Origin of the sequence: Flavobacterium sp. (assembly GCF_039930565.1) — a bacterium.
GTDB lineage: Bacteria > Bacteroidota > Bacteroidia > Flavobacteriales > Flavobacteriaceae > Flavobacterium.
Map to the genome: position 1 here is coordinate 1 of NZ_JBDTTP010000013.1, position 57,671 is coordinate 57,671.

Annotated in this window: 43 protein-coding genes and 3 pseudogenes (1 of these 46 running past the window's edge); 20 read left to right on the top strand and 26 right to left on the bottom strand. The window is 35.1% G+C overall.

Annotated features, from left to right (window positions below):
• From ABI657_RS05300 to ABI657_RS05310, 3 genes and pseudogenes are all read right to left on the bottom strand, one after another.
• A pseudogene (locus ABI657_RS05300) lies at positions 1-744 on the bottom strand (hypothetical protein); the annotation flags it as partial.
• 28 nt (positions 745-772) lie between these two features.
• The gene (locus ABI657_RS05305; RefSeq protein ID WP_348096205.1) at positions 773-1,249 is read right to left on the bottom strand and encodes a T9SS type A sorting domain-containing protein; all 477 of its coding nucleotides are present in this window, start codon (positions 1,247-1,249) and stop codon (positions 773-775) included.
• 71 nt (positions 1,250-1,320) lie between these two features.
• A complete protein-coding gene (locus ABI657_RS05310) occupies positions 1,321-1,503 on the bottom strand; it encodes a hypothetical protein (RefSeq protein WP_348096206.1) in 183 nt (60 codons plus the stop codon).
• A gap of 188 nt (positions 1,504-1,691) precedes the next feature.
• Here ABI657_RS05310 and ABI657_RS05315 point away from each other — a divergent pair, with 188 nt between their 5' ends.
• Positions 1,692-2,906: a helix-turn-helix transcriptional regulator gene (locus ABI657_RS05315; protein ID WP_348096207.1), complete on the top strand. Its 1,215-nt coding sequence runs from the start codon at positions 1,692-1,694 to the stop codon at positions 2,904-2,906.
• Between the two features lie 66 nt (positions 2,907-2,972).
• Here the strand turns inward: ABI657_RS05315 and ABI657_RS05320 are convergent.
• Positions 2,973-3,263, bottom strand: a pseudogene (locus tag ABI657_RS05320) (tyrosine-type recombinase/integrase); the annotation flags it as partial.
• Between ABI657_RS05320 and ABI657_RS05325 the strand changes: the two are divergent.
• Positions 3,224-3,478 carry a hypothetical protein gene (locus ABI657_RS05325; protein ID WP_348096257.1) on the top strand — a complete coding sequence of 85 codons (255 nt, stop codon included), beginning with the start codon at positions 3,224-3,226 and terminating at the stop codon, positions 3,476-3,478. The pseudogene ABI657_RS05320 and the gene ABI657_RS05325 overlap by 40 nt on opposite strands.
• Before the next feature lie 831 nt (positions 3,479-4,309).
• Here ABI657_RS05325 and ABI657_RS05330 read toward each other — a convergent pair.
• The 19 genes from ABI657_RS05330 to ABI657_RS05420 form a co-directional block, all read right to left on the bottom strand.
• On the bottom strand, positions 4,310-5,389 hold the full coding sequence (locus tag ABI657_RS05330) for a hypothetical protein (RefSeq protein ID WP_348096208.1): 1,080 nt from the start codon (positions 5,387-5,389) through the stop codon (positions 4,310-4,312).
• A 114-nt stretch (positions 5,390-5,503) separates the two neighbouring features.
• Complete coding sequence (locus tag ABI657_RS05335; protein ID WP_348096209.1) at positions 5,504-9,418, bottom strand: hypothetical protein; 3,915 nt, start codon at positions 9,416-9,418, stop codon at positions 5,504-5,506.
• A gap of 76 nt (positions 9,419-9,494) precedes the next feature.
• Positions 9,495-10,223, bottom strand: a complete 729-nt coding sequence (locus ABI657_RS05340; RefSeq protein WP_348096210.1) for a YopT-type cysteine protease domain-containing protein — start codon at positions 10,221-10,223, stop codon at positions 9,495-9,497.
• A gap of 56 nt (positions 10,224-10,279) precedes the next feature.
• A complete protein-coding gene (locus ABI657_RS05345; RefSeq protein WP_348096211.1) occupies positions 10,280-11,908 on the bottom strand; it encodes a hypothetical protein in 1,629 nt (542 codons plus the stop codon).
• 17 nt (positions 11,909-11,925) lie between these two features.
• Positions 11,926-12,993: a polyprenyl synthetase family protein gene (locus ABI657_RS05350; RefSeq protein ID WP_348096212.1), complete on the bottom strand. Its 1,068-nt coding sequence runs from the start codon at positions 12,991-12,993 to the stop codon at positions 11,926-11,928.
• 24 nt (positions 12,994-13,017) lie between these two features.
• Complete coding sequence (locus ABI657_RS05355) at positions 13,018-14,409, bottom strand: hypothetical protein (protein WP_348096213.1); 1,392 nt, start codon at positions 14,407-14,409, stop codon at positions 13,018-13,020.
• 17 nt (positions 14,410-14,426) lie between these two features.
• The gene (locus ABI657_RS05360) at positions 14,427-15,776 is read right to left on the bottom strand and encodes a hypothetical protein (RefSeq protein ID WP_348096214.1); all 1,350 of its coding nucleotides are present in this window, start codon (positions 15,774-15,776) and stop codon (positions 14,427-14,429) included.
• Between the two features lie 31 nt (positions 15,777-15,807).
• On the bottom strand, positions 15,808-16,380 hold the full coding sequence (locus ABI657_RS05365) for a papain-like cysteine protease family protein (RefSeq protein WP_348096215.1): 573 nt from the start codon (positions 16,378-16,380) through the stop codon (positions 15,808-15,810).
• 11 nt (positions 16,381-16,391) lie between these two features.
• On the bottom strand, positions 16,392-17,066 hold the full coding sequence (locus ABI657_RS05370; RefSeq protein WP_348096216.1) for a hypothetical protein: 675 nt from the start codon (positions 17,064-17,066) through the stop codon (positions 16,392-16,394).
• A gap of 623 nt (positions 17,067-17,689) precedes the next feature.
• The gene (locus ABI657_RS05375; protein WP_348096217.1) at positions 17,690-18,232 is read right to left on the bottom strand and encodes a GNAT family N-acetyltransferase; all 543 of its coding nucleotides are present in this window, start codon (positions 18,230-18,232) and stop codon (positions 17,690-17,692) included.
• Positions 18,229-19,311: an aminotransferase class III-fold pyridoxal phosphate-dependent enzyme gene (locus tag ABI657_RS05380; RefSeq protein ID WP_348096218.1), complete on the bottom strand. Its 1,083-nt coding sequence runs from the start codon at positions 19,309-19,311 to the stop codon at positions 18,229-18,231. Before ABI657_RS05380 ends, ABI657_RS05375 begins: the two co-directional genes overlap by 4 nt.
• Positions 19,312-19,356: 45 nt before the next feature.
• Positions 19,357-20,223, bottom strand: a complete 867-nt coding sequence (locus ABI657_RS05385; RefSeq protein ID WP_348096219.1) for a phosphotransferase — start codon at positions 20,221-20,223, stop codon at positions 19,357-19,359.
• Between the two features lie 109 nt (positions 20,224-20,332).
• Positions 20,333-21,937 carry a glycosyltransferase gene (locus tag ABI657_RS05390; RefSeq protein WP_348096220.1) on the bottom strand — a complete coding sequence of 535 codons (1,605 nt, stop codon included), beginning with the start codon at positions 21,935-21,937 and terminating at the stop codon, positions 20,333-20,335.
• Positions 21,938-21,981: 44 nt separating this feature from the next.
• On the bottom strand, positions 21,982-22,947 hold the full coding sequence (locus tag ABI657_RS05395) for a radical SAM protein (RefSeq protein ID WP_348096221.1): 966 nt from the start codon (positions 22,945-22,947) through the stop codon (positions 21,982-21,984).
• Between the two features lie 126 nt (positions 22,948-23,073).
• Positions 23,074-24,240 (bottom strand): DUF6365 family protein, encoded by a 1,167-nt coding sequence (locus tag ABI657_RS05400; protein WP_348096222.1) that lies wholly within the window; start codon positions 24,238-24,240, stop codon positions 23,074-23,076.
• Positions 24,241-24,548: 308 nt separating this feature from the next.
• On the bottom strand, positions 24,549-24,794 hold the full coding sequence (locus ABI657_RS05405) for a VIT1/CCC1 transporter family protein (protein WP_348096256.1): 246 nt from the start codon (positions 24,792-24,794) through the stop codon (positions 24,549-24,551).
• 349 nt (positions 24,795-25,143) lie between these two features.
• A complete protein-coding gene (locus ABI657_RS05410; RefSeq protein ID WP_348096223.1) occupies positions 25,144-25,437 on the bottom strand; it encodes a hypothetical protein in 294 nt (97 codons plus the stop codon).
• A gap of 999 nt (positions 25,438-26,436) precedes the next feature.
• Complete coding sequence (locus tag ABI657_RS05415; RefSeq protein ID WP_348096224.1) at positions 26,437-27,126, bottom strand: hypothetical protein; 690 nt, start codon at positions 27,124-27,126, stop codon at positions 26,437-26,439.
• The gene (locus tag ABI657_RS05420) at positions 27,116-27,634 is read right to left on the bottom strand and encodes a hypothetical protein (protein ID WP_348096225.1); all 519 of its coding nucleotides are present in this window, start codon (positions 27,632-27,634) and stop codon (positions 27,116-27,118) included. Before ABI657_RS05420 ends, ABI657_RS05415 begins: the two co-directional genes overlap by 11 nt.
• 145 nt (positions 27,635-27,779) lie before the next feature.
• On the opposite strand from ABI657_RS05420, the gene ABI657_RS05425 reads away from it, so the two are divergent.
• Positions 27,780-28,040, top strand: a complete 261-nt coding sequence (locus ABI657_RS05425) for a hypothetical protein (RefSeq protein ID WP_348096258.1) — start codon at positions 27,780-27,782, stop codon at positions 28,038-28,040.
• Positions 27,952-28,582: pseudogene (locus ABI657_RS05430) on the top strand (IS6 family transposase). Before ABI657_RS05425 ends, ABI657_RS05430 begins: the two are co-directional and overlap by 89 nt.
• Before the next feature lie 220 nt (positions 28,583-28,802).
• Here ABI657_RS05430 and ABI657_RS05435 read toward each other — a convergent pair.
• Complete coding sequence (locus ABI657_RS05435) at positions 28,803-30,107, bottom strand: hypothetical protein (protein ID WP_348096226.1); 1,305 nt, start codon at positions 30,105-30,107, stop codon at positions 28,803-28,805.
• Between the two features lie 437 nt (positions 30,108-30,544).
• On the opposite strand from ABI657_RS05435, the gene ppk1 reads away from it, so the two are divergent.
• Positions 30,545-32,563 carry a polyphosphate kinase 1 gene (gene ppk1 / locus ABI657_RS05440; protein WP_348096227.1) on the top strand — a complete coding sequence of 673 codons (2,019 nt, stop codon included), beginning with the start codon at positions 30,545-30,547 and terminating at the stop codon, positions 32,561-32,563.
• Positions 32,564-32,604: 41 nt separating this feature from the next.
• On the opposite strand, the gene ABI657_RS05445 is transcribed toward ppk1, so the two are convergent.
• Both ABI657_RS05445 and ABI657_RS05450 read right to left on the bottom strand, forming a co-directional pair.
• Positions 32,605-33,195, bottom strand: a complete 591-nt coding sequence (locus tag ABI657_RS05445; RefSeq protein WP_348096228.1) for a hypothetical protein — start codon at positions 33,193-33,195, stop codon at positions 32,605-32,607.
• Positions 33,196-33,858: 663 nt separating this feature from the next.
• On the bottom strand, positions 33,859-34,491 hold the full coding sequence (locus tag ABI657_RS05450; protein WP_348096229.1) for an RNA polymerase sigma factor: 633 nt from the start codon (positions 34,489-34,491) through the stop codon (positions 33,859-33,861).
• Between the two features lie 262 nt (positions 34,492-34,753).
• Between ABI657_RS05450 and ABI657_RS05455 the strand changes: the two genes are divergently transcribed.
• The 15 genes from ABI657_RS05455 to ABI657_RS05525 form a co-directional block, all read left to right on the top strand.
• Entirely contained in the window at positions 34,754-35,785 is a 1,032-nt protein-coding gene (locus ABI657_RS05455) for a FecR domain-containing protein (protein ID WP_348096230.1), read from the top strand.
• A 50-nt stretch (positions 35,786-35,835) separates the two neighbouring features.
• Complete coding sequence (locus ABI657_RS05460; RefSeq protein WP_348096231.1) at positions 35,836-39,129, top strand: TonB-dependent receptor; 3,294 nt, start codon at positions 35,836-35,838, stop codon at positions 39,127-39,129.
• Positions 39,130-39,542: 413 nt separating this feature from the next.
• Positions 39,543-40,883, top strand: coding sequence for a hypothetical protein (locus ABI657_RS05465; RefSeq protein ID WP_348096232.1), 1,341 nt, complete (start codon positions 39,543-39,545; stop codon positions 40,881-40,883).
• 70 nt (positions 40,884-40,953) lie between these two features.
• The gene (locus ABI657_RS05470; protein WP_348096233.1) at positions 40,954-41,973 is read left to right on the top strand and encodes a T9SS type A sorting domain-containing protein; all 1,020 of its coding nucleotides are present in this window, start codon (positions 40,954-40,956) and stop codon (positions 41,971-41,973) included.
• A gap of 114 nt (positions 41,974-42,087) precedes the next feature.
• Positions 42,088-42,831, top strand: a complete 744-nt coding sequence (locus ABI657_RS05475) for a hypothetical protein (protein WP_348096234.1) — start codon at positions 42,088-42,090, stop codon at positions 42,829-42,831.
• A 138-nt stretch (positions 42,832-42,969) separates the two neighbouring features.
• Positions 42,970-44,322 (top strand): S41 family peptidase, encoded by a 1,353-nt coding sequence (locus ABI657_RS05480; RefSeq protein ID WP_348096235.1) that lies wholly within the window; start codon positions 42,970-42,972, stop codon positions 44,320-44,322.
• 369 nt (positions 44,323-44,691) lie between these two features.
• A complete protein-coding gene (locus tag ABI657_RS05485) occupies positions 44,692-44,976 on the top strand; it encodes a hypothetical protein (protein ID WP_348096236.1) in 285 nt (94 codons plus the stop codon).
• Positions 44,977-45,755: 779 nt separating this feature from the next.
• Positions 45,756-46,163, top strand: a complete 408-nt coding sequence (locus tag ABI657_RS05490; RefSeq protein WP_348096237.1) for a ribonuclease E inhibitor RraB — start codon at positions 45,756-45,758, stop codon at positions 46,161-46,163.
• Between the two features lie 100 nt (positions 46,164-46,263).
• A complete protein-coding gene (locus tag ABI657_RS05495; protein WP_348096238.1) occupies positions 46,264-46,455 on the top strand; it encodes a hypothetical protein in 192 nt (63 codons plus the stop codon).
• A gap of 1,092 nt (positions 46,456-47,547) precedes the next feature.
• Positions 47,548-48,105, top strand: a complete 558-nt coding sequence (locus tag ABI657_RS05500) for a hypothetical protein (RefSeq protein WP_348096239.1) — start codon at positions 47,548-47,550, stop codon at positions 48,103-48,105.
• A 91-nt stretch (positions 48,106-48,196) separates the two neighbouring features.
• On the top strand, positions 48,197-48,475 hold the full coding sequence (locus ABI657_RS05505; RefSeq protein ID WP_348096240.1) for a transposase: 279 nt from the start codon (positions 48,197-48,199) through the stop codon (positions 48,473-48,475).
• Positions 48,476-48,682: 207 nt separating this feature from the next.
• Positions 48,683-52,375 carry a two-component regulator propeller domain-containing protein gene (locus ABI657_RS05510; protein WP_348096241.1) on the top strand — a complete coding sequence of 1,231 codons (3,693 nt, stop codon included), beginning with the start codon at positions 48,683-48,685 and terminating at the stop codon, positions 52,373-52,375.
• 177 nt (positions 52,376-52,552) lie between these two features.
• Positions 52,553-55,522, top strand: coding sequence for a TonB-dependent receptor (locus ABI657_RS05515; protein WP_348096242.1), 2,970 nt, complete (start codon positions 52,553-52,555; stop codon positions 55,520-55,522).
• Positions 55,523-55,538: 16 nt separating this feature from the next.
• Positions 55,539-57,281, top strand: a complete 1,743-nt coding sequence (locus ABI657_RS05520; RefSeq protein ID WP_348096243.1) for a RagB/SusD family nutrient uptake outer membrane protein — start codon at positions 55,539-55,541, stop codon at positions 57,279-57,281.
• Between the two features lie 70 nt (positions 57,282-57,351).
• Positions 57,352-57,671, top strand: partial view of a tartrate-resistant acid phosphatase type 5 family protein gene (locus ABI657_RS05525; RefSeq protein ID WP_348096244.1) — the 5' portion only. It continues 652 nt past the right edge of the window; only the first 320 of its 972 coding nucleotides appear in the window; the start codon lies at positions 57,352-57,354; its stop codon lies beyond the right edge, outside the window.

A 57,671-nucleotide genomic window follows, 5' to 3' on the forward strand; every position in this document is an offset into this window, starting at 1 on the left:
ACCAGCAGTTTCCGCAGTTGTTTTTACTAATGATTTTAAACCGTTTGTTCCGTTAGTGCCATTTGTACCATTACTTCCTGCTGTTCCATTAGAACCATTTGTTCCGTTAGTTCCATTACATACATAATTTGTAGCGGTAACTTCGCTAGCTTGTAATGTTCCGTCACTATTAGTATCTAATCCTGATTCTACTTTTGTACCACCATTTGCACAGTTTGTACCAGCAGTTTCCGCAGTTGTTTTTACTAATGATTTTAAACCGTTTGTTCCGTTAATACCATTGGTTCCCGGAGCTCCTGTCAATCCTGTTGAACCTTGTGGACCTGGCGTTGAACTACCTGATGTTTTAGCATATAAAGCATAAGGAGAGCTTAATAATTGTGAAGTGCCAGTAATTGAATAGGATGTTCCGCCTGTTGGATCAGTTTCTGTTTTTATAAAATATGGACCATTTGACCAGTTGATAGTTGACATAGTTCCTGAAACTATAGTTCCTCCACCAATTTCTAATGAAACTAAACCATTTACATTTGATGTTGGTGTTTGTGTTTCAACATAAACAGGAGTTCCTGCGGCAGAACCTTGTAAAATACTAATTTTCATTCCTACGGATTGGCTGTTTACTAAATTGTTTGAAGCATTTCGAATAACAGCTTGATAGCTCATTTTTTCTGGAGCTTGTGAAAAAGCAAATGTGCTAAATAATATAAATGCTACAAAAACTAAATGTTTGATGTTTTTCATGAATTTTTTCTATAAAGAATTAATTGGATTATTTTTTAATTATTTTGAAAGTTTTTACTTCTTTATTGTTCTCTAAAACTTTTAGTAAGTAAACTGCACTAGGAAATTGCTCTAAATTGATTGTGGTTGTTTCAGAATTGATTTTTTCATTTAGAATTAATCTTCCGTTTAAATCGAATAATTGGTAATTTACATTTTCTATCACACTGTTTTTAATCTCCAATACCAACCAATTTGAAGTTGGGTTTGGATAGACACCCATTTGCAAGTTGATGTTGAAATTGTCTAAACCTAAAACTGTTTGAATTTCATAAGGTTGTTGCACACCTTGTGCCATAGAACCATTAGTTCCTGTGTTTGTGGTATAAACCACTTGACCTACGGTGTAACTTACGTTTCCGTTAGTTCCTGAAGCATCACCTCCTGTGGTAGCCACTGCTTCTTGTGCGTTTACTTGTGATAGTGTAAGTAGCGTTGCCGCGATGAGTAATTTTTTTTTGTTCATTGATTGAAATATTGGTTGTTAATTGTGGTAATTTTTAAAATGCTTTACTTTAGGTGATTATTCGCAACTCTTTAGTTTTCTCTATTAAATTTTTTCAATAATTCTTTGTTTTCCTTTTGTTTTAAAATTTCCTGCACTTCTTTAATATTTTCATCGGTAAGTGGAATATCATTTTGAATACAGGTGTAAATGGCTTCATTCTTTTTTATGGAAAAAAGTCGAAAGTGGTTTTTAATACGTTCTAATATTTTCATTTGTATATTGTTTATTGCAAATTTGTGTTAGATTTTTAAAAATAACTAATTTGGAGCGGGTAGTTGATGGGTAGTTTTGATGACTACCCGTTGGGTAGTTTTAATTAATGTACTAAAAATCAATTTTTTAAAAATAAAAATTTGTTAGAGTTTTATTTAGTCGTTTGTTATCTTTGAGAAAATTCACGATGAAAAAAAAATATGTTTACGTTTTATTTATTTTATTAATAACTATTTCTTTTTCATTTGGGCAATCTGAAAAGATTAAAAAATTAGAAAATCAAGTTAAAATATTTAATGATTCTTTGCAATATGAAAAATCTATTGCGATTTTATCTGATATTATTACTAACGAAGATGCAGTTCCTTACGAAAAATATTACGCTTATTTATTAAAATCATACACTTATAAACGTTTATTTAATTACAATCAAGCTTTGTATAATTTAGATTTAGCATTAGCTGAAGGTTTAAAGAGTGATCACAAAGAAGAAGTTAGCAACACTATTGAAGCCGAAAAATGTTTTGTTTATTTTGATACCAATGATTACAGAAAAGCAGAAGCTTTAATTGTTCATTTGAGAAAGCTACAATTCAAACACTTATCTATTTCAACAAAATCTTGGATTATTATGCAAGATGGATATATAAAAATGCTCCATAAAGAGTATTTAAAAGCAGAACAACTTTTAGACGAAGCATTTAAAATTGTTGCAGCAAATTCACCAGAAGATTTGCCTAATATTTATGGTAAAAAGATAGAACTATATAATAGAATGGGGCTTTTTGATAACCGTGATACTGCTTTTAAAGAAGGAGTGGCTTTATCAAAAAAGTACAAAAAAGTTAAATATGAAATGTATTTATATGAAATTATGCGTAATATTTTACTAGATAATAACGATTATAAAAACGCTTTTTACATTCAAAAAAAATACGATTTAATTGTAAAACATTATGATGCTAACGATGCTAATGGCAAGCTAGAAATATCCGAAAAAAAGATAGGAGATGAGAACAGGAAACTAAAAGAACAAAACGAAAAGTATTTTGATTACATTTTATATAGTATAATCATTTCGTTACTTCTTTTATTGTTTTTTGGTATACGTTTATATCAAACTAATGTAGCCAAAAGGATTTTAGTAGAAAAAGAAAACACCCGAATTCACAACGAAATTGAACAACTTACAAAAGCATTAGACGAAAAAGGAAATATAGCTTTAGATTTATCCAACTATAATTTAACCGAACGGCAAAATCAAATTATAGAACTTATTCGATCTGGAGCAACTAATAAAGAAATCGCTACTAAATTATTTATATCTGAAAACACGGTTAAATACCATTTAAAAGTGATTTATGAAATTTTGGATGTAGCACATCGGTCTGCCATTAAATAAAATATTTTTGATTAATAAAGTTTTGAATTTACAAGCTCGATGATTTAATTTCAATTTCATTAGTTTTTAATTGAAATTTTGTTTTAAAATTTGCATGTCATCACTCACTTTTCTATCCAAAACTTTTGCATAGTGTTGAGTAGTTCTTAAATTCTTATGTCCTAACATTTTACTTATACTTTCAATTGGAACACCATTAGTAAGTGTTACAGTTGTTGCAAATCTATGTCGTGTAATGTGAAAGGTTAATTCTTTTTCGATTTCGCAAACTCCAGCTATTTCTTTTAAATAAGCATTCATTTTTTAATTTGATAAGATTGGTAATAGTTTATCTTCATTATTACTTTGCGGATGATCTGAATCCTAACAATAAAGACTGGCTATATGTGCACCCTGGAGATGCACTATTATTTAAAAGTACTGCAGCTGTGTGGGAACAATTAAAGAAAATTTATACTTCTTCGTTTAAAGAAATGGTGACTGGAGAACTTCCAAAGGAGGGTGAAGTTTTGGAGACTCTGATGTTTCTATCTGGGAGAATTCAGAAAATAGATTGGCCAATAACAAAATAATATTTCAGAAAAAATTAAGTGCTCGCAAACATTTATTATTCAAATATTTGAAAAAAAGTGAATTGTCTGAGTGATTTATTTTAAACAAAAAACTAAACTGATTTACTTTAAAAAGTAAAAAAACTGTACATATAATAAATTATTATCCATCTATTTTCTGCTTATGATATTCTTTCAGCCATTTTTCCATTTTTTGCAATAGTTGAATTTCTTTCAGGTCACACCGGTTGGATCTGTTCCTTCGCGACAGTGGCTGATTTTTCAGCGGCAAAATCTTGAGAAAAACGGATAGCTGCAGATTCGAACCAAAATTAGGCAAGACTTATCAACATTGAATTTACATTGTCAAAATACTCTTGTGCCATGCTTCTGCCACAAAACTTAGACTGGTGAAATATCTTTAAAACCGCCTTAATTTTTTGTGGAAGAAAAGGTATCCACTCCAACTCCAATGTGCCACGATTTTGCCACAAAACTCAGAGCACTAATATCTATGCCATTTTTTTAGGTTAACTAATATTTGAAACTAACCTTGTACTGCGTTTTTTTTGCTAGTATAAATTGCTGACACATTTCGTATTGACGTCCGTAAAAAAAACAATCGTGCTGGCATCTTAAATGTTTTGATACAATAGTAACATATTTTAAAAGAAATTTTACAAATTGTGTTTTTCAGTTTACTTTAACTTCCCATGCTTACAATACTGGCAACTCAGCATTCTATTTTAAAAATACCAATCCCTCTGTTTTAAATGAATTTAGGAAGTATCTGCACATTGAGCTTGACGTTAAGCCAACAAGTTTTCATAGCATTATAGCCGATAAAAAAAATTATTGACTGACACGTTGCTTATTTAAGACTGCTGATGGAGTATCTAAATCAAAATAGGGTTGAAATAGTGCGGTGTCGTTTGTAATAGCTTCCTCGGCTTTAATTCTCTTAAGAACATCAGGAATGAAGTGATCATTTATATCAAGTATCACCGGCTCATTTTCTGGAAACCAAAAAGATTTGCTGTATTTAAAAAAACCTGGGAAAATTGTTTCCATGTGTCCCTGCTTAAGAAAAACTGTAGGCTTGTTATAGAGTCTGCACAGCAATGTAGACGCGGAAAATAGGTTCCAGTAAATCATCACGTCAGACTGGATTATCAAGTCTTCGAAGGCATCCAGACTGCAATAACTGATATAGTTAATATCTGGAACATCCATAAGCTCTTTTTCCAGAATTTTGTGAAGTTCTTCCGGGAATACTAAATTTACCATGATATTGTAGTCTTTGACTAAGGAAGAAAACAATGGAATTATTTTCTTGTGATACGTTAGCCCGCTTTCAAACTGCAGCAATTGATAATCATGCATGGCCATAACAAAAGTCCATTGCTTCCCTTTATATATGTGCTCCTTCGTTTTTTTCTTGAAATGGTTTGAAAATGAACGATGTGGGGTCGAACCAAGTGATGCAGGTAAAGGATATAAGTGTCTGTATCCAGACAGTCTTTCGCTGATCGTTATAAATGCGTTTCTGGCATTAGACAGAAAGTCCTTTGCCTGTAGGTCAAAGTCCATATGATCATAATATCGTATGAAGGGATCACTAGTTGATATTTCAATCTTTTTTTTATCAAGGTAATCCATTAAGCTGTAGAACTCTGGAGTGGTTATCAGGTTATTAGTAGCTAATATATATGCACTGAAAAACAGTATCTGTGTTGGCATGATATCATCGATATATCTTTTTAGATCATCGGCATTCTGATACGAAAATTTTTCAACATTAGGTAATGTTATGTATTTCATCATTTGCTCCGGCATTAAAGCAATGGCGGAAAAAGACTGGTTGTACATTAGCAATCTTAAAAGTACCAATTCGCCAAAGTCATTGGAAAAAATAAATAATGTTTTTTTCATAGATTGAATGAATTTTGCTCAATTCTGTTTTATTACTATTTGATTATCTGTATTAGAAAACAAACATTATTGTTATATTCCTTAAAAAGATGTGCCTTATACCACATTCTTATATTAGTTACCCAAGATATTCACCGCAGTAATGATAGGGCAAAATAAGCCAAGTGTGGAAAGAATAGCTTTCGCATCGCTTGAACTCAAACCAAACGCTCCTTCCAGTACAGATATAACCTGATCTTCTACCCAATTCAATACTTTTGCCGCCATCTCAGCCCATTTCTTAGGGTCTGTGAAGAGTTCGATCAAGAAGTTTTTGACAGCATTAAAAGCTGCCGAAGGCAAACCTGAAAGACTGCCGAAATTTATATCCAATGAAATTGTTCCGATTGAATATTGGCTGCCACCCAGCTCGAAGCCTGCATTAAAATTGGCTCCGGCTGTGCCTTCTTTTAAATGAGCATATATATTTGCTCCAGCATTTACGCCGGTATTGATATCCCAAGTACCCAATGGTCCTAAATCAATAGAACCAATGCCTATGTTTATCTGACCACCAACCTGCAAATCCGTATCGTTGAATATTCCTGTAAGCTTGCCTCTAAAAAAGCCGCCAAGTGTTGCGCCCGACAATTCAAACTGAGCACCGCTTGAATTAATATTTACAAACATGCCTTGGCTTGACCCCAAAACAGTAACTTTTCCGTTTATGAAGAAATGCGGATCCTGAAAACCTTGTGGTGCATTGGGTCTGCTATAGGTGCAAATAGATACCTGCGGGCCACCCGTTCCTTTTTCGGCAGTGACACTAAATAAGTTGTCGCTTATAAAGCTTATCCTTTCCATTTGGGTATCAATCAATATACCCTTGTCGACTTCAATAGCAATATCAACATCAATGTCTAAAAATAAGAACTTAATGTTGCCGCTTATACTCATCCCCTGCGGATAGAAGAACGTGCCGATATTAACGCCGCTTGTCGAAGGAACAAAATAGAACTGAGCTTCTCTCGACACATTTAACGCGCCCGTAGTCGAGTCTTTTATTAATTGCCAATGCGTGATGGTAGAGCTGCTTCCGGCTCCTGCCTGTTCCGTAATATACCATCTCCCATTATCAGCATCTTTAAAAATCATCATGCCATCGCTGGAAGAAGGAAAGCTTGACAACTTGCCATAGCTAATAAAATCATTAGATATAATTTGTCCGTCAAAATTATTCAGAGAGTCAATCAAAGTATTTGCTGCTGACCCGCCCGGCACCTGAAATTCCCCGTTTGAAGTTCCGGAAATGGCAACTTCTTTAAGAACCTTTTCTAAGGTGGGATCGAGGTTTTCTTGAATTGTGCCTGCTAATTTATCTACAACATCTGCCAGGGTTAAATCGCTCAACGAGCCTGCAATCATAGACTCTGATGGATTCGCACTGTTTACCATAACGGCAATAGAACTATTGAAGAGGTCCTCAACTTCTATTTCGGCAGAAAATCCAAAGCTAGGAATTCCTTCAAATGATATACCAAGCTCAATGGCAAGACCTCCAAGCTGCAAAGGACCAAACGCTATGGGTTGCTGCACCTTAAGTGTACCCGATATGAATGCACCGTTTTCTACTACAGCGATAATGAGGTCAAATTCAAGGTTATTATCCTGTATGATTGTCTTAACAGTAGCCATCAGGCTAATACCAAAATCGCCCCCGCCGCCGCCAACAAACATCAATGTACCTGTCAGGCAGCCATTCCGATAACCTGCATCTCCCGTGCATGTTCTTGTCTTTACATCGCTATCGGGTGTAAGGAAAGTGGATATAGAAATACCTAATTGAAATTGTTTTTTCTGGGTAAGATAAGCAATAAAACCATATAACTGCGTACCTTCCGGAATATTGATCAAGTCAATTAATGCACTGAGGATTTTATTGGATTTTGTAAATGTGGTACTTGTATAAAGAAAAAAACCTGGCTGAATCCCCTGAGCAATTGCCGGCAGGGTAATCTTGGAAGTTCCTAATGATGGTTGATTGAATGTTTGAAAACCCGGGAAAGAAAATTTCGAATCTTTTATGGTGGAAATTGCCAATGTAAACGTTTGGAACGGGAACCATTCGGCAAATGTTTGAACACTGCTTGATATCCCACCGGAAAGATTCCCTAACTCACTAAGTTCAATCTGCAAGCCCACTGCAACTCCCCAGCCATTTGTACCTTTTGCTAAAACAAATGCCAGGCTCGCTATTCCGTCAATAACAGTACCCAGCTGCATCTGATAGTCGTTACCAGCTTTTTGCAATATAATAAAGGAATCCGTAAAAGTAAGATTGAAGCCATCGGGCACTTTCAATGATTGCCCAGTCAAAGAGGATACGATATCATTCAGCGTTACCGAAGGGAAATCGCCGCGGATGATAACCGTTCCGGGAATATCATAATTCGCATTTAAAGTAACACCTGCTATTTGAGCAGTTCCCGAAAAATTACCACTCAGATCACCAGCACTTGGTTTTAATAAAAATAAATTTACATCGCTAAATTCTAACTGAGTAACACCAAGAGGAATAATCCATGGTTTTGGCTGCTGCGCCATGTCAAGCATGAAGGAATAAAAATTCCCCGGCGATACTGAAAGTTGAAGTGCGTCAATTGCCAAGTCGCTCACTGGTGGAATACCCGGAGTATATTTTGTCATTAAAGTACTTAAAGGAAGATCAAAACCTTCGACCACTGAAGCTGTAACGGTAAAATCGTTAGCTTTTTCTGCACTAATAGTCACTGTGGTATTTGCTACTTCTACTGTACCGGTTACATTGATATTAATGGCTCTGTTTGTGCTGTCAAACGGATTTTGCACGCTTAGTTCAGCCATCACGGAAACAACTTCAAATACGCCCGGCCAGACATTCCAATTTATTTTCGGCATTCCTACCGTTACAGAAGCAGCATTAACTACGATGCCTTTGTTATAGGACAATGTTACACTTGCATTCTGTATTCCAAGCCCTCCAAGATCGCCGGTTTGTACTTCGGATGGGAATGAGTACAAAACATTGTTAATCCCTATAATATCAACAAGTTTACTAAAATCGCCAATAGGTGAGTTTACAAAATTGGCTGCCAACTGTGCAGCTTCAATTCCTGGAGGAGTTATAACAGCAACGCCAATATTGGATTGTGCACTTGGGATATCAAAAGCTCCAGTATAACCCACTGTAGCATTATAAGTTGCATTATTTGCCTGCCAATCAATGCTCGCAGGACTGTAAACCCTGAAATAATCAGCTGAAAATGTCATGCTGCCCAATTGAAAAGCAGACACATTTAAGTTAGCTTTTAAATCAATACCTGGCACAATACCTGTTTGATCCCAGGCAAATTCATTTTGACCCAATGGAGGAGCAGCTTGGGTTGCATCTGGCGAATTTACCGTTCCGCTTATAATTAACTGACAACTTCCTATTAAGTTTTCAAATATGCCTAATATTCCAGTAGGTATTAAATCAGCAGAAAAGTTAACCCCAATCGAAAGTGCAGTTCCATCTACTGTTTGCTCGTATGTGGAAAGTAGAAATTGCGCATTAGACATTTGAAGTTGGTCTAATGGACTTATTTCAGCTGCATCTGGTAACGTTCCATTCATTAATGTTGGCAGGTCTGGAAAACTATCAGAAAACTTCCATGGCGTGGCGGGGACCGCAGCAGGAATCATTTCATATTGCAGCAATGCCTGAACATTATTATTCACTATACTCAAAGTCATGCTTACCGTCACATAATCAGAAGTAAAATTGAATTTACCGGTTCCCGTAATAACTACATTATCCGTGATTGAAGCAGGAGTTGCCTGCGCTCCTTTGATTACAATGGATCCCGCAGCATATGCCGAGGTAATTAATTGCGGCATTACATTCGCAGCATCAATAGAATGTAAGGTAGCAGCATCAATCGAAACGACCCCACCGGCTATGGTTCCGTCATCGGCTATATTAAGCAATGTTCTTATTGCGGCAACATTTGGAGGTACTAAATTATTCATAATGTAAATAACATTGAATTAAATTAATTATTTTAATAACACATGATAATGTGAGATTTTTAGGGAACCATACCTTTTATTTGCTTGAGGCAATATATGATGCGATGGAAAATTTAGAATATTCTTTTTCTAAGTAATATGGATATACGCTATCGTTAAAGAAATTACTAAGATCTTGTTTTGATGGAAAATCAAAAAGCCCCAAATTGGGATCAAAGAACTGATATACTTCTGTAAGCTGGCCAAAGGCAATTGCATGTCCACCATTCCCGGGGCTAACCATCCCAACCAGAAAATATGATGGGCCATTATCCTTTACTTGTTTGTCCATTTTTTTCTCTAAAATTTCACAAAAGTCCAAAATAAAATCGGCGTTAAAATCTTCATACGCTTTCATGTTGGCGCCACCATATCTATTGCGTGTCAACAATTGACGTAAATCAGCTAATTGCTTTTTTAAAGCATCTTTATGAGCAATAGCAGCAGCATTTATCTGTCGTATTAAAACATTTATACGCTTTGTAGATGCATCCAGTTCGGCTTTATATAAGTTTTGTTTTATCACATACACATCAGGAACGTTATTCTCTTTTTTTGACACAGCAGAAGCAAAATGAATACTATTTATAAAATTAAATGGCGATGTTCCCCCTGCCTGAAACTTTAAAACAAAATCTAGGCACATGGTAAAACATACACCTTCAATAGCAGCTTTTTTTATCTTGAGGCTGCTTTCCTGGTCAACCCACACAATGAGCTGCCCATGATTATCTTCTGCGCAGTTTTTCCACTCTTCAATGTCCATTCTTCAAAAATTTTATTGTTTTACAATTAATTATTTACAGTTCCAATATGGTCATCCTAACCAGTAGCCTGACTCACCAAATTTTGAATTAAACTGGTTACTTCATTGCCGATAGGAAAAAGGTGCTGTGTCAATTGAGCGTTTATAGCATTAATGATTAAATTCTGAACACTAGGTGAGTTTAGAACTTTTTGTACAGAAGGAGCAAGACCAGATTGATCATCCAGTGTTATTGCCATAGCTGAAGCCTGAGGAATGCTGAATATGATGGAATTGAATAGTACATTTAACTGGCTTGCACTTGCGCCTGTTGGTGCAACCACACCAGTAAGAGGAACAGAACTTATTGCTACACTTAATCCCAGATTGAGTTGACCACCGCCAGTATAATTGGCTAAAAAAGTGGCTGAAGCATTTGTGCCAGAACCTAAAGAGCCAAGAAGAAGAGCAAAAGAAAAAGTAGGAGGGGACAAAATCATGTTTGCTGCCGGTATAGTGGCATTTGGAAAGCCATTTACTACAACGTTGGTTAGCGTTGCGTTTGATAAAGTAAAGCCGGAAAACAAATCAAAACTTCCCAAACTAATATCATTTGGCTTAAACGGATTAAGTGGAGGATTTTTGTACTGCTGTAACAACGTTTGCACGTACCAGCCACTTGTAGGATCATTTAATGAATACCGTACACGATCGAATAGGTAGAGATCCACCAGATTGGTTGCCTGCTGGCCACTATCAGAAGGGAGCTCACCTACAACAGGCGACAAATGATTGTCTAAGAAACTGGCGAGTTGATTTGTCAGCGTGCCTGAGAGCGCTTTCAGATTTCCGTCTGTATTTAATGATTTACCCATTTGTGAAAATATAGCACCACTTGCATCAGAAGAAGAAAGCGCTGAATTAATTAAGTTACCAATTATGCCGCTCAAGGCAGGATTTGAATTTGTTAATTGGACACTTATATTCTGAAATTTAGGAGCCGCGGCACCACTTGTTATGAGATTTATATTTGTGACCTGACAATTAAGTCCTGCTCTGTTATCTAATACAGAAATTTTTATAGAAGCAGTAAATTGCAACGAACTAATATTTGCTTGAAAGTTTCCCACGCCTTGAACCACAACAGGAGGTGCACTAGAGTCAATACACGTTGTAGGAGTAGAAACATTAGCTATACATAGATTTTGTGTCAGCACAAATGGGGTAGAAATTGACAAAGGAGTAATTTTCTGCCCTGGCTGCAGTTCACCTGGGTTGTTTGTCCAATAATTGAAATTCATAACAATATCAGCAGTGACACTCGCGGTTGCTTCATCATAATTATAATTCTGAAAACTCTGCACATTTGCATTATCCAACCCGTTGATAGTGACCATTTTTACACCTTGTGGATCCTGCAGGTTTAATGTGGGATTAGGATTGGAGGGCAAAGGTATTGCCACTTGATTCTGATCAGGAACTGAAATCTGTGAGTAGGAATTTGATATTTGCTGCGCAATAAAACTGGCATTGCTTCCAGTTAGTGTACCAATATTCCAACTTTTTTCTTTTAATGGAATAATGGATGAGCCACCACTTTGAATGCCGGATAAAACAGTAGGGAGAAAAAAATTGCTTTTCGGATTATTTGCAGAACCGCAAATTGTTGTGAAAATGAATTGAAATAAATTTGAATTTCCAGCCATAAGTGCTTTATTTAAGTTTAAATTTTACGGTCGACCGTGTACATAGCGATCTCTTCCAGAGCGTCTCTATATGCATTTTTCTTAAAATGTTTTAAATACTCTAAAGCGTCCAACGCTTCATTCCTTGCATCTGCGTAAGACCTTTCAATAGCTTGCGTTGACATAATTGCGTCAATCTCATTACTTAAATCAGTTGGAGCAGGTATTTCAGCTCGCATGATTCTGCTTACGGTATGTTGCGGTCCAAGCTCTTCCATTGCATAGATTAGCGGCAAAGTTGCCCGACGTTTTATCAAGTCAACCCCAACTTGCTTTCCGGAGTCTTTTTCGTCTTGCAAAAAGTCAAACAGGTCGTCCATTATTTGAAAAGCTCTGCCAACTCTTCTGCCGTAAAACCCTATACGTCTCGTTTCTGTTTTGCCGGCTTTTGCCAACGACATCCCTGTTTCACAAGCCATTCCAAACATGATAGCCGTTTTTCTTTCAATTACCTCAAAATACCGTTGTCGCAAAACCTCATAGCTCCAATTGGGATCGGTTTCCAATTCATCCAGTTCGCCGGCACAGATATTGAATGCTGTATCGAGTACAACTTTTATTAAGCCCATTTCGCTTTGTGTGTCTATGGCATCGACAAAGGTTCTTATTGCCTGCACAAATTGCATGTCGCCAACCAGGATTGCGGCGTTGGTGCCTCTTTTTGCGTTCACAGACATTAATCCGCGTCTCAATAAAGCGTCATCAATAATATCATCGTGTATCAATGTGGCGACGTGCAGCATTTCCAACGAAGCACAAGCTTTTGCAATTTTGTGCGTCAATTCTTCTTCCCCCAGAATTAGCCGGGAAGAAAGCTGTAGCATCATGGGTCTTATCTTCTTGCCCCGCGCATATAACTGAAGCTCGGTATCGGTTAAATACTTTGTCTGCGGTTTTAAAGCCAGTGCTAACGCAGCTTCAAAATCGGCCATATCTTTGCTAAGCAGCTTATCGTGTATGCGCGTTAAAGGGTTTTCCTTCCATTTCTCTCCGGCATAAAGCCATTGTCCCATGGGTTCGTCTATTTCGTAAAGCGAGTTTTTCAATTTAGTGCAAGTGTTTTTTATTAATTATTGTGCAATACCAGGAGTGGCCAGCGTTTGAAGGATAACTTTCTCGGTTACTTTTTGAATACTGGATTGTATTTTATTTTGCAGCAGGCTTTTTACAAAATGCATGCTTGCAAGACGTTCTCTTACAATGTCGGCAATGTTACCTGTCCACATAGAGTCATCTACTTCCACAGCAAATGCTGGAAATTTAACATTAGACTCCGTAATCTTCCAGACTGCTTTTTCCTCATTATAAGTCAGGGTCATTGTTGCTTCAGCACCTCTAAGTTCTGCATGGCAGTCGCCATTCCATAAAAGGTCGAAATGATTGCTTTTTTCTGCCATCAATTCTTCTCGAAACAAGAACATTCGCTCGCGGATATCTCTTCTTTCTTGTTCACCCAAAATTCTCCACCCATTCTTTGCCGCTTCTTCGTCAGCTCCGGCACTGGTGCTTTCATCTCCGTTAGCCTGGTTCATGTTGTTGATGAAATTCTCTGTGGTAGTTATTTGCGGAGATTTGGATTTGTCGTTTAGAACGCCATAAACATCTGTTCCTGTCATTGATGGAATGTTCTGTGAGTCGTTACCAAGCGTTTGAACATTTGTTGAAAAATTAGAAGAATCACTTGCTGCTGTCATGTACTGTTGGTAAAGAGCAGATCCCTGTGGGTATGTATTGGCCAAAGTGTACAACGCTATTGACACATTTATTTGTTGTTGAAAAGCATTAGCATTATAAGTAAGACCATTTGAATACGTATTACCATTTATCGATGCACTTGTATCTAACGCACTACTTGTGTCTCTGGACATTTGTGCAGTTACGCCGCCATTACTCCAAAGACCTCTTAATCTCCCGCTAACACAGAAAACACTGTTATAAGATTCGTTGTTTTTATAGTAGGATGCCATCATTGTAGGGCCATGATAAGTTCCATTGATAGGTTCTTTTTGATCTCTTGCCTGATTAACCATTGTATCAATCTCAGCCGGTGAAAGCGGGTTTATTCCATTGTCGGTTCCACCTGCGTCTCTTGCATAACTTTCATCTAATTCCTGCATGTTACCGCCGGTATCCATGTTGATTTTGCTTGCATAGCTTGCTTTTACTTCATATTTAGCTTTCATTGAAATATCATTCCAGCGCAGCGCAATATGCAGTTTGTTTTTATCTGCTTTGCATAATTCAGAGTTCAACTCCAGTGTATCAAGTCCTTTAATATTAAAATCATGGAAACGAAAAGATACATGACCATTATCAAAGTCAATATTTTCGGGCATGTCCGTATGAAAAGCCAACGGATAAAAAGGCGTGTCTTTCAATGATACTTGATTTTGTTCGTTCTTGATGCTGTTGACCATTGCAGTTTCAAGAGATTGACAATTAATTTTTTTATTATTTTTCATAAATTTTGGTGTTTATTTTAGGAAAATGAAACTGTAAAGCCTTCTACAATATAGGTGTCATCTAGTGTTGACAGAGCCGTTCCGGTGTTTGGGCTAATTTTTATAGTTATACCTTCAAGGTCTGTACTTACAGAAGCACTGGACCATACAGTAATGTTTTGCGCAAAATCATGTATGAATGGGTTCACTACTTTTTCTTTAAAAATTGAAGTTACAAGGTCTGCAAAACTGGCAGCGACTGCTGCCAATGCAGAACCAATAACACCACTCCATTGGGGTGCAAAAATTAGTGTTGCAGAACTTAACTGCCCAACGCTTAAAAGCACATCACCATCCGTGTTAACGGTTAATGAAAATGGTACGGTGAGTGGATCTGGGCTATAGGTTATTGCAAAACTTGAAATAATCTTATCCCAATCACTTGGATTTGAGATGGCATCAATAGCCGTACCGATGGGACATAACAAGGTTTTAGCAACTGCTGTAGCCGTTCCTCCCAGCTCTCCATAACCGCTGATATTGGTAACGGCAATTTCTGCATTAGTAGTTCCAGACGTAATACTTGCTCTAACGCTCTGCACGGTTCCTTTTATTGCTGCACTTGCATAAGCTGCACTGTCTCCTTTTTTGGCAGACTCATTAAAAGTATAATTCTTAATTTCAGCTGCTAATACGGCATTAGTTACTGCAAGGTCTGCCTGCAGAAAAATATCAAGAGCTGTTGGAGGTGTATAACTGTCTAAGCTTGGTGCGGAACTGCTCGTCATAGAAGTGGCAGCCACTATTTCATTAGCATTGGTGATGCCAAGGATTGGTGTCTGAAAACTAATACCCGAAAAAGTTGGGATTTGCGGAATTGAAATTGCCTTAAGAAGATTGTTTACAGTATTCAATCCGTATGGGATAATAATTGCATTGACAAGCAGCGTTGTTAAGCCCATTTTATTCCAAGCACTTTCGTCTAACCAAACCGACAAACCCTGAAAAGAGAGTGTATTGTTTGTGAATGTGATTTTTGCATACACTTGAAACGAAGTGCTTCCGGATACCGGAACACCTGAGACGGACCCACTAACGCTCAAACTGGAAATCAATATCTGGAAAACATTTTCAGATGGGGGATTGCCGGTTTGTGTTTGCCCTTGAGCATTATAGGACTGTTGCCAATAGGCAGCAGTAGGCGGAGCAAGTACTATTGTAGGAGCATTGCCGATCTTTAAAGTTATATCAACAGGTATGCCACTTACCGTTTGTGAAAAACTTTGAGTAAAAAGTTTACTCTGAGCCGTTGAGTTACCAAATAAGCTCGCTAAGGTAGAATTTAACCCACTTTGAGTTAAACCAACCGCAATATCAAAATTTGCCATATCTAATTCGATTTTATTTCTTTTTAATAATTTATGTATTTGTCCAATAGGTTTCCGTCCAAATGGCTCCTGATACCCTATATTTTTCAGGAAAATTTTCGAAAGGCATTCTGTGTAAACCATGCAATGGATCATCTATCAGCACGGTGCCTTTTTTCCAATCATATCCTTTTATCATCACATAATGTGCGCCGCCTTTGAGCCACTCTAAACGTACACACAATGGCCTTCCTTGATTTATTTCAAACTTGAGTCTTTCAAAGTTTGGCTTTCCCGCAGACCAATGACTAAAACAGCCAATGTATTTTAATGCAACATCAAGTTTGAAATTTACATTCTTTTCCTTCCGGTCTTCGGGTGGATAAATTTCGGATTCTGTATTTGCGTTTTTCACAAGTTCGTTTGCTAACGCAGCTTGCTGCACATTCATTGTTTCATAATACTTTGCAATGGCACAAGCTAAAGACACCCAGCACCATCTGGATTTTAATTGGTGCTCTAATTTGATTTCTAAATAGTATTCATTTCCAATAAGGTTAGGCAATTTGTAAAATGCACCTATCTCCGATTTCCCTGCTTCATTTGAATCAATAAATATTTTCATTTAAGCACATATTAACTTAGGCTGGTGCAGAGTGGAAGCACACCGCTAATGGCACTATTAATTGGCGGCGTTATGGCGTTTTCTATCAAGCTGATTATTTGCCCCTTTACTAAGCCAAGTATAAAGTCTTCGAGTGGACCCAACAGTTCATTCAATATTCCCAGCCCATCAATATTAATATTGATGTTACCATAATTTAAGTTTGGATTCATCACATCCATTGCGGTTAAACAAAGTTGTGTTCCCAGGGTAGCATTAAAATCGCCTGTTGCGCTTATCGAAACACCAGAAACAGAAACGTTGCCGCTAAGCCCAACAGAGGGTGTGTAATACAGGCATCCTGCCTTGAAGTTACCACCCACCTGAATGCCAACATCTGAAGTTAAAACAGCATCCATCTGTATTGCACCGCTCACGGAAGATCCGTCGGGGCTTGCGTTTGCGGAGGTAACAACCAGCGAATTAATATGAAAGCTTGAGAGGCCGGTCAGATTTTCCAGTACATAACTAGCTATAGCCTCCGCAGTGCATATCCCTAAATTTATGCTTCCTATCACCTGAGATCCCGAGGTGACATGCTGCATTGGGTCTAAACCACGAGAACGAATTGCTGCAGTAGCATCATTGTTAATGTTAGATAGCTTCGCGCTTATCACTGCATTTAATAAATCTTGAAATTGTCCCATAAAGTTTGGTTATTGATGGTTAATAATGAAAACACAGATATTCATTTTATTTAAAAACGTCTTTTAAGAATAGCAATAAATATTTATTTCTAAAAAAAAAGATGTATAATTCAAAATGCCGTCGATATTGATTGAAGCATCTTATTGTTTTGATTTTAAAGGTATTTTACTGCACAACTTTTAATAAACTAACCCATTATTGGGTATAATTCGAAAATTATAATTTGGCGTGGATTAGACGGATTCGTTATCACGAAGAGGCTGATAAAAAGGATTTTTTTTATTTGGATATATAAAAGCATATTTATCCGTGTTTTAACTTTTACACGTTGCATTGAAAATATAATTGCAACCAACGGGTTAGACTAATTAATTTATGAACTGATGCATTACGATTAAGTCTTTATTTTATAATACCTAAACCAACACAACGAATTTTCAAGTTTGTCATAGAATCAATCCGAGAGATTCACCAACAATTTTTATGACATAATGTTTTTTTGAATAAATAAGCATTACAATATTAGTAAGAAAGATCACTGGAAAAAAGAGTGTTTATACCTGTTTTTTGAGAAAGCTCAAAAAAAGAAATAATATTATATTGTTGTTATGACTATTTTGCTTTAAACTTGAACTAATGGTTGGTAGCGGTGAAGAAGCAGTTTATTTAAAGGGAAGTTTTCATACTTTTCTTTTTCTAATAAAAAATGACAGTAGGTTTCATCCTGCCCCTGAAATACGGCCCCAATTTTTTTAGCTGCAGCAATAGATTTACTGTTTTCAGGTATGATGCAAATGTTTAAATGTTCAAGATTCATTTCATGAAAGGCATAATATAAAATTCCTGTAAGTAATTTGCTGGTCAGGGACATCCTTTTTGCAGCAATAGTATCGCCAACTATTATACCTAGTTCTCCTGAGTTTTGTGTGATGTTTTTAAGCAGTGCTGCTCCCAGCGCCTGCTGTTCATCAATGACCAAAAAAAAGTGCACATTATTTCCATCAATCAAGTTTTCTTTAACCCACGAAACATGACTTTCATAAAGGATTTCAGCACTTCTTTTCATCCCTTTACGCACTTCAGGGCGATTGCTTAAATCATAAAGTAAATCTGTATGCTCAGGCAAGAAACGTTGTAAAGAAATATTTCCAACACGTATTATCATAAGTATCGTTTAACTATTTGGCAAGCTTTTATCAAAAGGGAAAGATCAACCTGAAAGCTGGGAAAAAAGCGGATATATTTATCGTAATAAGTGACAATGATTTTGTTATCAAAGAGCTCTTTTACAGCATCATTTGCATTACTTACCGAGCCCAAATCAATATTCCATAAAGCGCCCTGGCCAGACAAATGTTGAGCCGGCAAATGCCTTAATATACATCGCTCAATTTCATTGGTAAGCGCAGCGATGTCAAGTTGCGCGCAGGCATTTAGGGTTGCTGCGATAGATGCACAGGCCATAGGATGATTATAGAATGTGCCACCTCCACGAAACTTATCAGGAATGACAAATGTTTTTTCAATCATAATTGCTGACACTGGAAAGCCGCTGCCAATAGCTTTTCCAGCCAAAACGATATCAGGCTTTACACCCTGTGTTTTAAAGAAAAAGGAGGAACCTGTCCGGTAAAATCCTGTAAGGATTTCATCGTATATTTGAATCACGCGAAAGCGCACAGCCAATTGTTGTAAACTGCGGTAGAATTGCGGAAGTCCTTTAAAGCCGCCGCCACTCATTTGAATGGGTTCTATGATAACCGCTGCTATAGTACCTGATTGCATCTGAGCTTCGCAGATTTCCAGAATTTCATGCTCAGTTTTTTTACCAAAAAATGGAATCCTGATTATTTGATTATCATCCTCCAAATATGATTCGAGACCAAGCTTATTAGCAAATATTGTTTTGCCATGCATGCTTTTGGAAAAGCTGATAATTTTTGTCTTCTCATTCGATAGCAAAGCCATCCTGATTGCAATTTCTACTGCATTTGCACCGGAAGGATAAAAGCCTTGAACATAGTAACCGTCGACATGTTTTTCTACCAACGCTTTAGCCTGCGTATAAACCGCTGACTCAATAAATCCTGGTGAAGAGTACGTTTGCATTTGTCTTATTTGCTCATTGACCACCGGCATATAATTATGTCCCAGGCACACAGAGCCGTATCCCATACAAAGATCAAAATATTTGCAGCCGGAATCATCGATCAAAAAGTCGCCGTTTGCTGATACAATTTTCATTTAATTCGATTGTTTGTAAATGTTTACACTATAATTTTCGCTATTTTAATCTACCAGTTTTTGCAAATCGAAACCAGTTAATACACCATTTTCCATGTTATTCAATACATATTCCTTGTATGGATGTTTGTTATCCTGGCTTAACAAGAAATAAAAAAAGAGATTGTAAAGTTCCATAAGCAGCTTTAGCAAGTCAGTATCTATAGTTGTGCTGCATTGTCTTTTATAGCCTTCAATAAAATTTTGTATGAAATACTCTGCGCGTTTATGATAATCTTTTTCGTTGGCTAAACTTAGTAGAGTTATATGAAATGTTATAGCGATGTCATACAAATAGGGTGCTCGCATGCAATTATCAAAATCAAATACATAAAGTTGGTTGTCTAAAAGATGGATGTTCGACATCGTAAGATCGCCATGTATAATACCCCATTCACTTTTAGGCAGGGGCCACGATTGTATTTGAGCCCATTTTTTTTTAACCAATTCAATAACGCTAAGCTCTTTTATTTGCAGGACTTCAGCCAGATCTAATAGTGTTTTACCATCTAATTTACGATAGTGCTGACCTTCAGTGTTGTACTGTTTGCTGAGCTTATGTAAAGAACCCATCGTTTCTCCCCAAAGTTGAATTAATCCGGCATCCCTAGTTTCATCTTTACATAAAGAAATGCCGCCAATCATTTCAAACACACAAGCAATTAGTTGCTGTCCATTTATCTGCAACTGTACTGATAGCTTATTTTCAAGCGATTTTATAACTTTTACGACAGGTGCTTTTCCTTGTAAATAATGCAAAAATTTTATTTCTCCTTCTACTGATTTCAAATCCCGGTGATGAACGGGAGTAAGCCGCAATATTGCAGACCAGTTTCCAATCGTCACGGAATAAAATTCGTGATTAGTACCCAATATTCTACTCTTTAATTTTGCATTCCAAAGAGAAGCAACCGACTTAATTTCTGCAATGGGAAGATCAAGATTCATAATGTTTTTCGGGAATATTTTCGTACTATCTTTTTTAACAGACATCTTTATAAGGAACCTGATTTATCTGTTGGAACAATGCTTTATGAGCCCCCCATTTAAGAATGAACTGTTTAAAATTTTCCTCATGGTAATCTATTCTTTGACCGTTGTGATGCAGCACACTTGTCGTGCCGGCATACATACATTTAAAGTTTCTGGCCCGCGCCTTAAGACAGAAGTCAACATCCTCAAGCTGGCCGACACCATATGTTTCATCAAACCCGTTAATGGATTTAATTACTTCTCTTTTTACAATTAAAAAAGTAGAAGGGAGCCATGGTACTTCGCCGATATATTGATATCTCCCATCATCACTTTCGTTAATGCCATCAAATATTGGTTGATGGTTTTCATTAAAATAAGGCCTTGTACTAAAAAACGTATGCTCGGCAGTTACTACCCTTGGCCCTACAAGGTCAGCATTATAGGTAGTCATAAAAGAAAGCATTTTATTTAGTGATTCTTCGTGAATAATTTCAGTTTTATAATCTATAAAGCAGATTAATAACTGCTTGGTAAGACTAAATCCATAATTGCGATTTTCGGAGCACGATTTTTTTTCATTAATTACATAAATGGAACTATCTTTTATACCCATTCTTTTCAGTGAATTGAGACACTGGTCAAGGTATTTTTGCGCGCCTGGCAATTCTTTCTCATCCGCAGCAAAGTTTATTACAAAGTCAATCATTTCCTTAGTATAAACAGATGATGATGTACGCTCATAAATAAAAGGTGGCTGAGTGTTGACTCGCCTTAATGGCAATCCAATTCTTGCTATTGATTTATCGGCGAGGCGCCTCCACATTTCATATGCACCTTTTGGCAAAAGCAAATGACTGGTACGTTTTGCGTTGAGCCTGTAGTAATACAAGACTTTGTCATACAGCTCCACCGTACCTTTTTCTTCCAGTTTTAAATAGATATCGCAATCTTCGCCAGCATAGTAAAAATCTGGGAAACCTTCCCATCCACTTGTTGATGTATATGCCTTTCGGCTAAGCAGCGTTGGTTGACAATGATTAAAAATGTCTGTGACCATTCCGTGCTGATATTTTCTTTGTTCGAAAGGAAACCAATCCGGCATATCTACCAAATCGCCATTTTCATCTATATACCTGCGCCTTGCCCTTATTATACTTGCCCAGGGTTTTAAGATAGCTTCCCGGGTAAGGTCTTCTACAATTGTCACATTCAACATATCATCATCATCAAGCGGAATAATGTAATCTTCATTTGCAATACTGCTTAAGAAATGGCGTGAGCGGGCTATGCCTTGGTTTTTCTTGAAAAATACTTTAAGTCTTGGATGGTTTAATTGATCTATTATTTGAAGGATGTGTTGAGAAAGCGCATCACCTTCATCCCATACAAGATATAAAACCCATTGATTAACTGTTTGGTTTAAGACTGAATCTATGCATGGTATAAGCCAGTCTCCCTTAAAAACTGGGACTTCGATAGAAACGGTAGGTAATTTGTTGTTTTCTGTATTAGCAATCTGAGCTTGTTGCGCTACCCATAGGTCCAACCGATGTTTGAATATTTCAATAAACGCGTAGGTTTCTTCATCAATTGTATAGGTGTTTGTTTTCATGAATTAAATAGTGCTGATTTTGCCTAACTAATGACTATTATATATTATACTTCTGCGCTGTCATGCGCTAACTTGTTTTTCAAATCGGACGGACAGAAATCACAGTCTTTGCAGAGTTTGTTATAATCCCCTTTTAAGAAACCTGATAATTTTTCAAATTGAAGCTGTTGCAAACTTTCATTAATAATATTGCCGTAATCAGTAATCCTTTGATAATCCATAGCACAAAGGCGCATCGTGCCATCGGCAGAAATGAATGCTAAATTCTTGGCAATTTTGCAAATACTGTACATCTCGGTGGAATATCTGAACAGATCTACGATTACACGCTTATCGTGTAAATAATTTGTAGCGAAAGCATCTATTTTTATCGGACTCATTCCGGGTACCAATAAGCCTGCTCTGTTATTTATGGGATGCAGCCATATTTGATCTGCCGAACTATTCAGCCAGTTTTTAACAAATGTTTCCGTTTCATGAATGTTTTGCTCACAGGCAACGAAACTGATATTTATTTTGACATCAGCGTTCAGATTCTTTTTTATTTCAAGTGCATTTTCAACGTTAGCGATAACTTGGTCGAAATTTTTCATGCCCATTACGGCTTCATGCATGGAAGCAGTGGCAGCATTGATACTGAAGTTGATTGTTTTAAGTCCGACATTTAATAACTGCCTGAATTTCTCCCCGCTCATTAAAGCACCATTACTGGTCATAGCAACTATAGCATTTGCATCAGATAGTATTTTTATAATTTGCTCAATATGCGGATGCAGTAATGATTCTCCAATACCACATAGGACAATATGTCGCTGCGGTCCTTCCATAATATTCTGCGCTAACTTTTCAACAGTATTTATAGAGATATATGATTTTGTATCCGGCATTACGGAACGCGGACAAAAACCACATGTGGCATTGCACCGAGAAGTAACCTCAAGGTCTATGATGAGTTTATCAGTATCACTTAATGTCTGGTGAATAGACGCATTTATTGGCAAATCCATCATGGTTAAAATTATTTTTATTTCAAATTGTTCTTAAATAAGTGCGGTATGCGGAATAGGTTAACTATTGGATAGTTATATCAATACCACTTTAGCAATTGTATATAGATTTTTACATAGAACAGATTTTTATGGCCTATTTTTCACAGTTTCTTTATTGCTTATAGTCCTAAAGTGATGTTCAAGTATATTTTCAACAATAGCTTTTGGTGATGGAAGGGTGTCCTTTCTTTTATTTTTCCATTTCCTGCAGCTACTAATGATATCAAGCTGTTGCTGCTTATTGAATAGCAAGTTTCGTATGGACTGCAGCACTTCGTTCCGATTCAGAATCTCAGCTTTTGCATAACATTCTTTAAGTTCAAAAAGACTTTCTAACTGCATACACACGCGTTGCATGCCGTATGGCCATACCCAAAAAGGAAAAACTTTTCCTTTAAGAAAAGAGTCATCCGACGCAGAATGGGTTTCTTTCGAATTCATAAGCAATAGTGCAGGCGTTTCCAATTTAATGGATTCCACGATGCATGAAATGTAGGAATCCGTCAGGTACAAATCTGAAGCATTCACAAGGCTCAAAAAATCATGATATGATATTGCAGGCAGTATGATTACATTACTCAGGCTTTGCCATTCGGGTATTTTTCTAGGAATTATCGTAATGATTTGTACGTTGTCGGCAGCTAAATTATAAAATATTGTAGCGAGGTATTTGAAATAGTCCGGGTAAAGTACTTCTATTGAATTAAAGCGATCTTTAGAAAGCGGGTAAAAAATTGTCTTCACTCCAGCCTTTCCTTTCCATTTCAAAATAGTTTGATCAGGATCCATAAGTGTTGATTTATTGTAAACAGACTCAGAGTAAAAATGACGTGCATTGGATGAAAGTTGCTCAATGGACAGATATCTAAGAGCGTAAATCCAACTTGGAACAGCAGAAAAAGAAATAACACTGCCGGATTGCGGCATTATATGATCAAAACCTCTCTCAAAAGGATCAAATGACATAACAGGAATGGTTACATCATCTTCATCCAATACAAATTCTCCGAATTTACAACCTATGTATCCCGGTAAGTTCCAAAAACTGTTTGTAGCAAAAATTATTGCATCCGCAGAAAATTGAACAACTGCGTCCAAAATGGTTTGTTTAATGTTTTTGCTTCTCTCAAAAAGATAATAGCTGTCCTCTTGGTTGACGTATTTAATAAATTCGGCATCAAAAACAAATCCAAAAGAATAATCTTTTCTACCCAAGTCCATTACCCAATTAAGACACAAGGCAAGATCCCCCATATTATTTTTAGATGTAACAACAAATAGAATTTTTTTGTTCATAAATATCCAGTTATTATATATGTTGCCTGTAGAGACAAAGTTTAAATCAATCTAGGAGAAAATTTCTGACAGAGATTAATATTGTAAGTTAAATTGTTTAAAGCTTAATTATGGATTCTTTTTTTTGACTTAAAATTTATACAGGTGCTTCATTTTTAAATTTGTAAAAATTAGTATTTCAATGCTTTAAAAGTAGAAAACCTTGTTTGTATTGGTACAGGTACAAATACGGTTTTTTTAAATTTTTTAATTAGGATGTATAGCTATCATTTAAGTAGCGAAGCTAAAGAAGATTTAAGAAGTATTTTATTATGGGTTTGGCAAGGTAAACTATCATTTTCTTTGATGGGAGCAAAAATTGCAACCAGTAGAGGCAGCAGGCCTCCCATAATAAATGAAACAGCCGATGCAAAGTTAGCTGCTAGGGGATTGGCCTGTGTCCCGAGTTCATCCCTGGCATGGGTTTGAAGTGCATTTTGCGCAGTTAATTCGATCGCTATCTGTTTTGCCAGTTATATCCATATGAGAAGCAACTGTTTGAGGAATTTCTGAATAATGATAGAATAATAGTAGAAGATAAGTTAAAAATATCGACAGACTAATGAGATACAGTACTTTTATTTTTTTAGCGACCATAATTTAAAATTAATTGATTGATAGGTAGGATAGAGAAACAATATAAGAGCGGCAAAAACGGAAAAGAAAAATGAAAATATGCCATGATAAATGAGAATAAAAAAATGAAATAAAATTCCAAAACAAAGAATTGTTTTGCGATATTTTACAGATGCCAGTAATCCTAAGAATAATAAAATTTCAAGTACAATAACACTATAAGTGAGCAGTGAGATAATAACTGGATTACTTAATAGTTTGTTCATGAATATTGAAATACTGGTTGGCATTCCAAAAAACACTATGGTTAAACCAATAATAAATTGCCGTACCGTTTACCCATTCAGGCACACTTAGTTTTCCTAACGAAGCATGGTAATAGATAATGGCGACCTGAATCCGTATTATCCAGATGGAAAACAAACCTATAATATTTAATGCAGAATCGTAAGGTTGTATACATTGCCAGTGGTTTTTTCTTGGATCAGTTAAGCAAAATGGTATCAATAGAAAGCTTAATATAGAGGCAATTTGATCCACTCCGTCTATTATTGATGAAAAATAAAGAAAACTGATGCAAATCCACCAATGCAGTAATGAAGTTATTTTTATGAAATATTAAGTACAGACCGTCATATCACCCAGGCTACAAAAGCGAAATTGAATTAAACCCTACTAGGTTATATCTATAAAAGTGAGATAGCCTCTTTTTTATACTAATAATTTTACCTGGTAATAATCTTTAAAAGAGAAAAGTCAGATAATAGAAGTGTTTTTTGTAATTTTTTTGTCGCGGTATGCCATAATTTTAAAAATAAAGATTATTTTTGTTTATGAATTATAATGTTCAATGACAGGTTGTTGAGGTCTCTTGCAGGGACTTTTTTAAGACGTGAAAGCATGAAAATGAAAACTGTGGCAGAATCGTGGCACTCTAGATTTTTAAAATTAAAATATAAGCGTTTACAAGGCTTTCGGATGTTAGGTTCGAATCCTTCTGGGATCACTCAAGAGGGTAATCGTAACTGATTATCCTCTTTTTGTTTTACGATATTTAGTTTTTAAAATTGATGCTTTTTCTGTGGCAAAACAGTGGTAAAGTCGATTTTATAAAATCAAAATATAAGCGTTTACAAGGCTTCAGCCCATATAGTTCGAATCCTTCTGCTATTCGAACCTCAGAAGAGAAGAGTTTTATTTTAATAAATTAAGTACCATGTGAAGAGTTACGCGTCACGATTCTGCCACAAAATTTGAAATGGTAAATTATTTGTAAATTCGTCTTAGCTTTTTGTGGCAGAAAAGGTAGTATCCATTCCATTACTGCTGTGCCACAAATTTTAAACTGTCAAATTTTAATATGTAACTTATTGTTTAGTAATGTGTTATAATTCGTAATTAATTGCATGACAAAAATACACTTTTTTATGAAAAAAGAAAAGATTAATGAAAATTTATAAACAAATTCACACAAAAACTCCTTAGTTTTATGTGATAAAATGTATCAAGTCTTGTAAAAAAATCTTTTGAAGGTTTTATTTACACAATTATTGCATTTAGTTTTTCAATTAGTAGTGGATACCGGTCGTCAACAACTAGCGGATGAATATGCATTGATAAGATCTCATGACTTTGTCGGTGTTTCAGCAATTGGGTTATTTCATTTATTAAATATGTTTTTACATTTTCATCAGCATTTAAAATTTCCTGGACAATTGTCGTCCTGTTATCCAATAAATAAATTATATCTTCGAAATCGTGGCTGCCGGGATAATCACAGTTACCTCTGTCTTTAAATGCATCAAACTTTGTTGCTAAAAAATATGGTGCGGTAAATATGCGTATTACTAATTGGTTTTCAAGTTCAATTTTCTCTAGATTGTCAAAACCAGGTTTATACCATTGATTTGAAACTCCAACTGCACTGTCATCAGCTGGCATAATGTCTACAGCTATACCATTATAGAAGTAAGTGATTATGGAGTGACCTTGGTGATCTGGGGAAAAACCTAAGTCGAGTAATCTTTGTTGTACTGCAGTTAACTCACTGTAGCTAGCGATATCAATTGTCATATCTATGTCAGTGGTTGGTCGAATTTCATCGGCTGCAGGGTCATCAGTGTATAAACTTATAACTGCTCCTCCTATAAAAACTACTTTTTCGCGTAGTTCCTTTAGTCCGTCGGCAACTTTGCCGACAACATCTATGTTAATTATTTTATTGTTCATTTAAAATTCTTATTCTTAATTCATGTTTAGCTATTTCTTTTTCTCTTGTACGTCCAACACGCAGTGCATCAACCAATGCCATATATTCATAAAAGAGTTCGTCTTTTTGTGATGCCTCTATAATGGTCGAATATAAAGGTTCGATCGCTTGACCTCTTACTGTTCCCCTTGCGTATGGCCAGACATAATTTTCTACACTGTTTATATATTTATTTAATGGAGGTGCTGAATGAGCCGTTGGTATTCCTCGCACTATCGGCCCTGGTTGTTGTGGGAATACATACTGAATGCCATGCATCAAAAACTCTGTAAATGCATATCTGTTCACTTTTTTCTTTGTACTATCAATTAATCCCGAATATTTGCATCTGTTTAATGACTGGCTAATCTCCGACTGGCTCATGTGTAAATCGGAGGCAAGTGATTCTTGGTGCCATTCACGATTTTCAATTGCTATTATTTTCAGTAGGATAACTACATCCTGGGGTTTTAAATTATTTTTCACCATTTCATTCTTAATTTAATTCTAATATCGCATATTGCGATATGCAATATTAGTAATTTTTACATTGATATATAATAATTTATTTATAAATATCGCATATCGCAATATGCGATAATTTAGAAAATGATGCAAAAAATATTTTCTTGTTTTGAAAAGTGCGAAAGAAAGTTTATATAAACTCATTTTGAAAATATGTACTGTAATATTTACTGCTTTGGCGGTAAAAAAGGGCTTTGTCGCATCTATGTCTAACTTCTTATCTTTAGAGATTCAAAAAAATATAGATGAATACCAAATATCATTGTTATCCCAAAGCTATTATTCTTCAGACCGTTTATTTCAAATTGAGATTTACATTGAGTTACAGGGATGTGGAGGAAATAATGAAAATGAGTGGAATAGCGGTTGACCATGCTACGATTCAACGCTGGGTATTTAAATTTACTCCCATGATTGAGTCTCAGATGAAAAAGAGAAAGAATAGAGTAGGAGTGAGCTGGAGGATGGATGAAACCTATATAAAAGTTAAAGGTATCTGGTGTTATTTATATAGGGCTGTTGATAAATCAGGTAACACAGTAGATTTTCTTCTGACCAGAAGAAGGCAGAGGATGAGTGCTCAGTCTTTTCTAATTAAGGCAATTAATAATAACTGCCGGCCAAGGGTAATAAATATAGACAAAAGCGGCTCGAACACCAGTGTAATAAGAGTTTATAACAAACGCTCTTTTTCGAATATAAAGATTCGGCAATGTAAGTATTTGAATAATATAGTTGAACAGGATCATCGATTCATAAAATGGAGGATACAAAAACGGATTAGGATTCAAAAGTTTTAAATCTGCCAAACGAACATTGAATGGAATTGAAGTGGTGCATATGCTTAGGAAGAATCAGATGATTAGTCCAGGGATAAGTATGTTTAAATCATTTTGTAAATTAGCGGCATAATTTTAACTCTGCGACTTCTTTCTGTTTTTATATGGCAGATGCGACAGAACCTCAGTCATTACATATTTGTATTTGTTACGAATATGCAAATTTTACTTGGTGTAAAAAAGTAGTTTTTTTAGCAAAAATTAATAAAAATAAAAAAAAAGGATACGCAAACAAGGATATAGTTTAGTTTTCTAAATATCTTCGTTTACGTATCCAAAATGCAATATAGTATTTATATAGCGCTAATCTTCAAAGAACTAGCTTTGTCATTGAAGCTGCCTAAACAACCATTATTTCCTGTTACAACCACAGATTCTCCTCCAAAAATATCATTTTGATACATCGTAATTTTATACCCATTTTCTAAACGAACAGATGATAAATCATCATTTACAATACCATACGATTTTAACTGAGCTAATGTATAATTACCGGCGGGCAAAGCAATTGCATAACCAGTATAGTTACAATTTTGGTAGAGTGTTACTATACCACCGGCAGATGGATTATATTTATTATCTGTATATATCCGTGAAAAATTGCCCACACCATCAAAATAATTATCTGCTAATTTTGCAGGATCCGTTGCAAATTCTCCACCTTGTACAATTGCATCATTTCCATCATTCCATGCCCATGGAGCGTTGGCACCACCGGTTTTAAAATCATTTCCTGTAAATCCTCCAGCTGGACTAGAAAACAATTGGGTATTAAATCGCTGATCCCATAATCCTGAGCTTTCAAAAATATCGACAAGTTTGTACTCTACATAATTGTCATAATTATCAGCTGGTATTTCTGCAGTTCCGCTTGCAGAAGGGTAATAGATAATTCCATCTCCATCGATATTGTGCTGAGGCCATGCTTTAAGACTATGCCCCTTAGCATCTTGCGCAGTAACGGGATGTAATTCACCGTTGTAATCTCTCATTTGCAGTGTCCCATCAATACTTTCTAATCCGTTTATAAAAGAACTGCCGGATGGTACGTATGAAAAAAAGTCGGAGTGGCTTACTGTAACTACTCCTTTTAAAACACCATAAGAAGAACCATTTTTTTCTACAACCATTAATACGCCTTCTAAATCATTTTCATGTTGGTCTAATGAATATAAAAGCGGATTATCTGTCCAATCTCTTGGAGAAAAGAAAGCATAAATAATAAACCAATGCGTTTTCGATTCTACAACAGAATAGTAACAATGTGCAGCCAAAGAATTGGCAAAAGCAGAAAGATTATTCCAGTTATTTTCACCATTCCAGTCATTGTCATAATTAATAGCAGTGAGGTAATCTGATTTTCCTCCTTCGGCATAAGTTCCTGTCGCATCTACATCTTTATAATGAATCGGTGCCCATCTTCGTGCCAAATCAGAACTTGCTGCTGAACTCATTTTTTTGAAATTTTGTTGCTCTTTTGTTACTGCTGTAGTAGTTTCTACTTCCTCCAATGTTGCATCCTGACAGGAGAATGTAATTACAGATAACATCATAATTAAGACGTTGCTTAATACTTTCTTTCGATTCTGTTTTTTCATAATTCTAGTTTTAATTTGTTTATAACCTATTTAAAATTCTATGATCTTGATAAATTATGTAATGGCAACAACCCACTGATAAAAAAAGCATCAGTGTTTTTTAAATTATAATTCTTACTATATAGAAGTACGATAAAACAGAAATCGTACTATCCAGGCAATATTATAATACTGTTAACAAAAAGTTAATAGGATTAGGATTATATGTTGTTTTATGAATTTAGGAAAACAGTGATGTTTATTTAGCAGGTATTTCAATGTATGGTGTATGAAGAAGTTGTGACAGAGAGTGACCAGATATTGAGATGTGTTAACGATAAATTAAATTATAGTTAACACCTTGCATATATTATATTTTAAGATCATTATTGCTAAATTTTAAAGTGTTTAATAAATATCAACCAATTTATTCCCTAATAATAAGTATCTCATTATACGTGCAAAACTATCTTATACCTTCAGAAATTTCGTGGCTATCTTTTAATAACTGTATTTTGGATGAAGCAGATGATGTAAACAATTCCATATACGAAAGAATTAAGTTTTTAGCTATTCATTCTTCTAATTTAGATGAGTTTTTCAGAGTAAAAATCAGAAAGCTGCTGATTAAAAATTCAAAAAAAAATAAAGATTTACTCGATAAAATTCTAACCGAAGTAAATCTCCAGCAAAATAGATTTGGAGCAATTTGGAATAGGTCGATACTGTCTGAATTAGAGGCTAATAATATTGTATATTATGAAAATCAGGAGCTTTTAAACGAACATCTGCATGAGATCGAATATTATTTTAAAAGTATTATTTTGTCTTATATTCAGGTGATTTATATTTCGTTAAACCTGCCTAAAACTTACTTCTTAAATAATCGGAGTTTATACTTTCTGGTAAAATTAAAATGTAGCTCAGGTAACTACAATTATGCTTACCTGAATATTCCTTCGGATAAGCTGGATCGCTATAAGCAATTGCAAAGTCAGGGAGATACACATTATCTTATTTCGATTGATACAATAATAAGGAATTGCTTATCTCTTATATTTCCTTCAAGAAAAGTTGTTTCCTGTCATGCTATAAAATTAAACAGGGATGAAAATTATTTGATCGAAGATGAAAGCTCAGGAGATTTAATAGCTAAAATTGAAGTAAAAATAGAAGAACGCAAAAGGGGTTCTTCGACTAGATTTCTGTATGATTCTACTATGGATTCTGAAACAATTTCGGTATGTAAAAAATCATTTCACCTTAAAAAAGATGAAATGATAAAAGGAGGAACTCATCATAATTTCTATGATTTATTTAAGTTTCCAAATCCTGTCAAACGAAATCTTCAGGGAGAAAATTATCCGGGTCTCAAACATATGCCTTTTGAAAGCAACAGGTCATTTTTTGAAATAATTGACAAACAAAATCAATTGCTTCACTTTCCTTATCAATCCTATTATTATGTACTTCAGTTTTTTAATCAGGCAGCAATTAATAGAAATGTTCTTGAGATAAAAATTACTTTATACCGTATTTCATCACAATCGCTAATTGCAAATGCTTTAATAAGTGCCGCTAAAAATGGAAAAAAAGTCACGGTTTTTGTTGAGGTTAAAGCGCGTTTTGATGAGTATAATAATTTATTCTGGTCTCAGGAAATGAAGAACGCCGGTATAAAAATCATTCAAAGCATGCCAAATTTAAAGGTTCATGCCAAAGTTGCCATGGTAACAACGAAAGATAAATATGGAAATAAAAAACATTACAGTTATTTATCAACTGGAAACTTTAATGAAAGTACAGCAAATGTTTACTCAGATTTTGGATTTTTTACCTCAGAAAAAAAATATGCAGAAGATTTAAAAAAGGTCTTTACATTTTTAAAAACCAAGAAAAAAGCAGACGCTCCAAAAGATATTCTGGCGGCAGGCTTTAATATGAAAGATAAATTAATAGAATTTATAGATCAGGAAATCAAAAATAAAAAAGCAGGAAAAGAAGCTGCTGTATTTTTAAAGGTAAATGGTATTGATGAGAAAGATATTATTAACAAACTTATTGAAGCAAGCAATGCAGGTGTCGATGTAACATTGATTGTAAGAGGGATTTGCACGCTGTTACCAGGGATTAAAAATGTAAGCGGGAATATAAAAATTTACAGAATTGTAGATATGTTTTTAGAACATTCGAGAATATATAAATTCGCGAATAATGGCCAAGAAAAAATCTATTTATCATCTGCAGATATGTTAAGCCGAAATTTAAACAGAAGAATTGAAGTTGCTTTTCCGTTGTATGACGAAAAACACATTGCCGAAATTAATACCATCATTCAGCTTCAATTAGAAGACAATACAAAAAAGAGAATCATAAACTGTGAAGGCAATAATGAGTTGGAAATTTTAGATGCAGATGTTCCAAGACGTGCGCAGACCGAAATTTATGACTGGATTGCTGAGACCAATAAAGAATAATATTTTATATTAGAATTTGTAATTTAATTTCGACCACAGTATTAGTTTGGCAACAGCATTCCATCGCTTTTCAGTTTTTTAAATTTATTATTTTGAAGTCTGATTTTTTTTATTTGACGCAGACATTCATTAACAAGAATTTTTATATCAACATAAGGGACATTATGAATTGAAATTATGGAATTTTTCATCCTTTCTATATAGTGTCCTGCGTCAATTAAATCTGTTTCTAGATTTTGTAAAATAGTAGTTTCTAGATTTTTATTTTTCTTGTAATAATAAATGCAAGTAGTAAGATCCTCAATTTGACCCTTTAAGTCAGATATTGCTTTTTTTGAAATAGCACGTCTGTAATAATTCGAAAACTCCAATGGATTATCTTCAATCAATTTGTCAAAATCTTCAATTGCTTCAGAATGTTTATTTAATTTTTGAAGACACCTTGCTCTCAATTTAAAAATGGTTACATCTGATCCGGAAGCTATCGCATTATCAAAATATAACAATGCTTCACTAAATTTGTTTGACAAATAGAGCTTTTTACCTCTTTGTAATTTTAGCACTTCCTGTTTTGTATTGGAACTGACAGACGTACTCTTAAATTTTATTCTTAAGTTTTTAAACCATTTCATATTCTAAACTTTAGGTGGTTAGGTTTTTATAAAATTTAAAGAATATTTGGGGAATTTAAATTTAGTATATTTTTTTAATCTATAATCTCTGCACAGAGTTAAATTTTTAATTTGTTGATAACTAATCGATTAAAAGGATCCTGTCGATTTAAATGGCGGTAATAGTTAAATTTAGTAAATGTGAATTTTGGTATATTTTTTATGATGTTAAAATTATTTTAGACAAAAATTTATCTGTAGTAGCCTTATTGTCTTATTGTAAAGCTTAACATCGCAAAGTTTTCCCGACTCCACCTGGATATCATTATTAACGAAGCAATCGAGTATTGTGAGATTTTAAAAATGATATATGTGAAATAGATTCTTGGATAGCTTAATAGAAAACAGATAACAGCTCTAAATCCTTTATGAAAAAAAATCCGGGCTGCCCGAAGTTTCAATAATTGAAGAACTGTAATGTCGGCTCTTGGACTTCATGGACGCGTCTAGATGTTAAAACAGTTGTAATAAACACGATTGACAAAGTATTGCAGATCGGTTTTTCGAATTACCTTTTTCTATTAAAACTAGTTTGTGAATTATCTGGAGTTGTTCAATTTGTCGAATGAACTGATTTTTTACAAATGCTACAGGAAGATATATCTTTTTTTTGGGACTTAAAAATCAGTCATTAAATAAACTTAGCAAAACAAGCAGACTCAATAGTGTTTTGGAATCCGCTATAATAACTTCATCCGAGAGCATATCTTTTACCTTAGACCGAACAGCCGTAAGTGCAACATAAGTTCGGTTATAAACCGTTTTTTCATCAACATCAAAGTAGGAAGCCGTTTCCTTAATTGAATGCTGTTGCTCCCAGCGGTACACGAATATTTCGCGGGTCAACTTTGGCAGACTTTCCAAAATTTCATCAATCAATGTATGGATTTCTTTTTCTTCTATTTCCTCAAGGATATGGGTGTAGGCTAGTGTATATTCAATATTGTTAATTTGTTTCTCTGAATCCATTGCCTTTTCTTTTTGGTTGGGGTTTCGCAGATAATCTAAAATGCGATAAGTGTAAAAGGAAAGAAGAAAATTTTTGGCAGAACCCGCATCATTTGTTCTTATGTTTTGAGGCTTCAGCCAAAGATTAGACCAAAAATCTTGTCCTACATCATTAGAGGCATCGGTATTTCCAATCCGATTTAAAGCAAATTTGTATAAAATGAAAGAATACCTCTTATAAAATTCATTAAAAGCTTTTTCATCCCTGTCGGCAATAGCTTCCAAAAGCTCTTTGTCAGACTTTTCCATAATAAATGAAGTTTTTTACAAATGTATTTTTTAAATTATCAGCTAGGGTTATCGAATTATTATTTTTTTTAGTATTCAAAATTTTAATAAAAATAATTAATTCAAACCATTTAATACTGCCTAATGTTCAAGTAATGAAAGGAGTAATGTTTTGATAACAAACTCTTAATAAATACTTAATGCTGTTTTCCAAGAAAAAAGGCCTTTTCCATACGGTCATACATAGAAGCAATTACTGATTCACCGGGAATTAATAAATTTTATGAAAAAAGATAAAAAATATTTCGAAGACAATCAATCCGCAAAGCTATGGGTTGTTGAATTATTTGCCCGCTATTTTGACGGCAAGGCAACCGACAAGGAAAAAAAGGCAATAGAAAACTGGAACTCCGAAGCAGGAAAGACAACTTATAAAGCGACTGTCGAAGAGATTGAAAAAGGCTGTGAAAAAGTGTGGCAAAGTTTGTCAGTTGAATTTGGTTTTGGGTTAACCCAGGAAAAGCCAACGGTTGCCAGAAAATCAAAAGTAATACAATTGTATAATTATGCCAAGTATGCTGTTGCAATAGTCGTAATCGCTTTAGGAATAGGATTTTATTTTTATAATGACCAAATAAGTCATGTTAGCACACAGCCTGTTCAAATTACAATGGATTATTTTGAATCTGGTGCAGGAGAAAAAAAACAGATGACATTACCGGACGGTTCAGTAGTGTACCTGAATGCTGATACCCGTATTGGAATTGCAACGGCTTATTTTAATAAAGAGAAAAGGGAAATATGGCTTGAAGAAGGAGAAGCTTTTTTTGAAATTGCCAAAAACCCCGAAAAACCTTTTATCATTCATAGTATAGGTTTGCAAACTACCGTATTAGGAACTTCATTCAACATCAGAGCCTATAAAGAATTAGACGAAAGTTCTGTATCGGTACGAGATGGAAAAGTACAAGTGATGCATCAGGGCAATTTGTTAGGCATATTCACTAAAAACCAACAAATTACATTTAACAAGACAACTGGAAGTACTGTAAAAAGTGAAGTCAACTGGGAAGATGCCGCATCCTGGATTGAAAACCGACTGGTAATGAACGGTGCCAATGCTAAAGAGTTCAAACTGCGATTAAAACAACATTTCAATGTATCCGTTGAAATTAAAAACAATAAACTCGACGGAAAATTACTCAGTTGCTCTTTCCCCAGCGATGTTAGTCTGAAAGAAGTTATGCAAGGTATTAGCTTATTGTATAACATTAAGTATGACCTCAGCCAGTCAGGCAAATTAATTATCTATTAAAATTTCGAAACCATAAAAACATAAAATTAGCAAAAATCAATAAATATACAATGTACAAACGTCACCTTATAGTGGTCATACTACTACAAATTTTTACAATTAGCACTTTACAGGCACAGGCACAAACCCTAAATAAAGAATTTCCTGCTGAAACATTAGACAAGCGACTTACAAAAATGACACAAGAAAGCAAAATAAATATCCTTTTTGATTTGAATGTGGTAAAAGGAGTAAATATATCTGCCTACAAAGCAAAAAATCAAACATGGGAACAAATTTTACAGTCCACTTTATCCTCAACAAACTTCACCTTCAAAAAAAGTGGGAGTTCCTATATTATTGTCAAAAAGGGAATACCCGTAAAAAAGCTGCAGCCGGGAAGCATTAAAGGAACTGTTACAGACATTCAAGGGGTACCGCTTCCCGGCGCAACCCTACAAATAACAGGAGTAACAAACCTAACAACTATATCTGGTAATGATGGTACTTATTCATTTTCATTACAATCTGGCACATATACCCTGGAAGCAAGGTATATTTCGTTTCAAACACAACGAATTACCAATCTGGTGGTAACCGAAAATAACACAACCTCTTTAAACATTGCCTTAAAAGACAACTCTGACCAATCTTTAAGTGAAGTAGTAGTAACCAGCACTTACAAAAAGACAGCTGCCTCTACAGATGGATTATTTAGACAGCAACAAAAAGCAGCTCAAATGAGCGATGGTATTTCTGCTGAGCAAATAGCAAAAACACCTGATAGTGATGTGGCAGCTTCACTAAAACGTATTACGGGAGTAACAACAATAGCGGACAAATTTGTGGTGGTACGCTCCCTGGGAGAGCGATGGAATACGGCGGTAATGGACGGAATAGTATTGCCGAGTACGGATTACAACAACCAATTCTCTTTCGATATAATTCCAACGGCAATGGTAGAAAGCGTGGTGGTAAGCAAAACAGCTACACCTGATATGAATGCCAGTTTTGCTGGCGGTTACATAGAAATAAAAACAAAAGACATTCCGAATAAAGATTTTTTCTCTTTCAATTGGGGGTCTTCCTATAATACCCAATCTACCTTTAAGCCATTCCTTTCCCGACAACAAGGCAAAAACGATTATTTTGGATATGATGATGGTACAAGAGATTTTCCGAAAGGACTTGAATATTCAGATTTTAATACCGGGAATTTCTTTGAGCAATCCAAACGATTTACTAATGATAATTTTACCACATACAAAACTACAGGTGACCCCGGGTCGAGTTTTCAATTGGCTTTTGGTAAAAAGTTCGAGTTAAAAAATAATAACAAATGGGGCTTTGCCGGAGCAGTAAGTACTAAATACGAACAAACCATTTTAGATATAGACCATACTGGGCGTTCGAGCTGGATCTTTAATGCCCGTCGAGCAGATGATACTACTCCAACACGTTTTTTTGATTTCAAAAACGAGGGAGCCAATTACACAACTAGTTCAACTGTGGCTGGAATGCTAAATTTTGGGCTACAGTTGGGAACAAACAGGTTTTCTTTCCGTAATTCCTACACCCATACAGCAGATATTAGCCTTACACAGATAACGGGTTGGAATCAATACAGCGGTACCGGAGATCCTGGTTCTGCCGAAGGGGCATACAATTATTTTTATAATGGAGTATTATCGGAAGGGGCAAGTAGCGCAGATATAGAATTCCCCAGAACAGCCCAATACAATTACCCTGTGTACCAGCAATTGTTGCAGAATAAACTGGAAGGAAATCATAAACTGGGAAATACGATAGATTTGAACTGGTTTGCAGCACGCACAGCAGTTGAATATGATATGAAAGACTTCACATCCAATCTAAAGTATTACAGAATGTCTGGAGACGAAATGTATGCTCATTATTTTATCTATAATGCGAGTTCAGGGATTATCAGAAAAAATATTGACAGCGATTCACAGGATTATAATTTCGGGGCAAATATCACTTTGCAATTCAATAAAGAGCATTTTAAAAATACCATTAAGGCAGGATATTTTGGTGCTTTGAGAGAGAATACGAACCAACAGACTTCTGCAAGCTTGAAAGCAGATGAAAATCGTCCCAATCTTCCTGCTTCCGAAAGAAATATCTTATACTTTAGTTCGTTAACCGAACTGCTCGATGGCACCCATTATGAGCCAGGACAAGTAGGTTGGTCTGTACTAGATTATTATGGCGAAAAATACCACGGGAAAGTTAGCCAGCACGCTCCTTTCCTGATGTTTGATCAGCGTATAAATACCAAATGGAGACTGGTATGGGGGGCAAGGGCAGAATACTACAAATACGAAGTGCTGCAAACGCAACGGGAGAATGCTGTAGAGGATGGCTTTGATGAGAAGCAGTTAGACGACAAACTGTGGGAGTTTTTGCCATCGGCAAATTTCACCTATAGCCCCACTACCAAAATAAATTTTAGATTGGCATATAGCCGAGCCGTGATTCGACCGTCGTTTCAGGAACGCACTGCTATTCCTTTTTATGATCCCATTTCTTCGGGAACAGTAATTAATGCCTACGGTGTACTATCTACTATCGTGGATAATTATGATTTTAAGTGGGAATGGTTTCCGGGACTCGGCGAGATACTCTCTTTTGGAGTTTACCATAAGAAATTTATAAAACCTATTGAACGTGTCGGTTATAGCACTGCTGAAGGAAATCTACAGTTGTATGTAGGGAATTCTAATCAAGCAGTTTTAACTGGTTTTGAAGCCGAATTACGAAAAAGCCTGGGTTTTATAGCACAAAGCCCTTTTTGGAACAAATTTTTTGTGAGTGCCAACTTTACCTTTAACGATACTAAAGTTACAGGATATAAAGTCATATTGGGGAACGACGGCAAAACAGATGCCCCAACTTATAAGGCCAATAGACCCTTGTATGGGCAAACGCCCTGGGCATACAATCTGGGATTTGCTTATGATGGGGAACGCCTTGGGCTCAATATTGTTCAGAATGCCAAAGGTGACCAATATATTACGGTAGGTTATGATTATGAAGATGAAGAAATTCAGCGGCCATACAGCACTACCGATGCACAATTGAGTTATCGTTTCCTGAAAGATAAAAACTTTCAGGTAAAATTTAATATAAAAAACCTATTTAATACACCAATAGAGACCTATAACAATTATCTGAGCTATAAGACCGACAATCCTAATTGGGGTCAGGAAGGTAATACGGCGATAAGAGATCGATACATACTATCACCCGGAACATCAAAAAAATACGATGAAGATACAGACGAGCTAATGTTCAGGGCTTACAGAGGAACAACTTTTAGTTTAAATATGAATTATAGTTTTTAGAAGGATCGAATTTGCCCTTGTACACCTGAAACTGCTTCAGATGAATACAAAGACGGCATTTATTTTGGGTATAGACCCGTAAGAAAAGAGAATAACAATGAAAATTTATAATTAGCATAATGCGCCATTGTACAGGTTTTTCCGCATCCTGACGGGCTGTAATCTAAAAGTTTATCGGTGCGTGCACCATCGGTAGCCCCAAGGGTACAGTAGAAAAAACGGAACCTTACCAGAATCGCTCATGCTGGTAATGGAAAAAGGAAGAGACGCTTTGCAGAGTCCCGCCTCTGGCAATGCAAAGTGAAAAAGCATAACCAGGTGACGGGATACAGAGGCGGGTATCCTTTAAACAGTAAAACGATCCGGATTTAAAAACAAAACAACCGGATTAATAATTCTAAACAATTAATATTATGAAAAATTTATTATTTGGGGCTCTAATAGCATTATCGCTTACTGCCTGTAGTGAGAATGAGACTGGATCAAATACAGATTCGTTTGGTATGCAATCAGCTTCTGCTGAGTATTCAGCTGCGTGTTCTAAACCTGTGCAAACGGTTTCCGGAAACATTACTGCTTCTACAACCTGGACTGCAGACAAAATCTGGGAAATTGATGGAATTGTAAATGTACCAAACGGTGTGACTCTTACTATTGAGGCAGGAACTTACATCAAAGGAGCCGTACCTAACGGCACCGGAGCTACTGGAGTATTGGTAGTACAAAAAGGAGGTAAACTAAATGCCAACGGAACTGCTACGGCTCCTGTAGTATTTACCAGCTACAATCTTTTGGATTGTGATGATGAAACTACAGCTAGTCCTGGAGATTTTGGAGGGGTTGTCCTTTTAGGGAATGCACAGGTGAATACAGGTACAGATTCCAATGTAATCGAAGGGCTAACAGATCAAGCTAATCCTTCTCAATATTACTATGGTTCTACTACTACTACCAATAATACTGATAACTCAGGGTCATTAACTTATGTGCGTATCGAGTTTGCAGGAAGAGTATTGCCTATAGGTTCTGACGGGAATGGTAACGAAATCAACGGATTAACAATGGGAGGAGTTGGTTCTGGTACTACAATCGACCACGTTCAGGTATCTTTTGGTAAAGATGATTCATTCGAATGGTTTGGTGGTACAGTAAATGCAACCAATTTAGTGTCGTATGCAGCAGATGATGACAATTTCGATTTTGACAATGGTTATGTTGGTACTATTAGCTGTGCTTTGGCATTAGCGAATTACAGCTCAACTCACAGTTTAAGTGGTACAAGCCCGGATTCAAACGGGATTGAGTTGGACAACAATGCATCTGGATCAGGAGCTACACCTTTTACACATCCGGTAATTAGTAATCTAACTATTGTAGGGGCTAAAAGCAGTACAAATGGTGCTTTGTATGAAAATGCTATTCACATACGAAGAAATGGTAGATTAACACTAAATGATGTGGCAGTTACGGGTTATCCGGTAGGCATCTTGAACGAAACAGTTAGTGGCGCTGCTGTGAATTCAGCACATCTTAACTTCACCAGTGTGACTGCTCACGGCTTTACGTATGCTACAGCTTCAAGAATAGGCAGCACTACAGCAGCGCTTACTATTTCTGGGGTAACAGCTACTTCTACGTCTAACCCTGCAACTGCCTGGGGGATGACTCAGCCATTCTTTAATGAAGGATTATGGGATGTTTCTTCAAGAAACTGTGGCGATTTCCAAGGAACCTGGACTAATTATTCGTTTTAACTTACAGTTTCATTAACCTGAAAACGGGCGGCAGCAAGATACCGCCTGTTTTCTTTTATATTTTACAATTATGAAAAATTTATTACTCTTTACTGCTTTATTAGTATTTGGCGTTAGCAACGCACAATTTATTGTTTGGGAGAACACCTTTGATACCCCAGCCGAAAGAGCTGGCTGGACATTTTATGACGGAAACAATAACAACAACACCTGGAATATAGGAAAGCACGTCGTTCGTAAAGCCGCAACTCCAAATATGTATGAGGAAGTATCGCCCGATAACGTTTTAAAATACAGTCGCTATATACCGAATGTTGTTGGCGGTCCTGCAAATTTTAAGGCCGATTATACCAACGACATAGAAGACTGGGTCATTTCTCCAGAAATTGATTTAACAGGAGCCTCTGGAAATATTATTTTGGCAGCTATGATAGGCAGAGTAATTACTTATAATACTACTTCTACAGCTAATAATACGGACAAAAGTGTTTTTGTTTATGTAAGTACATCCATAAAACCTGTTCCAGATGTAACCGATTTTAAAGCGCTGCGTACTGATATTACAGCAGCTTATGCTAATGGTAATATAAGTGTTATTCCTAAAATACTTAAAATTGCTAATGCTGATTATATTGATGCAGGCAACGCATTATTCGCTCAGGCAACGGCAGACCTTTCCCAGTATGCAGGACAGAAAATCTATATCGGATTCTGGCAGAACAATACTGTTGCAAACAACCCAGCGGCAATCTCTAGTAATCCATTTAAGGATACCAATTCATCCGCTACCTTCCAAATAGATGAGATGCAGATTTTTGCATCAGCTCTATTAGGTATTGATGATATAAACGCTCCTAAAGTTATTACCAAACTAGTTCAAAACCCCGTAATTTCTACTTTACAGTTACAATTAAACCCTGCTTTTGACCCAACCAATACTTTTGTTAAAGCATATAATATGGCAGGACAAGAAGTATTGGCTACAGCCTATAAAGACCAGATCGAAGTATCGGCTTTGGTTACCGGAACTTATATTCTGCATATAACAAATGGTACGGCGGTAGAAAAGTTGAAGTTCATCAAAAAATAAATATTCATCTGACAATAGCGAAGTGGAGAGCTTCAAAAAATTCCCGCAGCTATTGGTTTAGCTTCGGGAAACTAAAACATTTCGAAAGAAATTAAGAATAAAAACAAAATACTTATGAAAAAAGCAAGAGCTTTACTACTCGCCTTGTTAGTAGTTGCAACATCCTGCGAAAGTGAACTTACCAATGAATTTGACGTGGCACAAAAACCTGCAAAGGTCAATATAAAAGGTTTTTCTACTCCCGATGCAATAGAAATTAGGTTAGATGGTAAGCCAGTAATTATTAATGAGAATAGTTTCTATACCCAAAATATCGAAACAACCCTCAACTTTGTACTGGACAAAGGCGAAAAAAATCCCTTAGCTATTTACAACCACGAAACAGGTGCTCAAATCGCTACCTATGAAATTACTTATGACAATCTTACAGACTATGAGAATTTCTATTTTTTCAATTTACCTGATATTTTTCTCGAAGTCTACGCTGTAAAACCTACTATAAATGTAGGTAAAGTGGGCTTTAAGTTTCTTTTTGCTAATTTGGGAGAATTTTCAGGTACTGGACTTGAAAGTGTAAAAGGAGTACTAAAAAGAGAAAACGGGGTGGTACTTGCTACATTTGAAAACATTGGGAAAGATGATTTTTCTGAATTTAAGATTTACAATTTTTTCAGCAATACAGCACCCGTATTTTTAGAGCTTTACAAACCGGGTACTACAGAACCTTACACCGGCACAAGCCCCATAAAAGTACAAATCATTCAAACCTATGGTGTCAATATGATTGTGCTGCAGGAAAAACTAGAAAACGGAACAGTAGTGGTAAAAGGAGATATCGATATTGCAGATTACCTGTAATTCATAGATTTTCATATAAAATCTATGAATTTTAAAAACCTCATAAGTTTACCCCATGTCCCCATGTCCTAAAAAGATTCTCCAACTGGTGTAAACTGGCATTAATTTGAAAAGTTATTTTTAAACCCAAAATAAAGGATGAAGAAGTCAATTTTAATTCTCCTGTTTGCAAGTGTTTTGTTTGCCTGCCAAGCCAATGACGATATTCCTTTAACCTATGAGGAGGGTACAAATGAGTATGTAAACGATTGGATTTACACACAAATGAAACGCTATTATTATTGGAACGAAAGTATTCCTGGCAAAGGCAATTTATCGTTGCCCCCGAAGGAGTATTTTGGATCTTTAGTAAATAAGAATGATCGTTTTTCGTATGCGATCCATACCTCCTCAGCGGAAACTTTTCCACAAAGTCTCCCGAATTCATTTGGCTTTGACCTTTCTTTTGTTGAATTTGAAGGACGGATATATGGCGTAGTGTTGTATGTACTTTCGAATTCACCGGCAGAGAGAAATGGGCTTGAGCGTGGAAAGTTAATAACCGCCATTGGTGGCACGGCTTTAAACCAGGGAAATTATAATAACCTCTATCAAAATTTGATAGCTGCTAAAGATGCTAAGTTGCAGGTAGTTTCCTATTCTGAACAATCAGGGTTTACAGCCCCTCAACAGATTAATATTACTCAGGGGTTTACTTTTTTGCAGCCTGTCCTCAGCCAGGTTATTCCCTACCAGAATCATAAAGTGGGTTATATTGAAATACCGCATTTTAATGTTGGTCTCTCGCAGTCACTACTGAGTGTATTTCAGGAGTTTAAGAATCAGTCTATTAACGAAATTGTAGTTGATTTAAGGTATAATGGCGGAGGCGATGTCTCATCGGCTACAGCACTCAGTATACTTTTAGCTCCCAACATACAATCTACCAACCAGTTTATCAGGTTTAAGGGAAATTTCAACGGCGGAGAAGTGAACCAGACCTTTAAAGAATCACTGGAGATGAATGAATCCAAAGTCAGCTTTGAGGTACTTAGGGCTGCTCATCCACAAATTCAAAGGGTTTATATTTTGTGCGGCAAACATACTGCATCGGCTTCTGAAATAATAATCAACAACCTAAAACCGTTTATGGAAGTGATAACCATTGGAGAGAAAACCGTGGGTAAAGATGTTGCCAGTTTCCCGATTGAGGACGATAGGATGGGTGGTGGACAGGTAAGATGGGTTTTATACCCTGTAATCTATAAACTATTTAATGCTGAAGGGGAAGGCAACTATGCTGCCGGGATACAGCCAACAATTATGCTAGAGGAGTTTCAGGTATTAGAAGTATTCCCTTTAGGAAATACAAATGAAATACTGTTGAAACGAGCCTTAGGTTCCATTTCCGGAAATGGGCGAAGTATGAACATAAAGACCATACAAGCGCTTCAAAAACAACAGCCTGATGTAGTGTCTGAACCACTGATAATTAAGAAAATAGGGTATTAAAGATAACCAGTTAAAACGAATCTTTTAATTATTAAAAAACGCAAACTAGAGTGCAGGGAATTGATTCAAAAGAGCATAAGAATATGCTGGAGGCCTTTCGCAGGTTTGAGGATATACTCTGTAACAATAAACAAGAATATAACCATCTTTTTATATCGAATAGACAGCCCCCAAACTGTTGCAGTGATACAAATTAATCGGTAAATGTAAGTGCTTTTTTACATGATTGCATGTTATGTTACTATAATATGGTATGTAGCCCTAAAAAAAGAATAGAAACAAAAGATTTTCATAGAGGTTAAAGATTAAACTTGGAAGCTAAACGTTTGTGGCCTTAAGATTTTAGTCTCTCAAGATTAAGACAAAACAATGCAAGGATTAGACGACAAGAAACATCAGAATATGATTAAAGCTATAGATCGGTTTGAAAAAAATGCTCCTGCATGCAGTGATCTAATTCCCGAGAATATTGAAGAAATTATCCGCAAACAGATAACTGAATTTAAGGGTCTGTATGACTATTACCACATCTTGATGAAAGAACTTGAGGGATGTATAAAAAAATATAATGGCCAACACGAATCCTTACAAAGAAGGATATATCCCTGTGTCCGTAAAATGGAAACAGAACTCCGTCGTAAAAGGCGTTTTTAAAGAACATAGTAATTTTTTTTATTTCGTTAATTAAGTATGGGGAGTCGGAATGTCTCCTCTTTTTATTAAATTGTTGAGGCTTTCAGTAATTTATAATTTATTGACAGTCGGATTTAAAAAATCTTATTAGTTAAAAAATATATAAATTTGGCACAGCCGATCTGCCATATACTAATAAGGAAAAAGTGAAGGTAGTTGATCCGCATTAACTACGGCAATTTCTCTAATGTATTGACTGCTGGATCAAGTAAAGTGATCTCTATTTCGCCTAGCATTCAGGATTTCATATATGTATATATTGGAGCAGGCTAACAAATTCAAGATTTAGCAAATGCACTTCAATAAAAATCTCGAAATTAATAAGTTGTTCTTCCTTCAAAAATTAGATACTCTTCGCATAAATCAGATTTCTATATTATAAAGGATTACAGAGTCGCAAAAAATAGGCAACCAAGTTGAAAAACGTCTTTAAAGGTATATAGCGCAAGATAGTAAGATGTTGTTAGTTTTTTTTTTAGCTGGCAGGCAGGTCGATGATAGCCTGTCAGCTTTTTTAAAGATTATTAGTCTTTCTGCCATTAAGATAAAACTATTTATTAATGAAAATTTGGTAAATACTAGTGATTATTTTTAAATTAATTCTGTAAGTCACATGTACAGTAGAAAAATTGATTGTTACAAGGATCTGTTATGTTAAGTTTGTATTACCGAAGGTTATCTGCTTATATATTTACCTACTTTTGTTTTGAAATTTATAATTGTAAACTACCTCAAATAAAATGGAAATTTTAAGTTTTTTAAAGCCCAAAAAAAAGAAGCAATTTTTTGTTTCTGAAAATGAATTTACAGCGAATCAGGATAAACAGCTTCGACTTTCAATAGAATCACTGGTAAGTTTGCGTGATTCGGCAGTTGAAGAAGAAGATGAATTAAAAATTGATTATTTTTTTCATACTGATAGTTTGGAAAAAGCTCAAAAACTGGAAAGAGAACTGCAAAAGCTCGATTATATAGTTAATCATGGGAATGCTTTCCATGATAAAAATCTTTTTGTAATATCCGGTAGAACCCATGAAATTAAAATGATGCAGGAAACCTTGAGGAAATGGATTAAAGAGATGTGTGACTTGGGATACAAGTATGATTGCAGTTTTGATACCTGGAGAATTGTTATAGAATCTAAATAAAAACGGATATTTTTTCTTTAAATATTCCATTATGAGATGCTAATTTTATCCCTTACTGAGGCATATGTAAGTAATACTATAAACAATTTACAGAATAGATATGAAAACAATCCAATTCAGAACAGATGATCTCACCCAGTATACAATTAACATTTCTCAAATTACCTGTATGTTTCCATACGAAGAATCTCCTGGAACCTGGATTTATCTAAGTTGCGGAACCAGACTTAAAACTCTTCTTATTCTTGATATTATCTTAGAGATGATTGGCAAGGCTGAAAATGATCAATAATTAGGATAAAGCATTTTACGTGGGAAAGCGACCGCACTACACTTTTTAAAAATGACGTAAACTTGTTTTAAGAGATTAATAACAGTAACGAAAATAAATAATCTAAAAAAGGAAAAAGATTTAGTTAGTTGTTTTCTAAAAGCAGGATGTCTTAAAAGCATCCTGCTTTTTTGAGTTTAGCACCTTAAATACCATTAAAAACAACAAAATATGTTTGTGGATGATTCGACAGTAGTTTCAATAAAAAGAAGGAAAGAAGATTTTTAACAGGATATTTATCGAAGATAACTATAGTTTTTCTCTATAAGAAATCCTTTTTTTATGGAAGAAGGAGCGCAATTGTTCGCGGGGATATAAAAAATCATATGGGGATATAAAGTTCGCGAAATGCGTGATTTTGAAAATAAGTAGATCAGCCATAGAATTAGTTAGTCTAAAAACATGAACTCCCCTCATTCTAACACGGATTATGAAATAGGCTGATTAGATAATGGATTACTATGATACAATACGATATGTAAAGGGATATTATAGTACAAATCATCATCCAGCTCATATCTGTCCCTGTTTATTCGTATGTTCAGAGGCTCGAAATTTTTCAGGAGTATATCAGAATTGAGAAATTTATATCAAATAATTGAGCTGCTTTTTTAAATATTTTGTAAAAATAGAAGTATTTACTAAATGTTTTTCTGGATCTTTTTTGACTTTTTTATCAATTCCAATTTTTATAGGTACCATCTTATCATCCTGCTATATTTTTGATACTATTCTTCAATACCACTTCAAGATAAGCTGGTTTACACCTATTAATTTTACTATGCTTTATTCCGGAATTCTATTTGCTTTATATTTTTACAAATCCGATTTGCATTTCTGCCTGCGATTTAGTTAAAGGTTAAAGGATTCTTTACATTAAACTATGAAAAGGGATTTTGTATTTTCAATGTTAAGTTTTTATTCTGAAGTAAAACTTAACATTGAACAATTGTTTTTCAAGTTATATTTGCTAACAATTTAGTAACATTAAATTAATATTAAAACAATAATGGATCTGTGTAAATTTTAAAATCAAAATACAATATCTGCCATATGAAAGAAAAAGAAAATACAAATGAATTAAATCAAAATATAGAGGATTCTAATGCAAATGCAGTGGAACAAACTCTTAAAAATGAAACTATTGCTGAAAATGACATTAAGGCCGAAGAAACAGATTCAGCAACAGCAACACAAACTACAAGTACAAAAAAAACAGCAGTTAAAACTACGAAAAAGCCTTTGATTTCAGAACCAGAAGCAACAGAAAAAAAAGAAGAAGCCCTTTCAATTGAAGTTTCACAGGAAACTGAAGAAATTGCTAAAGAGGATGTAAATAAATCTAAAACTAAAATTAAAAAGAAAAAGATGAAAGAAAAAGAGAAAAGTAAAGAGAACGACAAAGAGAAAGAAAAAGCAAAAAAGAAAAAACTGGTAGCTAAGAAAAAAGATCAGTCTAAAGAGGATAAAAAGAAAGAAAAAGCCAAAAAAGCCAAACAAAAAGCACAGGCAAAAAAGAAAGCAAAAGCCAAAAAAGCGAAAGATAAGGCCAAAGCCAAAAAAATAGCTAAAAAGAAGGCAAAAAAATCGAAATCGAAAAAGAAAAAATAAAAGGTAGTGTCTCACTAACTGTGTAAGTTAAAAAATGATGGGGTTATTAAACCACCATCATTTTTTTTAACTTTAACTTTTACACAGTCTTATGAAAAAAGAAGATTTATTATCAGATGAATTTTTAAAACAATTCAAAACGGGCGAAGACCTAAATGGTTTTCTAGCGCAACTACAAAAGCGAGGGATAGAAGCAATTCTATCTGGAGAGCTGGATTCTCATCTAGGATATGAGAAACATGAAAAGACAATTTCATCCAATGCTCGTAATGGTTTTTCCAATAAGAAGATAAAAACTTCATTTGGAGAATCAGAAATCCAGGTTCCGTACACCTTTCCATATAATCCTCTATATAGATGTTTATCATAATTATTGGCCAACATTGAAAAATATATTTAATATCCTCAAATCCTCCACAAACAGACTCAATTTTAATTTATAAATTGCCTTTTATTCAAGTGTTTTTTTTATTTTTTGTGCTAATTGAGAAAACACCCTTTTACCTATTTAAAACTTAACATACAATTCATGTTCAGGTAAACTTGTGATTGTATCCTTGTTGGTTAAAACAAACAAATGGTTACAAGGTTATTTGTCGTATGGTTTATTACGCTACAGGCATTTGGACAACAAATAAAGTTTGAGAATTTTACCACAAATCAAGGTCTGTCAAATAATTCGATAATTGATATTGAAAATGATAAAGACGGAGGGCTGTGGATTGCTACCTGGGATGGGTTAAATTATTATGATGGCTTTAACTTTAAAGTTTTTAAACATAATTTTAATGATCCTAAAACGATTTCCAGTGATTATATAATGAAACTTACAAGGGATTGTGCCGGTTATATCTGGCTTATTACAAAAGAAGGTGATGTAAATCGGTATATAGGAAACGGGGAATTTGCCAAATTCAAGTTTAAAGGTATTGCAAAGAGCATTCAGCTTTCCCAAAATGGGAATATGGTAGTACAAACCAAAACAGCTTACTACGAATTTAAACAAGGAGTTTTTGTTGCGATACGTTACAATTCCGTAAAGAAAACAGCTACTGACTATCTAAAAAGTATCTTATTAAAAAAATATCCTGCACTTATTATCAATGATGTTTTAAAAGACAAAGATGGAAATATCTGGTATGCGACCAGAAAAAACGGAGTGTATATCATTGCTAATGATGCGAGTAAAAATATTCAACATTTTACTTCTGATTTATACCTGCCTTATTCTTTTAAGAGTGATGAAATTGAAACATTGCACGAAGATGCTTTTGGAACTGTTTGGTTAGGGCAAAAGGATGGTGGTTTGAGTATGGCTTATCCAGGCTCAGAAAAAATAAACACAATACTACCACATCCTGTAAAATACCCTAATTTACCAACAGAAACCATTAGGGCTATTACGAAAGATACAAGTGGAAAGACCTGGCTAGGTTATTACACAAATGGACTGTATCAGTACAATGTTAAAAGCCATTCTTACGAAAAATATGTAATAAAAGAAGCGGCTTTAAATCCGGACTGGGAAAGAATCAGGAGTTTATTTACGGCGAGTAACGGAACAATCTGGGCTGGAACATATAAAGGAATCATACGTATTTCAGGTTTAAAATACGATACTTATGAGGCTGAAAAAATTAAAGAACTGCCAAATAACAGATCTTATTCTATTTATGAGGATGATAAAAAACAGCTTTGGGTAGGATGTTGGGGAGGTGTAGCTAAATTTAATTTGGTAACTGAAAAATTTGAAAGCTTTAAAGGGCAAAACACACTCGATAAATATCATATCAGATGTGTCAATAAACACAAGCAGAATTTAATTTTAGCCACTGAACACGATGGTGTAATAGTCTTTAATTTAGACACTAACAAAATAGACCAAATTTCAAAAGAACAGGGTATCTTAGGCAATAGTGTTTATTCTTTACTGATTGATAAGGCAACTGATAATTACTGGATTGCTTCCTTAGGTGGTGTCAGCATTTATAATAAAAAAAAGGGATTGGTTAAAAACATGACAGAGGCTGATGGCCTTCCAAGTCACATGGTTTATGGTCTTATTGATAATGGAGACAAAGTTTGGATAAGTACCACTAAAGGAATTGCATCTATTTCTAAAAATAATTTTAAAGTCACTTCCTTTAATCCAAATCAGGGATGGCAGGCACCTGAATTTTCAGAAGGGGCTTATTATAAGGATAGTAAAGGGCTTTTCTATTTTGGTGGTGTAAATGGGCTTAATTATTTCAATCCTAATATTATGAATTCTTTTATATATAATGCAAAAATCAAATTGAAAGTAGATGGTAACGAAAATTATTTGCCCACAATTGAAAAGAGTTTTAGTAATAATGAATTAGAAATTGAAATAACCCCTGTTGTATTTCCTAGAGAAGACATAGGTAAAATTTATTATAAATTAGAAGGAAGAGATAAGAACTGGATTCTATTACAAAATACCCAAAAAGTAGAGTACGCCAATTTATCCTCTGGGAGCTATGAATTTTTGATTAAACAAGGTGAAAATGGAATTACTAAACCAGTATTTTTCACATTATATATCAGTAAAGCATTTTATGAGACAATCGTTTTTTATATTTTATTATCGTTTTTTATATTAATTGGCTGTATGCTGCTGATTTATGTTAAAAATAAAAATGCAACAGCGCAACAAAAATACCTAATAGCAAAAATACAGGCCCGTACTGCAATAATTGAAAATCAGAAAAAAGATTTAAAAGCCATTAATGAAAAACTAGATGAAAAGAACAAAAAAATTTCAGAACAGAAAGAAAAACTTTTAAAACTCCACAGTACTCTTAAAAACGAAAATTTTGAAATTGAAAAATTTAAAACCTTTATGCTGGCTGAGTTTCAGGACCCAATTGCCAGAATAATCAAAATTTCAAGTGCCTACAAAAAAGACAATGAATTGCAACGAGATTTACTTTTGCAATCGGGTAAACTGGCTAATCTTATTTCAGAATGGAATTATTTAAGTTATGTTAAAGATATTGGTCCCATTAAAAAATCAGCCGTTAATCTGTTTCCTGTTTTAAAAAGCAGTGTCGAAAAATTAAAAAAAGAGCTGCAGCGCAATCAGGTTAATTTGAATTGTGAAATAGACAATTCCTCTAATTTTATTGCCATTGATGTAATACGGGTAAAGTTATTACTGCAATATTTTCTAAATGATATCAGTAAATATTCTGAAGGAGAGAGTAGTTTAAATATTGAAATTGGATATGAAAATAGCTTTTTAAAAGTTACAGTGGTTTCTGATAGCATCATCCTAAAAAATAATTGGTACAATATTCAGCATTATAGTCCTTACTTTAAAGCTTTGCATGTATTACTGGACGATTTGAAAGGAGAATTTTTCGATAACTCAGACGAGAAATTCTCAAGCACTTTAAAGATTCCTTTAGAACTGGTGGATGAAGATTTAAAAATTAAGGAAACAATTTCCTGGAAGTATTTTAATGAACAGGACGGTGTGTCTTCAGATAAAGAATTGTTTTTAGTTTTTAGTGACCAATCTGATTATACTGCTGCAAATCAGGTTTTAGAAAATAATAATTCTCACCTGCTTTTCGAAAATTCAGTCGCTAATTTAAACTCAGCCGTTAAGCAAATTAACTTTTGTGCGTTGATATTTTATCAGGTAACCTTCTCAAAAGAACTGGTTCATTTCTTAGCATCCAATAAAAAGATTTTAGGTCTTAAAATGCCGATGATTTATATATCTGAAGATATTAATTATGAATTGCATGAACAATTATTAGAGTTGGGTATTGATACGCTTATTCAGTTGCCTGCCAGCTCTTCATTTATAAATAAAAAAATCACTTCTTTAATTTATAAAAACAAAGATTCGCAGCAGCAAAATAAAATGCAGCAAAGGATATTTGAAATTTTGACAGATGATGATCCCGTAGTAACAAATAATGATAAATTGGTAAAAAAAGCTTTAGAAATAATAAAAATAGAGTTACAGGATTCTTCTTTTAATGTAGAAACACTTGTAGAAAATTTAGGAATTTCAAGGGTAAAATGCTACCGTATATTTAAAGAAACATTGAATCAGTCTCCTTCTGATGTGATCACTTCTTTTAGATTACAAAAAGCAGAAATACTATTAAAAACCAAAAAATTAAATATTTCTGAGATAAGTTTCGAGTGTGGTTATAATGATCCAAAGTATTTTGGGCGTTCTTTCAAAAAATATTTTGGAAGAAGTCCTAAAGAACACAAAGCATTGCAATAGAAGTTTCTGTTAGCTCATTGTTTGCCCAAGGTTAGGTCAATGTTAGTGTACAAAACACCCCATTTTTGTCGTTAATTTTATCCTAATTTGAATCTAAAATCCTCTTTTGTGAAGCAAAATTACCCCATTTGGCAAGTGGCTTAATATACTTTTGGCAAAACAAAAAATAGTATTTAAATGAAAAAATTTTATGCATTGTTAATTCTTGCCTTAGGATGTATGTCCTATTCCTATGCGCAGGGAACGGTATCAGGAGATGTGTTTTCTGATCTTGAAAAAGTACCAGTACCAGGTGTCTCTGTATATATTAAGGGAGAACCAAAAGGAGCTGTAACAACAGATTTTGACGGAAATTTTAAAATTAAAGTACAACAAAATGAAGGTGTTTTGGTTTTTTCCTATGTAGGATTTAAAACAAAAGAAGTTGCCTATTCAGGAAATCAAAAACTGACTGTTGCCTTAACAGAAGAGGTTAGTACCTTAAACGAAGTAGTAGTTGTTGGGTATGGTTCTCAAAAAAGATCTGACGTAACCGGAGCCATCGGTTCTGTTAAAAGTGAAGATTTTAATAAAGGAGTTGTGGCAAATACCGGACAGCTTATTCAAGGTAAAGTTGCGGGGGTGAATGTTACAGCTGCAAGTGGTGAACCTGGAGCCAATCAGGACATTATTATTCGTGGAGTGGGGAGTTTGCGTTCAGGTACAACGCCACTTTATGTAATAGATGGATTTGCTTTGGACAATAGTAACAATGGTGTTGCTTCAAATCCTTTAAACTTTATCAATCCACAGGATATCGAAAGTATCGATATTCTTAAAGACGCATCTGCTGCTGCCATTTACGGATCCAGAGCTGCAAATGGAGTAATTGTAATCACAACTAAAAAAGGTGCAAAAGGGAACGCTAAAATAAACCTTTCTATGTCCACAGGACTTTCAACACTGGCCAATAAGGTTGATGTTTTTAGTGCTGATGAATTTAGAAGAAAAGTTACTGCCAGTAATGGAAAGTTAATTGATGGCGGCGCCGACACCGACTGGCAGGATGAATTGACAAGAACCGGAGTTTCTCATGACCTAAATTTATCAATGAGTGGAGGAACCGATAAGTCAACTTATGCAGCATCTTTAGGAATAGATAATCAAGAGGGCATTTTCGAAAATAGTGATTTAAAACGCTACTCAGGACGTTTAAATTTAAATCAAAAGGCATTTAACGATAAGTTTAATGTTGCTTTTAATTTGACAGCTACAAAACTTGAAAATTCACGACCGGATATCAGAAATATTGTCGGTAATATGCTGACCATGAATCCAACTAATGCCGTTTATGTAAATGGAGAACCGAATGTTAATTTAAGTAATAATGTTGTGAATCCTTTAATTAGTCAGAGAATTTACTCAGATGAGACAAACAACAATCGCATTTTAGCGAATATTGCACCCTCTTACGAATTCATAAAAGGTTTAACTTATAAATTTAATCTTGGAGTTGATTACTCTATGTCTGAAAGAGATATTCAGTTAATGCCTTATACATCGTCTACTAATACAAGTTTAAGTACTTTGAACAATATTAGTACTACTAACAATAATATTTTATACGAAAACACTTTAACCTATAATTTTAGTGCGAAGGCTCATAATTTTACCATTTTAGCGGGGCAGTCTTATCAGAAAATACAAGTAAATCAAAAGAATTATAATTTTGAAGGATTTCCTGATAATGGAATAGAACCGAAAAATCAGTTAGAAACAGCTGTGAAATCTACAGGCCATAATTCATCTGCAGTAGAAAATGAACTTCAGTCTTTTTTTGGAAGGTTAAACTACGGTTATGAAAATAAATACCTACTAACAGCCACTTTACGTGCTGACGGATCTTCTAAATTTGGTAAAAATAACAGATACGGTTATTTCCCTTCTGTTGCATTGGGATGGAACATTACAAAAGAAGATTTTTTAAAAGAATCTGAAGTTGTAAACAATCTGAAACTAAGAGCAAGCTGGGGTCAGACCGGCGTTCAGGAAATTCCTTCTAAAATAACTAAAGCAAGTTATACTGAAAGCAATACAGGAAACAACACGTATCCTTTGGACCCATCAGCTACAGATTTAGGCGGATATCCATATGGTTCAGTCTACACCCGTTTAGCTAATCCGAATATTCAATGGGAGGTTTCAACACAAACCAATATAGGTTTAGATTTTAGTTTATTCAATAACAAATTATCAGGTACTGTTGACTATTTTAATAAAGTGTCAGAAAATATTTTATTAGAAGTAGCACCGGTAGACCCTATTCAGCCTGCACCAAAATATTGGACGAACATTCCTGATATGCAGATAAAAAACAGTGGTATCGAACTTGCTTTAGATTACAGCAGTGATAAAAGCAAAGACTTCTCTTATAATATTGGCGGAAATGTTTCTTTTACAAACAATAAAGTACAGGACTCACCGTATAAGATATTAACAACCGGAGGAGCACAAGGAGGGGGACAGTCCGGAGCAACTATAAACGGGGCACTTAATGGAGACTCTATAGGTTCTTTTTACATACTTGAATTTACAGGCATTGGTGCTGATGGTTTGAATCAGTTTAGAGATGTAAACGGGGATGGTGTAATTAAAGACGATGACCGTATAGTAGCGGGCAGTGCATTACCAGATTATATTTATGCTTTTTATCTAAATTTTAAATATAAAAATTTTGACTTAGGGCTTAATTTTAATGGTGCCGGCGGAAATAAAATTTACAACCACGTTGCAATGACTTCATTTACAAAAGGACTACTTGCAAATTCTTACAACACAACAGACAGAGGTTCGGAATTTTTAAATGAGGCCTCAACGAATTCAAATACAGTATCTACAAGATATTTGGAAGATGGGAGTTTCTTAAGATTAAATAATGCAACTCTGGGATATAATTTGAGTCCAAGAATGATTGGACTGGATAATGTAATGGATAACATACGTCTTTCTGTAACCGGACAAAACTTATTTCTGATTACAAATTATAGTGGTTATGATCCTGAAATTAATACAGGGACTTCAGTTGGAGAAATTCAGTCGTTTGGAATTGACTACTTCAGCTATCCTAGAAGCAGAACCATTTCAATTGGTCTAAATGCAGCATTTTAATCAAAAATATCAAAACATGAAAAATAAAATAATAGTAGCAGCTCTTGCATTCAGTTTATTATTTAACTGGAGCTGTACCGACTTGGAAGAAAAAGTATTGGATGAGAACTTAACAGGAGCCGGACAGGCAGAAGCCATCAGCGGTGCAATTGCACCGGCGTATGGTCAATTAAAAGCGACCTGGATACATACCAATAATTTCGGTTTGCAGTTAATTGCCAGTGATGAAGGAATATTACCTTACAGAGGAGGAACTGACTGGTACGACGGAGGTAAATATTTGGCTGTACATGCACATACTACTACGCCTACTAATGACCTTGTTAAATCTACATGGAATGAGCTCACTATAAATATTTCCAGAACATTGACTGCGACTGAAGTTTTAAAACCTCTTGCAGAAGCCGGAAATAAAGAAGCAGAAGGAGCACTTTATGAAATGATAGCACTTAGGGCTTATTTAAATATGCAAACATTAGACAGCTGGGGGCTTGTGTTTAAAAAAGAGTCATCGGCAAGCATTTCACAAATACTTCGAGGACAAGATGCTGTGTCTTATATAGAAAGTGAATTACTGTCTGTGGCCGACGTAATCAATAATACCAAAGGACCGGGTAGAATGACTCAGGCGGCAGTTTGGGGCCTGCTTTCCAGATTATATCTAAATGCTGCTGTTTACCGTGATCCTTATGGAACACCTCAATTTACTGCTGCTGATATGGATAAAGTTATTAAATATACGGATAATATTATAAACTCAGGAAAATTCAGTTTATCTCCAGAATATTTTGACTTATTTGATGATAATAATAACTCCAATAAAGAATTAATTTTTGCATTGGACCAGCGTGGTGTTTTAAGAGATGAAAACAATCGCTGGGCATACTGGTCGATACCGGGATCTATGTTTCCAAGACCGGAGTCAATTAATGCCGATGGAACAGATGGCCCGGCTATTACATCAGATTTTTATCAGACATGGATTGATGCTTATGGTGCTGTAGACCCTGCAGATGCTGATTCGAGATTTTATAAAAATAATGCAAAAGTACCTGATAATCTGAAAGATCTAACCGGACTTTCTCCGTTAAATGATCAGAATCATTACTATTGTGTAAAAGCGGAAGACTTTGAAATTGACAGAGGAATTATGAGAGGTATTCCATGGGCTGCAAGAAAAGATGCCAATGGAGCATTCTTTAAATGTGATGGCGGATATAGAATTTATCCTGTTAAACAAATTAAAGGAAACGGACCAGATCTAAATGTAGGCTATGTAAACCTTAAAGAGAAAGTTGATTTTACTAAAGAAGGAAGTATGCACTATTCCGGATACCGAGTTTCTAAATACCAATTCAGCCACACTTCTCCTGATGGAAATTATTTCAGTAGCGTTGACATGGTATTACTTAGGTATGCTGAAATTTTTATGATGCGTGCTGAAGCTAAATTAAGAAAAGGAGACAATGCAGGTCCATTGGCTGACATAAATACGGTAAGAACTTCACGGACTGCCCGCGCTCCAATTCCGGCTGCTCTTCCGGCTATCAATTTAGATATTTTGTACAGAGAATATGGTTTTGAGTTTTACTGGGAAGGTTTAAGAAGAACAACTCAAATTCGTTTTGGACACTTTGAAGATAAATGGACAGAAAAAACAGATACTAATGTAGACCACAGGCTCTTCCCAATTCCTCAGGTTGCCATTGATGGTGCATCCAATGTTCCTGGTTATTTAGTACAAAATAAAGGGTATTAAATCAATTAGATTATATTTTTTTGAGGCTGCCGGTTTTCTCATGCAGCCTTCAAATTTTAATTATTAGAAAATGAAAACACCATTGCTACAAAAAAACAGCATAATAATATTTATTTGCACACTCACTATAAATTTTGCTGTTGCCCAAACAAAAGATACCAGTATCAAAAAATATTCGAATGCGTTAAATTTTATTGTAATGGGCGATTGGGGCAGATTTGGCGAAGACCATCAAATTCCTGTAGCGAAGCAAATGGGTATTACTGCTAAAGAAATTAACCGTGATTTCATCATTTCTACTGGTGATAACTTTTATCCGGTAGGGGTAGCAAGTGAACATGACCCACAATGGAAATCTTCTTTTGAGGATATTTATACTGATTTTTCACT

What these genes read in the sequence shown, in the direction of transcription:
- ABI657_RS05305 (WP_348096205.1), bottom strand. Translation starts at nt 1,249, where the DNA reads ATGAACAAAAAAAAATTACTCATCGCGGCAACGCTACTTACACTATCA.
- ABI657_RS05310 (WP_348096206.1), bottom strand. Translation starts at nt 1,503, where the DNA reads ATGAAAATATTAGAACGTATTAAAAACCACTTTCGACTTTTTTCCATA.
- ABI657_RS05315 (WP_348096207.1), top strand. Translation starts at nt 1,692, where the DNA reads ATGAAAAAAAAATATGTTTACGTTTTATTTATTTTATTAATAACTATT.
- ABI657_RS05330 (WP_348096208.1), bottom strand. Translation starts at nt 5,389, where the DNA reads ATGAAAAAAACATTATTTATTTTTTCCAATGACTTTGGCGAATTGGTA.
- ABI657_RS05335 (WP_348096209.1), bottom strand. Translation starts at nt 9,418, where the DNA reads ATGAATAATTTAGTACCTCCAAATGTTGCCGCAATAAGAACATTGCTT.
- ABI657_RS05340 (WP_348096210.1), bottom strand. Translation starts at nt 10,223, where the DNA reads ATGGACATTGAAGAGTGGAAAAACTGCGCAGAAGATAATCATGGGCAG.
- ABI657_RS05345 (WP_348096211.1), bottom strand. Translation starts at nt 11,908, where the DNA reads ATGGCTGGAAATTCAAATTTATTTCAATTCATTTTCACAACAATTTGC.
- ABI657_RS05355 (WP_348096213.1), bottom strand. Translation starts at nt 14,409, where the DNA reads ATGAAAAATAATAAAAAAATTAATTGTCAATCTCTTGAAACTGCAATG.
- ABI657_RS05360 (WP_348096214.1), bottom strand. Translation starts at nt 15,776, where the DNA reads ATGGCAAATTTTGATATTGCGGTTGGTTTAACTCAAAGTGGGTTAAAT.
- ABI657_RS05365 (WP_348096215.1), bottom strand. Translation starts at nt 16,380, where the DNA reads ATGAAAATATTTATTGATTCAAATGAAGCAGGGAAATCGGAGATAGGT.
- ABI657_RS05370 (WP_348096216.1), bottom strand. Translation starts at nt 17,066, where the DNA reads ATGGGACAATTTCAAGATTTATTAAATGCAGTGATAAGCGCGAAGCTA.
- ABI657_RS05375 (WP_348096217.1), bottom strand. Translation starts at nt 18,232, where the DNA reads ATGATAATACGTGTTGGAAATATTTCTTTACAACGTTTCTTGCCTGAG.
- ABI657_RS05380 (WP_348096218.1), bottom strand. Translation starts at nt 19,311, where the DNA reads ATGAAAATTGTATCAGCAAACGGCGACTTTTTGATCGATGATTCCGGC.
- ABI657_RS05390 (WP_348096220.1), bottom strand. Translation starts at nt 21,937, where the DNA reads ATGAAAACAAACACCTATACAATTGATGAAGAAACCTACGCGTTTATT.
- ABI657_RS05395 (WP_348096221.1), bottom strand. Translation starts at nt 22,947, where the DNA reads ATGATGGATTTGCCAATAAATGCGTCTATTCACCAGACATTAAGTGAT.
- ABI657_RS05400 (WP_348096222.1), bottom strand. Translation starts at nt 24,240, where the DNA reads ATGGGGGATCTTGCCTTGTGTCTTAATTGGGTAATGGACTTGGGTAGA.
- ABI657_RS05415 (WP_348096224.1), bottom strand. Translation starts at nt 27,126, where the DNA reads ATGAACAATAAAATAATTAACATAGATGTTGTCGGCAAAGTTGCCGAC.
- ABI657_RS05420 (WP_348096225.1), bottom strand. Translation starts at nt 27,634, where the DNA reads ATGGTGAAAAATAATTTAAAACCCCAGGATGTAGTTATCCTACTGAAA.
- ABI657_RS05435 (WP_348096226.1), bottom strand. Translation starts at nt 30,107, where the DNA reads ATGAAAAAACAGAATCGAAAGAAAGTATTAAGCAACGTCTTAATTATG.
- ABI657_RS05445 (WP_348096228.1), bottom strand. Translation starts at nt 33,195, where the DNA reads ATGAAATGGTTTAAAAACTTAAGAATAAAATTTAAGAGTACGTCTGTC.
- ABI657_RS05450 (WP_348096229.1), bottom strand. Translation starts at nt 34,491, where the DNA reads ATGGAAAAGTCTGACAAAGAGCTTTTGGAAGCTATTGCCGACAGGGAT.
- ABI657_RS05455 (WP_348096230.1), top strand. Translation starts at nt 34,754, where the DNA reads ATGAAAAAAGATAAAAAATATTTCGAAGACAATCAATCCGCAAAGCTA.
- ABI657_RS05460 (WP_348096231.1), top strand. Translation starts at nt 35,836, where the DNA reads ATGTACAAACGTCACCTTATAGTGGTCATACTACTACAAATTTTTACA.
- ABI657_RS05465 (WP_348096232.1), top strand. Translation starts at nt 39,543, where the DNA reads ATGAAAAATTTATTATTTGGGGCTCTAATAGCATTATCGCTTACTGCC.
- ABI657_RS05470 (WP_348096233.1), top strand. Translation starts at nt 40,954, where the DNA reads ATGAAAAATTTATTACTCTTTACTGCTTTATTAGTATTTGGCGTTAGC.
- ABI657_RS05475 (WP_348096234.1), top strand. Translation starts at nt 42,088, where the DNA reads ATGAAAAAAGCAAGAGCTTTACTACTCGCCTTGTTAGTAGTTGCAACA.
- ABI657_RS05480 (WP_348096235.1), top strand. Translation starts at nt 42,970, where the DNA reads ATGAAGAAGTCAATTTTAATTCTCCTGTTTGCAAGTGTTTTGTTTGCC.
- ABI657_RS05485 (WP_348096236.1), top strand. Translation starts at nt 44,692, where the DNA reads ATGCAAGGATTAGACGACAAGAAACATCAGAATATGATTAAAGCTATA.
- ABI657_RS05490 (WP_348096237.1), top strand. Translation starts at nt 45,756, where the DNA reads ATGGAAATTTTAAGTTTTTTAAAGCCCAAAAAAAAGAAGCAATTTTTT.
- ABI657_RS05495 (WP_348096238.1), top strand. Translation starts at nt 46,264, where the DNA reads ATGAAAACAATCCAATTCAGAACAGATGATCTCACCCAGTATACAATT.
- ABI657_RS05500 (WP_348096239.1), top strand. Translation starts at nt 47,548, where the DNA reads ATGAAAGAAAAAGAAAATACAAATGAATTAAATCAAAATATAGAGGAT.
- ABI657_RS05505 (WP_348096240.1), top strand. Translation starts at nt 48,197, where the DNA reads ATGAAAAAAGAAGATTTATTATCAGATGAATTTTTAAAACAATTCAAA.
- ABI657_RS05510 (WP_348096241.1), top strand. Translation starts at nt 48,683, where the DNA reads ATGGTTACAAGGTTATTTGTCGTATGGTTTATTACGCTACAGGCATTT.
- ABI657_RS05515 (WP_348096242.1), top strand. Translation starts at nt 52,553, where the DNA reads ATGAAAAAATTTTATGCATTGTTAATTCTTGCCTTAGGATGTATGTCC.
- ABI657_RS05520 (WP_348096243.1), top strand. Translation starts at nt 55,539, where the DNA reads ATGAAAAATAAAATAATAGTAGCAGCTCTTGCATTCAGTTTATTATTT.